48 protein-coding genes, 2 tRNA genes and 3 pseudogenes (1 of these 53 only partly in view) are annotated in these 55,989 nt (G+C 54.9%); 11 read left to right on the forward strand and 42 right to left on the reverse strand.

Annotated elements, in window-relative coordinates; translation table 11 throughout:
* The 10 genes from E0L15_RS00980 to pflA all read left to right on the forward strand — a co-directional run.
* Window positions 1–596 carry the 3' end of an NEAT domain-containing protein gene (locus tag E0L15_RS00980; RefSeq protein ID WP_168124223.1) on the forward strand. It extends 1,996 nt beyond the left edge of the window, so 596 of the gene's 2,592 nt are visible here — the last part of the coding sequence; the start codon falls outside the window, past its left edge; it ends in the stop codon at window positions 594–596.
* A 99-nt stretch (window positions 597–695) separates the two neighbouring features.
* Entirely contained in the window at window positions 696–1,478 is a 783-nt protein-coding gene (locus E0L15_RS00985; protein ID WP_243155339.1) for a heme-binding Shp domain-containing protein, read from the forward strand.
* 15 nt (window positions 1,479–1,493) lie between these two features.
* The gene (gene isdE, locus E0L15_RS00990) at window positions 1,494–2,399 is read left to right on the forward strand and encodes a heme ABC transporter substrate-binding protein IsdE (RefSeq protein ID WP_168124225.1); all 906 of its coding nucleotides are present in this window, start codon (window positions 1,494–1,496) and stop codon (window positions 2,397–2,399) included.
* 13 nt (window positions 2,400–2,412) lie between these two features.
* Window positions 2,413–5,598, forward strand: coding sequence for a chitobiase/beta-hexosaminidase C-terminal domain-containing protein (locus E0L15_RS00995; RefSeq protein ID WP_168124226.1), 3,186 nt, complete (start codon window positions 2,413–2,415; stop codon window positions 5,596–5,598).
* Window positions 5,583–7,289, forward strand: a complete 1,707-nt coding sequence (locus tag E0L15_RS01000; protein WP_168124227.1) for an NEAT domain-containing protein — start codon at window positions 5,583–5,585, stop codon at window positions 7,287–7,289. Before E0L15_RS00995 ends, E0L15_RS01000 begins: the two co-directional genes overlap by 16 nt.
* A 59-nt stretch (window positions 7,290–7,348) precedes the next feature.
* Window positions 7,349–8,362 carry an iron ABC transporter permease gene (locus tag E0L15_RS01005; RefSeq protein WP_087231669.1) on the forward strand — a complete coding sequence of 338 codons (1,014 nt, stop codon included), beginning with the start codon at window positions 7,349–7,351 and terminating at the stop codon, window positions 8,360–8,362.
* A complete protein-coding gene (locus E0L15_RS01010; protein ID WP_168124228.1) occupies window positions 8,352–9,128 on the forward strand; it encodes an ABC transporter ATP-binding protein in 777 nt (258 codons plus the stop codon). Before E0L15_RS01005 ends, E0L15_RS01010 begins: the two co-directional genes overlap by 11 nt.
* 21 nt (window positions 9,129–9,149) lie before the next feature.
* The gene (locus tag E0L15_RS01015) at window positions 9,150–9,551 is read left to right on the forward strand and encodes a YbaN family protein (protein WP_087389540.1); all 402 of its coding nucleotides are present in this window, start codon (window positions 9,150–9,152) and stop codon (window positions 9,549–9,551) included.
* A 167-nt stretch (window positions 9,552–9,718) separates the two neighbouring features.
* A complete protein-coding gene (gene pflB, locus E0L15_RS01020; RefSeq protein ID WP_087389543.1) occupies window positions 9,719–11,971 on the forward strand; it encodes a formate C-acetyltransferase in 2,253 nt (750 codons plus the stop codon).
* Between the two features lie 67 nt (window positions 11,972–12,038).
* Entirely contained in the window at window positions 12,039–12,824 is a 786-nt protein-coding gene (gene pflA, locus E0L15_RS01025; RefSeq protein WP_168124229.1) for a pyruvate formate-lyase-activating protein, read from the forward strand.
* A 164-nt stretch (window positions 12,825–12,988) separates the two neighbouring features.
* Here pflA and E0L15_RS01030 read toward each other — a convergent pair.
* The 42 genes and pseudogenes from E0L15_RS01030 to glgB form a co-directional block, all read right to left on the reverse strand.
* Window positions 12,989–13,243: pseudogene (locus tag E0L15_RS01030) on the reverse strand (helix-turn-helix domain-containing protein); the annotation flags it as partial.
* A pseudogene (locus E0L15_RS01035) lies at window positions 13,240–13,986 on the reverse strand (TraG/TraD/VirD4 family protein); the annotation flags it as partial. The pseudogenes E0L15_RS01035 and E0L15_RS01030, both read right to left, overlap by 4 nt.
* Window positions 13,987–14,412: 426 nt before the next feature.
* Complete coding sequence (locus E0L15_RS01040; protein WP_168124231.1) at window positions 14,413–15,333, reverse strand: HipA domain-containing protein; 921 nt, start codon at window positions 15,331–15,333, stop codon at window positions 14,413–14,415.
* Between the two features lie 16 nt (window positions 15,334–15,349).
* Window positions 15,350–15,772, reverse strand: a complete 423-nt coding sequence (locus E0L15_RS01045; RefSeq protein WP_087390064.1) for a helix-turn-helix transcriptional regulator — start codon at window positions 15,770–15,772, stop codon at window positions 15,350–15,352.
* A gap of 113 nt (window positions 15,773–15,885) precedes the next feature.
* Entirely contained in the window at window positions 15,886–17,079 is a 1,194-nt protein-coding gene (locus tag E0L15_RS01050; protein ID WP_168124232.1) for a hypothetical protein, read from the reverse strand.
* Window positions 17,079–18,965, reverse strand: a complete 1,887-nt coding sequence (locus E0L15_RS01055) for a DUF87 domain-containing protein (RefSeq protein ID WP_168124233.1) — start codon at window positions 18,963–18,965, stop codon at window positions 17,079–17,081. Before E0L15_RS01055 ends, E0L15_RS01050 begins: the two co-directional genes overlap by 1 nt.
* Window positions 18,966–18,978: 13 nt before the next feature.
* Window positions 18,979–19,560, reverse strand: coding sequence for a hypothetical protein (locus E0L15_RS01060; RefSeq protein ID WP_168124234.1), 582 nt, complete (start codon window positions 19,558–19,560; stop codon window positions 18,979–18,981).
* Window positions 19,557–19,931 (reverse strand): hypothetical protein, encoded by a 375-nt coding sequence (locus E0L15_RS01065; RefSeq protein ID WP_168124235.1) that lies wholly within the window; start codon window positions 19,929–19,931, stop codon window positions 19,557–19,559. The genes E0L15_RS01060 and E0L15_RS01065 overlap by 4 nt, the downstream gene beginning before the upstream one ends.
* A 1-nt stretch (window position 19,932) precedes the next feature.
* Window positions 19,933–20,190: a hypothetical protein gene (locus tag E0L15_RS01070; RefSeq protein ID WP_168124266.1), complete on the reverse strand. Its 258-nt coding sequence runs from the start codon at window positions 20,188–20,190 to the stop codon at window positions 19,933–19,935.
* A 56-nt stretch (window positions 20,191–20,246) separates the two neighbouring features.
* Window positions 20,247–20,582: a 4-oxalocrotonate tautomerase gene (locus E0L15_RS01075; protein ID WP_168124236.1), complete on the reverse strand. Its 336-nt coding sequence runs from the start codon at window positions 20,580–20,582 to the stop codon at window positions 20,247–20,249.
* Between the two features lie 118 nt (window positions 20,583–20,700).
* Entirely contained in the window at window positions 20,701–22,182 is a 1,482-nt protein-coding gene (locus E0L15_RS01080; protein WP_347565958.1) for a DNA cytosine methyltransferase, read from the reverse strand.
* A pseudogene (locus E0L15_RS01085) lies at window positions 22,118–22,498 on the reverse strand (DNA cytosine methyltransferase); the annotation flags it as partial. The gene E0L15_RS01080 and the pseudogene E0L15_RS01085, both read right to left, overlap by 65 nt.
* Window positions 22,495–23,394: a conjugal transfer protein TrbL family protein gene (locus E0L15_RS01090; RefSeq protein ID WP_168124238.1), complete on the reverse strand. Its 900-nt coding sequence runs from the start codon at window positions 23,392–23,394 to the stop codon at window positions 22,495–22,497. The pseudogene E0L15_RS01085 and the gene E0L15_RS01090, both read right to left, overlap by 4 nt.
* Before the next feature lie 106 nt (window positions 23,395–23,500).
* Window positions 23,501–23,848: a DUF3852 domain-containing protein gene (locus E0L15_RS01095; protein WP_087389565.1), complete on the reverse strand. Its 348-nt coding sequence runs from the start codon at window positions 23,846–23,848 to the stop codon at window positions 23,501–23,503.
* 216 nt (window positions 23,849–24,064) lie between these two features.
* Window positions 24,065–24,415 (reverse strand): SpoVG family protein, encoded by a 351-nt coding sequence (locus tag E0L15_RS01100; RefSeq protein ID WP_243155336.1) that lies wholly within the window; start codon window positions 24,413–24,415, stop codon window positions 24,065–24,067.
* Window positions 24,416–24,434: 19 nt separating this feature from the next.
* Complete coding sequence (locus E0L15_RS01105; protein ID WP_168124239.1) at window positions 24,435–25,160, reverse strand: DUF3849 domain-containing protein; 726 nt, start codon at window positions 25,158–25,160, stop codon at window positions 24,435–24,437.
* A complete protein-coding gene (locus tag E0L15_RS01110) occupies window positions 25,153–25,596 on the reverse strand; it encodes a hypothetical protein (protein ID WP_168124240.1) in 444 nt (147 codons plus the stop codon). Before E0L15_RS01110 ends, E0L15_RS01105 begins: the two co-directional genes overlap by 8 nt.
* An 18-nt stretch (window positions 25,597–25,614) precedes the next feature.
* The gene (locus tag E0L15_RS01115; RefSeq protein WP_168124241.1) at window positions 25,615–26,583 is read right to left on the reverse strand and encodes a DNA adenine methylase; all 969 of its coding nucleotides are present in this window, start codon (window positions 26,581–26,583) and stop codon (window positions 25,615–25,617) included.
* Window positions 26,580–26,885: a hypothetical protein gene (locus E0L15_RS01120; RefSeq protein ID WP_168124242.1), complete on the reverse strand. Its 306-nt coding sequence runs from the start codon at window positions 26,883–26,885 to the stop codon at window positions 26,580–26,582. The genes E0L15_RS01115 and E0L15_RS01120 overlap by 4 nt, the downstream gene beginning before the upstream one ends.
* A 101-nt stretch (window positions 26,886–26,986) precedes the next feature.
* Window positions 26,987–27,931 (reverse strand): hypothetical protein, encoded by a 945-nt coding sequence (locus E0L15_RS01125; protein ID WP_243155337.1) that lies wholly within the window; start codon window positions 27,929–27,931, stop codon window positions 26,987–26,989.
* Window positions 27,932–28,023: 92 nt separating this feature from the next.
* Window positions 28,024–29,193: an antirestriction protein ArdA gene (locus E0L15_RS01130; protein WP_168124244.1), complete on the reverse strand. Its 1,170-nt coding sequence runs from the start codon at window positions 29,191–29,193 to the stop codon at window positions 28,024–28,026.
* Complete coding sequence (locus E0L15_RS01135) at window positions 29,186–30,280, reverse strand: DUF4314 domain-containing protein (protein WP_168124245.1); 1,095 nt, start codon at window positions 30,278–30,280, stop codon at window positions 29,186–29,188. Before E0L15_RS01135 ends, E0L15_RS01130 begins: the two co-directional genes overlap by 8 nt.
* Entirely contained in the window at window positions 30,281–31,468 is a 1,188-nt protein-coding gene (locus E0L15_RS01140; protein ID WP_168124246.1) for an antirestriction protein ArdA, read from the reverse strand. It abuts the gene before it with no gap.
* The gene (locus E0L15_RS01145; RefSeq protein WP_168124247.1) at window positions 31,465–32,346 is read right to left on the reverse strand and encodes a class C sortase; all 882 of its coding nucleotides are present in this window, start codon (window positions 32,344–32,346) and stop codon (window positions 31,465–31,467) included. The genes E0L15_RS01140 and E0L15_RS01145 overlap by 4 nt, the downstream gene beginning before the upstream one ends.
* A 160-nt stretch (window positions 32,347–32,506) precedes the next feature.
* Window positions 32,507–33,139: a DUF3267 domain-containing protein gene (locus E0L15_RS01150; protein ID WP_168124248.1), complete on the reverse strand. Its 633-nt coding sequence runs from the start codon at window positions 33,137–33,139 to the stop codon at window positions 32,507–32,509.
* 43 nt (window positions 33,140–33,182) lie between these two features.
* A complete protein-coding gene (locus E0L15_RS01155; RefSeq protein WP_168124249.1) occupies window positions 33,183–34,064 on the reverse strand; it encodes a class C sortase in 882 nt (293 codons plus the stop codon).
* Window positions 34,065–34,077: 13 nt separating this feature from the next.
* Window positions 34,078–34,773 carry a prealbumin-like fold domain-containing protein gene (locus tag E0L15_RS12500; RefSeq protein WP_168124250.1) on the reverse strand — a complete coding sequence of 232 codons (696 nt, stop codon included), beginning with the start codon at window positions 34,771–34,773 and terminating at the stop codon, window positions 34,078–34,080.
* Window positions 34,774–34,799: 26 nt separating this feature from the next.
* On the reverse strand, window positions 34,800–35,990 hold the full coding sequence (locus E0L15_RS01165; RefSeq protein WP_168124251.1) for a SpaH/EbpB family LPXTG-anchored major pilin: 1,191 nt from the start codon (window positions 35,988–35,990) through the stop codon (window positions 34,800–34,802).
* A 15-nt stretch (window positions 35,991–36,005) separates the two neighbouring features.
* Window positions 36,006–37,625 (reverse strand): SpaA isopeptide-forming pilin-related protein, encoded by a 1,620-nt coding sequence (locus E0L15_RS01170; protein ID WP_168124252.1) that lies wholly within the window; start codon window positions 37,623–37,625, stop codon window positions 36,006–36,008.
* A 174-nt stretch (window positions 37,626–37,799) separates the two neighbouring features.
* Window positions 37,800–38,474: a hypothetical protein gene (locus E0L15_RS01175; RefSeq protein ID WP_168124253.1), complete on the reverse strand. Its 675-nt coding sequence runs from the start codon at window positions 38,472–38,474 to the stop codon at window positions 37,800–37,802.
* 344 nt (window positions 38,475–38,818) lie between these two features.
* Window positions 38,819–38,903: transfer RNA gene (locus tag E0L15_RS01180), tRNA-Leu, on the reverse strand.
* 97 nt (window positions 38,904–39,000) lie between these two features.
* The gene (locus E0L15_RS01185; protein ID WP_087230251.1) at window positions 39,001–39,663 is read right to left on the reverse strand and encodes a hypothetical protein; all 663 of its coding nucleotides are present in this window, start codon (window positions 39,661–39,663) and stop codon (window positions 39,001–39,003) included.
* Window positions 39,664–39,888: 225 nt separating this feature from the next.
* A complete protein-coding gene (gene ppk1 / locus E0L15_RS01190) occupies window positions 39,889–42,057 on the reverse strand; it encodes a polyphosphate kinase 1 (RefSeq protein WP_242955017.1) in 2,169 nt (722 codons plus the stop codon).
* Window positions 42,030–42,929 (reverse strand): hypothetical protein, encoded by a 900-nt coding sequence (locus tag E0L15_RS01195; protein ID WP_168124254.1) that lies wholly within the window; start codon window positions 42,927–42,929, stop codon window positions 42,030–42,032. Before E0L15_RS01195 ends, ppk1 begins: the two co-directional genes overlap by 28 nt.
* 177 nt (window positions 42,930–43,106) lie before the next feature.
* Complete coding sequence (locus E0L15_RS01200; protein ID WP_168124255.1) at window positions 43,107–44,378, reverse strand: glucose-6-phosphate isomerase; 1,272 nt, start codon at window positions 44,376–44,378, stop codon at window positions 43,107–43,109.
* 36 nt (window positions 44,379–44,414) lie between these two features.
* Window positions 44,415–45,326, reverse strand: a complete 912-nt coding sequence (locus E0L15_RS01205) for an ROK family glucokinase (protein ID WP_087369354.1) — start codon at window positions 45,324–45,326, stop codon at window positions 44,415–44,417.
* A gap of 38 nt (window positions 45,327–45,364) precedes the next feature.
* Entirely contained in the window at window positions 45,365–47,200 is a 1,836-nt protein-coding gene (locus tag E0L15_RS01210; RefSeq protein WP_168124256.1) for a glycoside hydrolase family 13 protein, read from the reverse strand.
* 33 nt (window positions 47,201–47,233) lie between these two features.
* A complete protein-coding gene (locus tag E0L15_RS01215; protein ID WP_168124257.1) occupies window positions 47,234–49,639 on the reverse strand; it encodes a glycogen/starch/alpha-glucan phosphorylase in 2,406 nt (801 codons plus the stop codon).
* Window positions 49,640–49,759: 120 nt separating this feature from the next.
* Window positions 49,760–51,190: a glycogen synthase GlgA gene (gene glgA / locus E0L15_RS01220; RefSeq protein ID WP_168124258.1), complete on the reverse strand. Its 1,431-nt coding sequence runs from the start codon at window positions 51,188–51,190 to the stop codon at window positions 49,760–49,762.
* Entirely contained in the window at window positions 51,187–52,305 is a 1,119-nt protein-coding gene (gene glgD, locus E0L15_RS01225) for a glucose-1-phosphate adenylyltransferase subunit GlgD (protein WP_168124259.1), read from the reverse strand. Before glgD ends, glgA begins: the two co-directional genes overlap by 4 nt.
* 14 nt (window positions 52,306–52,319) lie before the next feature.
* Entirely contained in the window at window positions 52,320–53,510 is a 1,191-nt protein-coding gene (locus E0L15_RS01230) for a glucose-1-phosphate adenylyltransferase (protein ID WP_168124260.1), read from the reverse strand.
* A gap of 47 nt (window positions 53,511–53,557) precedes the next feature.
* Window positions 53,558–55,540, reverse strand: coding sequence for a 1,4-alpha-glucan branching protein GlgB (gene glgB / locus E0L15_RS01235; protein WP_243155338.1), 1,983 nt, complete (start codon window positions 55,538–55,540; stop codon window positions 53,558–53,560).
* A 283-nt stretch (window positions 55,541–55,823) separates the two neighbouring features.
* Between glgB and E0L15_RS01240 the strand changes: the two genes are divergently transcribed.
* Window positions 55,824–55,914: transfer RNA gene (locus E0L15_RS01240), tRNA-Ser, on the forward strand.
* Window positions 55,915–55,989 lie beyond the last annotated feature (75 nt).

Raw genomic sequence — 55,989 nt, forward strand, 5'->3', positions numbered from 1 at the left:
ACTGGTCTACCTTGAAAAAGACCACCGAGGATGATCCTAACTTCCAGCCGGAAGAACCTGTGGAGCAGTCCCCCGCCGTCAACGTCACCGACACCACCACCGGCATCAAGGTAGAGGCTGACAAAGGTGTGTTTCCTGAGGGCGTCCAGCAGGTGGTGACCCAGATTACCTCCGGGGAAGTCTACGAAAAGGCTGCTGAGCTGCTTGCCGACGTGGGCAAGAAGTTCCGCCTGTTCGAGATCCATTTTGAGCTGAATGGTGTTGAGGTTCAGCCCAACGGTGTGGTCACCGTGTACTACCCCATTCCCGAAGGATATGATGCTGACAAGGTGGTTTTGTATCGAATCAATGAGGACGGAACCAAGACCCTGGTTAAGGGTACTGTGGAGAATGGCTACTATAAGGTGCTGACCAAGACCTTCAGCACCTACGCGCTGGTGGAGCAGGGCAGCACCATCACGGATGCGGAAAACAGCGCAAATGTGAATGGCAATCCCGACACCGGTGATCGTGCAAACGTAGCTCCCTTTGTAGTGTTGACTCTGTCCTGTGTCGGACTGATGGGGATTCTGCTTGCCAGAAAAAAAGAACAATGATACAGGGAGATTGATGTTATGAAGAATACCGCAAGAGAAGCTGTTCGAGGGCTTTGCGGTATGGTGGCAATGCTCGCCCTTGCGGCGAGCATTGTTTCCATGCCTGCATCGGCAGCTTCCCACGGCATATATACTGCCACCGCTACCGCCCACTACCGGCATCCAACCACAGGAGTCATCGAAGACTCTGGCGGAGAGAATTCTGCAGTACTAGGTCAGTCCATGACAGAAAGTGCTACCAATAAAAAGGCTCTGGTAGAGGTAGATGCAAGTGGTAACACATGGATCACCGTTCGCTTAAATCTAATGGACAACATTCAATCACCCAAGTTTCAGGTGGATGGACGTTCCGTTTCTGCCAGTCTGATGCAAGAAGACTATGGCAGCAATACTGCAGATTTTCGCTTGAAAGCCAACAGCGAGAAATCTATCATCCGCTGCAATATGTATGTGACCCCCATGGGCCGTGAGGTCATCTTTTACATTACCGTGGGCAATCTGAAGTCCGGTTCTGGGGATTTTGTTACCAGCATCTCGGTGGAACAGCCCAAAGCTACGGCTGCCCCTGCGCCTTCAGCCACCAAGACCCCGGCAGCCCCGGCTACCCATACGCCTGAGGCCACAGTGGCTCCCTCCGCTACCCCGGAGCCGTCTCCCACTACAGACCCAGAGGCCCAGTCCAGTGCCAGCGGCCTGGAGGAATTTGACGCCTCGGGCAACGCTGTGGAGGAAACCCAGGCGCCTGAAAACACCGATTCCTCCTCCGGCTCTCCCGTTCTCTGGTGGGTCATTGGAGGGCTGGTGGTCATCGCAGCTGTGGGCGGCGGCGTGTGGTACGTCTTCTTTGTAAGAAAGGGCAAGCATCCCTTTGGTAAGAAGTGAGGGAAGGAGCCGAGTATGAGACCAAAAAGACTTCTGTCTCTCTGCCTGGCGGGAATGCTGGCCCTGTCCGCCACCGGCTGTGTCAACCAGCATCCGGAGCAAACTGCAGATGACGGTTCAGACCAGGTGCGTATTGTAGCAACCTCACCTGCTGCGGTGGACATCTGCGACAAGCTGGAACTGGATCTGGTGGGTGTGTGCTCCTCCACTCTGAGTACCATTCCCGAACGATATCAGGATGTGACCACTGTAGGGACGGCTATGAGTCCGGATTTGGAAATTCTCAAATCTTTGAACCCGGACTATGTGATTTCCCCCAACAGCCTGCAAAGTGATTTGCAGCCCAAATACGCCTCCATTGGGGTCAGTTCCCTGTTTCTCAATCTGCGCAGCGTGGAGGGGATGTATGCCTCCATCGAGGGACTGGGGGAGAAATTTGACCGGGAGGAACAGGCCCAGGCTCTGGTGGAGGAATACCAGCAGTTTATGGAGGAGTACCAAAGCCAAAATGAGGGGAAGGAATCCCCCACGGTGCTGGTGCTCATGGGTCTGCCTGGCTCCTACATTGTGGCCACGGAAAGTAGCTATGTGGGCAACCTGGTCAAACTGGCCGGTGGGGTCAACGTCTATGGAGATGGGGACGGCCAGGAATTCCTCACCGCCAACACCGAGGACATGAAAACCAAGGAACCAGATATCATTCTCCGGGCAGCCCATGCTCTGCCCGAAGACGTGGTGGAGATGTTCCAGGATGAATTTGAAACCAACGACATCTGGAAGCACTTTGAGGCGGTGCAGGAGGGGCGTGTCTATGACTTGCCCTATGACCTGTTCGGTATGAGTGCAAAATTTAACTACCCCGATGCGCTGGAAGAGCTGCAGCCGCTGCTCTACGGCGAGGGAATAAAGCAAAATCCATAAGGGAGGCAAGATCATGACAACAACCAAACAGACGTGGTTCAAGCGTGGCTTGGCCATGTCCTTGGCTTCGGCCCTCACGTTGGGCCTGGCCACACCGCCGGTGTGGGCGGCTTCTCCGTCCACTCCAGAATTTGAAACCAATGCCACTTACCAGGTGGATGTCCAGATGCGCAAGCCTGACGAGGAAGGCGGATGGAACAGCAGTTTCTACAGCCATCTTCAGCGCACGGCCACTGTGACCACAGATTCCGATGGCAATCCCACCTTGGAGCTCCGGTTCCCTGAAGTGGTCGTCTGGGCAGACGACTATGAGACATCGGAGACCCAGTGGGTTACTGGCGTGCAGGTTTATGAAAAGGATAGCACCGACCCTGTTGCACTGGAATTTAATGAGGTGTCCTTCACGGAAGGATATTATACCATTCGTGGCGAAGCCACATTTGTGCTGCCCTACTGGGACAGTAATGAGTACACAGGTACTGTGACCCTCAACAACGAGACCCAGAGTGACATGGTGCTCACGGTGGACTGGTCCACGCTGGAGCAGGTGCTGCCTGAGGCAGCAGTTCCGGAGATCACCCCCAATGGAGCAGATTTTGAAACCTCCCAGGAGGTCACCATCACCTGTGACACTCCGGGGGCAACCATTCTCTACACCACCGACGGCAGTGACCCGTCCTATTCTTCCGGCTATCAGACGGGAGAGGTGTACAGCGAGCCCTTTACAGTAACCAGAACCACCACCGTCAAGGCGATTGCCTACGTTCCGGGTGAATATGACCCCAGCGCTGTGGTGTCTGCCGACTTTACCCGTACCACCATGCCTGAACTGGTGCCTGGCCAAGAGTATGCGGTAACCATCTCGGTGGACGACCCTCAATGGGAGCTGACCAGCTATGTACACACTCAGGCTGTGGTCACTGCAGACCAGAATGGAAGTCTGACCATGAAACTGACCTATCTCCAGGATTGGCAGGGGAACAAGGTCTCTGCTCTGAGCATGTACCAGGTGGAGGGATCTGAGGATAGTCAGAATTTGAAGAACTTAGAGATTACACCAGCCTCCGGTACAATTGGCTGGAAGGACATCAGCGGCACCTCTACCTTCCAGCTGCCTTACGCTGGTGTTAAGCAGAACTACACCGGCACCTATCAGCTCAGCGACGATACCTCTGGCACCTACACCTTGTCTGTGCAGTGGGACACTGCCCACCAACAGACTGCCTCTGTGGCCACACCGGTCATCTCCCCCAACGAAGGCTCTATTTATGAGGAGACAGAGGTGACCATCACCTGTGATACCCCGGATGCCACCATCTACTACACCCTGGACGGCACCACACCCACTCAGGAGAGCACCCAGTACACTGGCCCCTTTACCATTAACCAGACGACCACGGTCAAAGCCATTGCAGTAAAAGATGGTATGGGAAGTAGCTTTGAGGCTACTGCTACCTACACCTGGAGTTTGCTGGGGCAGTTCACCGGTGCCGAGATCCAGCCCAAGGATGGATACACCACCCTCACCCTGAATACTGAGGATACCCGTTACGGTGATGCCATTTGGAGTGACCAGATGTCCAGCCCTCAGTATTTTGTCCGGGTTACCCAGGGGGACCGGGAGGAGAAGTTTGTCTATAACGGCGGCGTGGGCGGTTTTGCCCTCAAGCGGGTTGATGATGGCGTGCAGATGCTGCTCAACTTCGATTCTGAGACTTGGGATCTTTCCCAGCCCATTACCCTGGACGTAGTGATGGAGGGTTCCAGCACCAAGCACGTGGTGCTGGATGCCAGCAACCTCGACGAAGTTACCTTGACTCAAGAGGATCAGTCTGCCGATGCAACTGGTGGTGCGCAAATTTCTGCCAGTGAAATGAAGCCGGGGCAGACGTACACCGCCACCTTCCAAGCCTTCCGCATTGACGATGGGGTCACTGAGTCCATGCTGGCTGGCTTCTTTGATCCCTATGTGGAAATCAAGGTGGCCCAGGACGGTACTCTCACCGCCTCCTTTTACAACACCGTGTTCGCTCACTCCATGCTGGACTTTGCCATTCAGAGCAGTGATGGCACCTGGAAGGGCGCCATCACCGACGGCTCCCGTGTCCCTGAGACGGACGCTTCCGGGAAAGTGGTAGCCGCTGTGTACACCTTGCCCATCTCCGCATTGGACAGTGGCTATATGGTGGGTGCAGTCAATGTACAGGCTATGGGCGGCTCTGAGGCTATGAACGGCATGTATGATCGATACACCCAGGTGAAGCTGGTATTTGACACCACCGTCACCGAGGGCTTTGAGGGCTTCCAGATCAAAAACTCCGGCTTCACCCAGGCTAAGCTTATCAACCGGGCGCTGATGACCGTGACAGGTCTGGACATGGACGGAGATGGCTATGTCACCACGCAAGAGCTCAACGACTTCCGATTTGCGGAAGGTAGGAAGAGCCTGGATTTGAGTTCCAGCACCCTGATGAACGCCTACGGCGTCTTTGATCCGTTCAAGATTCAAGATATTTCATGGCTTGCTGATTTGGGGGACAAGTCCCTGGAAAGCATTAACTTTAACGGCAACAGCATTTCTGAAATTCATGATGAGTTCCTGGGCTTTACCCAGCTCACCAGCCTAAACCTGTCCGCCAACTGTATTTCCACCATTGATGACGATGCCTTCTCCCAGCTTTCCTCCCTGAAGGATATGAAGCTGGCCAGCAACCTGCTTACTGTCATCAACGACAAACTATTTGCCGGCCTCAGCCAGGTAGGTGCCGGGGAAGACGAGTACATTCTGGATTTGGAGAATAACCGGATCTCCTCCATTGCTGCCGGTGCCTTTGATGATATGGAACATGTCACTGGTCTGTATCTGGCTCGCAACCAGCTGGTGAAGCTCAACGCCAATGCACTGCCTCAGCGGGAGACCTTTACCTGGCTGTCTCTCACCGACAACCAACTCATCCAGGTTCCTGAGGGGATCAACCAGATGTCTGGCATTACCGACTTGTACCTCAACCAAAATGATATTGCTCAGTTGGGCAGCGATTTGGATGGGATGCTTGCCCTGGAGACCCTGAATCTCAGCGATAACCTGCTGGAGGAGGTCCCGGCCAGTCTGGTAGAGACCAATCCCGCCCTCTCCTCTCTGGATCTGTCTAAGAATAGTTTGCGTGCCCTGCCTACTCTCCGTTGCTGGCCAAGGTAGCGGAAGGAGGCTATGGATTTACCAGCGCCTTTGAGTACAACTCTGTGGACCTGTCTACCTGTGATCTCAGCGGCTTTACCCAGGAGCAGATTGCAACCATTCAAGAGGCCGCAGGAGAATATCCCTCCAAGCATCACCTGGGGCTCACCCTGGAGGTGGGGGAGGGCACCTTGAGCTATCAGTCTCAGTTGTCCGCCTTCGATTATTACTATTGGGCTTTGTGCAAGGGCGGCTATGTGTCTTGGGAAATCGAAGACAAGCTGCAAGAAGTGTTGGGCAAAACCTCCATTGACACCGTGGAGGAGCTGCTAAAGTTCCAGGCTGTGGATTTGCCCGACTTCTCTCAAGAGTCTATCAAGGGCTCCATTCTCACAGATAAGACCGGTACTGTGGATGCCTTCACCGTGCGCACCGATGTACAGGAGCTTCGCAACGGCACCTGGTACACCCTCAGCACCACACAGGTCAGCCAGGATGAGGATGCTTGCTCCGGCACCTTCCAGCAGGAGGGAATTACCCCTGAAGGCCGTTACCGTTTGGTCAAGACAGTGACTGGCACCAAGGCAGAACATCGCATTGTGGTTTATTCCGGCACCGGAACCGGGGAAACTCCGGATCAGGATGTGCTGGAGGATGGCATCTATTCTGTAAAGGTGGACATGTACCAGACTGACCGCAGCAAGCTGTCCATGTCCAACAATGCCATCAACCACACTGTAAAGCTGGAAGTGGTAGACGGAGTCTATTATGTGACCCTGGACTTCAAGGGCATGGCCATTGATAATCGCTTTGGCTACCTGTCCACCCTGTCCTACTACGATGAGGGCTATGTGTACAGCCAGTATGGCAGACCCCAGGGAGATCTGGTGTTGGCCGAGGTGCTCTCCACACAGAAGAATGCCGACGGCAGTGATGTCATCGACCAATACAACGATGCCAACCACCTATATCCCGACCAGGTGCGCATTCGCCTGGTGTCCACCGCCATTGCTGACCGGGACGGCTTTGTGCCCCTGCATGTCTTCGTGCCCATTATGGAGGCCATCAGCGCCGGTACTGGTGATCAGGATGTGTTGATGAAAGTTGACTGGTCTAGTCTGGAGAAGACCACTGAGGATGACCCTGACTTCCAGCCGGAAGAGCCGGTGGAGCAGTCTCCTGCTGTGAATTATACGGATGAGAAGACCGGTGTCACCGTCTGGGCTGACAAGGGAGTGTTCCCTGCAGGCGTGGGCTTTGAGATTACGCCCATAACCTCCGGCAGCGAGTATTCTTCCGCTGCCTACGCTCTCCAGGAGGTTGGGAAGAAGTTCAAGCTCTACCAGGTGAAATTTGTGGATGCCAATGGGGAGCAGGTGGTACCCAATGGAACGGTCTCCATTGGTTTCCCCATTCCGAATGGATATGCGGACCAACAAGTAGCTGTGTATCGCATGGCAACGGACAATAAAGTGCTGGTTCGTGGTAGTTTGAGAGATGACTATTATACGGTCATAACCAAATCTGCCGGAGCCTATGCACTGGTGGAAAAAGGCAGCACCATCACCGATGCGGAAAACACTGCTCAGGTGGGTGACGTCCCCCAGACCGGAGATTCCGCCCAGTTGCTTCCTCTGGTGGGAGTGATGATGAGCTGCGGCCTAGCTCTGGCAGGATGCACCGTATACGCTGCCCGTAAACGCAAGGGCTGATACCACAGTAAAGGCCGGGATGCCGTACTTCGACATCCCGGCCCTGCCTGCTTTATCTCATGGAAGGAGGTCTACTCGTCTTGATCAGCCGAAAAAAGATCATCGGCTCTTTTGTGGGAACGGCTGTGCTGCTGGTTGGGCTGTTTCTCTTTGCAGTCAACACCGGCAGCTTGAAGGTCACCCCTGTGGAGCTGTTCCGAGGACTCTTTGTGGCCTACAATGAAAACGTGGCCACCATTTTTGACTTGCGATTTCCCCGTATTTTCATTGCCATGTTCGGCGGAGCTGTTATGGCGGTGTCCGGCGTGCTGCTGCAGGCGGTGCTGAAAAACCCGCTGGCGGACCCCGGCATCATTGGCATCAGCTCCGGTGCCAGCCTGGTGGCGGTGCTCATCACCGCCTTTTTCCCCGCACTCTACTTTTTTACTCCGCTGTTTGCCTTTCTGGGTGGTATGCTTGCCTTTTTCCTGGTGTACTCCCTGTCCTGGAAGGGCGGGCTGTCCCCGCTGCGTATCATTTTGGTGGGCGTGGCGGTGAATGCCATGTTCTCCGGCCTCATGAGTGCCTTCAACTCCGGCACCGGAAGCAACTATTCCGGGGTGGCCAGCATTGTCAACGCCAATATTACCATGAAGACATGGAGCGACCTGCAAACCCTGCTCCTCTACGGGTTGGTGGGACTGATTGCCTCGTTCTTTGTGCTGGGGCAGTGCAACCTGCTGGCTCTGGAGGACAAAACTGCCCGAAGCCTGGGGGTCAATGTGAATCGGAGCCGGATTGTCATCTCTGTCATTGCCGTGCTGCTGGCGGGGATTGCCACCGCCGTCATCGGCCCCATCAGCTTCCTGGGTTTGATTGTCCCCCACATTGCCCGGCTTCTGGTGGGCAGCAACCATAAAATTCTGGTGCCCTACACCATCCTGTTGGGAGCATTCACCCTGCTGCTGGCTGACACGGTGGGGCGTACCATTGCCGCACCCTACGAGATCAGTGCATCGGTGATCATGTCTGTGGTGGGTGGCCCGTTCTTTATCATTTTGCTGAGGAGGTCCAGACAGAGCTATGGTCAGTGATGTTTTTACCGTCAAAAACCTATCCTTTGCATACGGAAAGCACCAAGTGCTCCAGGGACTGGACTTTTCCCTCCGTGAGGGGGAAATTACCACTCTGATTGGCGCTAATGGCTGTGGCAAATCCACCCTGTTCAACCTGATGACCAAAAATCTGAAACCAGACCAGGGGGAAATCCAGTTCCGGGGGCAGGACATCGCCCATCTTCGGCTGAAGGACTTTGCCAAAGAGGTGGCCATCGTCCACCAGTACAACACCGCACCCCCAGACCTGACCGTGGAGAAGCTGGTGGGGTATGGCCGCACCCCTTACCATACCCTGGGTCTGTCCGGCGACCCCCAGCAGGACGAGGAGAAGATCCGCTGGGCTCTGGAGATCACCCACACGGTCAAACACAAGGACAAGCCGGTGGCAGAGCTGTCCGGCGGCCAGAAGCAGCGGGTGTGGATTGCCATGGCCCTGGCCCAGGATACCAAGGTGCTTTTTTTGGACGAGCCCACCACCTATCTGGATGTGCGCTACCAGCTCCAAATCCTCAAACTGATTCAAAAATTAAATCGGGAGTACGGCATTACCATTGTGATGGTGCTCCACGACATCAACCAGTCCCTCTATTACAGCGATGAAATTGTGGCCATGAAGGGCGGAAAAATCATTGCTCAGGGGGTACCGGAGTGCATTTTGACCGGAGAACTGGTCAAAGAGGTGTATGACGTGGACTTGACCATCCAGAGCGTGGACGGAAAGCCCTTTGTGATTCCGGTGTAGGGAGGAAAGGGGAGGCCTTCTATGAAAGTGAAACGACTGTTTTTTCTGGTGCTGGGCTGTGTCTGTCTGGGGCTGGGGTGCATTGGCGTTGTGCTGCCCATACTGCCCACAGTGCCGTTTTTTCTGGTCACCGTATTCTGCTTTGCAAAAAGCTCCCAAAGACTTCATAGCTGGTTTGTGGGGACGCGGCTTTACCAAAAGCATCTGGACTCCTTTGTGAAGAAAAAGGGCATGACAGTACAGACAAAGGTTGGCATCATGGTGCCTGTGACCCTGCTGATGGGGGTTGGTATCTTTATGATGCTACGAGGTGGAATTGTGATTCCCAGTATTATTTTGGCCATTGTCTGGGTGTGCCATGTTATCTACTTTGTCTTTGGAGTGAAAACCATCGTGTCAAAATCAGATAGTAGGGTCAAATGAATTTATCTGTGCAACGCCTTGACAATCTATAATGCGATGTGGTAATGTATTTCCTGTGGTTAGCGGTGGCTAACCCACTTGCAGGCAATAGCGTTACACCGTACAGCGGATTCATATAGATTCTTTTCCGCTTTGATGTAGTCCGCATTTTGTGAAAGGAGAACGTCATGACAAATTATAAGCAGTGGGAAGGTTTTGAAGGCCGTATCTGGAAGGAAGAGGTCAATACCCGTGACTTTATCCAGAAAAACTATAAGCCTTATGATGGGGACGAGGCTTTTCTTGTTGGCCCTACTGAGGCGACAAACAAGTTGTGGGATGCCTTGCAGGCCTTGCAGAAACAAGAGCGAGCCAAGGGTGGCGTGCTGGATATGGAGACCGAGGTTGTCTCTGGCCTGACTGCATATGGCCCCGGGTACATTGATCCTGAACTCAAGGACTTGGAGCAGGTGGTTGGTTTGCAAACTGACAAACCACTCAAGCGTGCATTTATGCCTTATGGTGGCATCAAGATGGCAGAACAGGCTTGTACCACCTACGGCTATACCCCCAGCGAAAAGCTGCATGAGATTTTCACCCAGTATGCCCGTACCCATAACCAGGCAGTATTTGATGCATATACCCCTGAAATGAAGAAGGCCCGGCATAGCCACATCGTCACGGGTTTGCCTGACACCTACGGCCGTGGCCGCATTGTGGGAGATTACCGCCGTGTGGCGCTGTATGGCATTGATTTCTTGGTCCAGGAAAAGCAAAAAGATCTGGCCAACTGCGGCGACGGCACGATGTTGGATGACGTGATCCGGCAGCGTGAGGAGATTGCGCTGCAAATCCATGCCCTGAAGGGTATGAAAGACATGGCCGCCGCATACGGCTATGACATCTCCCAGCCTGCCGCCAATGCCAAAGAGGCCGTCCAATGGCTGTATTTCGGCTATCTGGCCGCAATCAAAACGCAGAATGGTGCGGCTATGAGTGTGGGCCGTGTCTCTACGTTCTTGGATATTTACATTCAGCGGGACATGGAGCGGGGCGTTCTCACGGAACGTGAGGCCCAGGAACTCATTGATCATCTGGTTATGAAGTTCCGTATGGTCAAGTTTGCACGTATTCCCAGCTACAATCAGCTGTTTAGTGGTGATCCGGTGTGGGCCACTCTGGAAGTGGGTGGCATTGGCATGGATGGCCGTTCCATGGTCACCAAGACAGACTTCCGTTTCCTGCATACGCTGGAAAACATGGGACCTGCTCCCGAGCCCAACATGACGGTCCTGTACTCTTCTGCATTGCCCAAAGCATTCAAAGATTATGCTGCTCGTGTCTCCATTGATACCTCCTCGGTCCAGTACGAGAATGACGACGTGATGAAGCCGGTTTGGGGAGACGACTACTCCATCTGCTGCTGTGTGTCTGCCACGCAGACTGGCAAGGAGATGCAGTTCTTTGGGGCTCGTGCCAACTTGGCCAAGTGTCTGCTGTACGCCATCAACGGTGGCATGGACGAAAAGCTGGAGGAACAGGTGGGCCCGGCCTACGCCCCCATCACCAGTGAGTATCTGGACTATCAAGAGGTCATGCAGAAATACGACGTGATGATGGACTGGTTGGCTGGTCTGTACGTCAACATTCTCAATCTCATTCAGTACATGCATGATAAGTATTACTATGAAGCGGCTGAGATGGCCCTCATTGACACCGACGTGCGTCGTACCTTTGCCACGGGCATTGCTGGGTTCAGTCATGTGGTTGATTCCCTGAGTGCGATTAAGTATGCCAAGGTCAAGTGTATCCGCAATGAAAAGGGATTGGTGACCGACTACGAGGTGGAGGGTGACTTCCCCAAGTACGGCAACGACGATGACCGTGCAGATGACATCGCCGTTGAGCTGCTGCGTAGCTTCCTGGAGAAGATCAAGCGCCGCCACACCTATCGCAATTCTGAGGCAACTACCTCCATACTGACCATCACCTCCAATGTGGTGTACGGCAAAGCCACCGGTGCCATGCCGGACGGACGCAAGGCCTACACGCCCTTTGCTCCCGGAGGTAACCCCAGCTATGGGGCTGAAACCAATGGCCTGCTGGCCTCCTTGAACTCGGTGGCTAAGCTGCCCTACCACTGGGCGTTGGATGGAATCTCCAACACCCAGACCATCAGCCCTGAGGCGCTGGGTCACAGTGAGCAGGAGCGGGTGGAGAATCTGGTCCAGGTCATGGATGGATATTTTGACCAAGGTGCCCATCACTTGAACGTCAATGTGTTCGGTGTGGAAAAGCTGATGGATGCCATGGAGCATCCTGAGAAGGAAGAGTACAGCAACTTCACCATCCGGGTATCGGGATATGCAGTCAAGTTCATCGATCTGACCCGTGAGCAACAGATGGATGTGATTGCCCGCACTTGCCACAAGGTCATGTAATCTGATAAAATGATTTTGAAACCCGCGGCTGCTTGTGCGGCCGCGGGTTTTTCACACAACGATGTATATGAAGGAGTGGACTACTATTGCGCAAGATGAACGGATTGGATATGTCCATTCTGTTGAAACATTTGGTTTGGTGGATGGGCCTGGAGTTCGATATGTGATTTTTATGCAAGGATGTGCTATGCGCTGCCAATACTGTCATAATCCTGAAACCTGGACCTTTACCCAAAGCAATGGGAAAACGCCCCAGGAAGCCTTTGATGCGGCATACCGTTATCGGAATTACTGGCGTAACAACGGTGGCCTGACCATCAGCGGAGGTGAACCTCTCTTGCAGATGGACTTTGTCAGCGATGTGTTCCGTTTAGCCCATGACAAAGGGATTCACACGGCACTGGACACCAGCGGACAGCCGTTTTCTCCTGACAATGCCCGTTGGATGACCCGGTTCGATGCACTGCTGGAGCATACAAGCCTGGTGATTTTGGATTTGAAGGAAGTGGACAACCAAAAGCATCGTGCCCTGACCGGTCACGACAACACGAATATTCTGGAAATGGCACAATACATTGCCAGAAAAGGAATTCCCCTTTGGATTCGCCATGTACTGGTTCCCGGCCTGACAGATGATACCGAAGGCCTTCGTCGTCTGAATGCGTTTATCAGGGCATTGCCTACCGTGCGACGGGTAGAAATTTTGCCTTACCACACCTTGGGTACGTTTAAATGGCAGAACCTAAACATCCCATATTCTTTGGATGGTGTCCGGGTCCCAACTGAAGAAGAAATTCAGGCCGCTGAGGAACTTTTGCATGTGAGAGAATACCAGGATGCACCCAAACGGTGAGCTTGAAATGGGTTGATGCGTAGTCGTGTACCGTGTAAATGCATCCTCTGAACTAATACTCAGTTAGAATGAGTTCTTCTGGGCGGTCCACCATGAACCACCCCTGGGTCCAGCAGATGAGCGCAGCTCCCCCTTGGTGGAGAGCTGCGCTTTTTGCGGCCTGATCGGATGGTGTATAGATTGGAGGTACTGCTGCCGTTGGCTCGATGCCTAGGCGTCTTCTCCAGATATCCGTGCTGCTCCAAATCATGAAGCGCCCGCTTCACCGTGGAGCGGGACAGCTTCATGTCCGAAGCAAGGGTGTTGATACCCGGCCAGCACTTGCCCTCGGCATCGGAGCGATCCCGCAGGTACATATAAACTGTCTTGGCTCGGGAGGGTAGCTCGGTGTCTGCATAAATGGTTCCGAAGTAACTCATATCTCATCATCTCCAAACGCTTTCGTGCGGCTGGATTTCCTCTTGACCGCAGTTTGGTTCCAGGTTGCATCCTGCCCTACGAACTTGTTGGATGGGGGGAGGTTCTGTGCCAGATCCACACGGTTGGCATATGCCACCTCTCGATTGGCTCGCTCCGGCACGGTGTATGGCACTCCAAATGTGATGCCCCAATCCAGGAAGAGTCGAAGGCGGGTTTGCATGGGATGAGTGCCGGTTTTCATGACAATGAAGCTGCCCTTGGGGATGGATTTCAGCTCGTCAGGAGTGAGCAGGGCACGCTCCATCATCTGCAAACTCTGACTGGGGTCGTTCTTGCCACGACTCACGGAGCCGGACAGTACGGTGCGGCTTCCCAGGGCTTTGGACAGCACTTCTGCGGTCTGGCTGTTGGGGGCAAAGCCGCCAAAAATGGTGTCCTGGCAGTTGTCGGCTATAATTTCGCAGCCCTCTTTGCCGTAGTTTTTCTCCAGCTGTGCCAGGGATTGAATGATGGGTACCAGGGTGAGACGGCGGGAGCGGCCAGCAGAGAAGAGGGGCAGAATGTCAAAGGGGGGCATGGTGCCGAACTCATCGCAGAACAGCACCACCCGATTTTTCAGCTTGCCGCCATTTTCGTCTGCCACAGCAAACAGCTCTCGGCTCAAGTTCTGGACCATTAGTCCCGCCATAAAGTTTTTGGTGGTGTCTTCCTCGGGGAGAATGAGGAAGATGGCAGACTTTTCGTAGAGTTTTACCAGGGCATCCGTCATCTCACGCTCCAGTTCCAGATCTCGCTTGCTCATGTAGCGTTTCAAGGCAGAGAGTTTTTCCTCGTCAAAGGAAATGGTCAGGTTTACTTGTTTCATTGGCACTTCCTTTCTCAGTCGTAATTGATGTATTCAATCTCCAGCCAGTGGGGCATAGCCGATGGTGGAGGGTTCCGGGTCGAGTTGGATGAGACAAACACAGTCTGTTCTCCGGAATGAGAAAGGCCGGAGCGTTCGCTCCGGCCTACACAGGGGTAAGATCAGTTTGGATTTGTATCCTGGGCAGAATAGCTCATCCATCTGGATGGGCGCTTCCTCCAGCAGAGTTTACCGACAAGATGATCAGCGGAATGGAAAAGGGGACCGCATCTATGAGATGCGATACCTCTGCATTCTAGCTGGTCACATTGTCAACTCGGGGTTCCTCGACTGTTGCTCCTGCTGCATCAGGAGGTTCATGCTGTAGTCCACTATCTTTTCCTTACGCTCTGTCAGCATGGTGAGGTAGAACTCCCGCTGGAGCGGTTGGAGCTCCGGGATTCCATCCAGGAACCTCTGTATCCTGTCCAGATCGATTCGTGCGGTGATTCGTCTGAGTGCATTGTTGCACTCCGGATAGCGAAGGGAAGAGATGAAATCGAAGTACGGAATTTTCACACCGTTTTCTTCAATGGAAGATGCGGGGAACACATAGATTCGCCGATCAATTTCTTCCTGTGACTTCAGTACCTCGGCCATGAGGGGCAGATCCAACTGCGGATAGAGACAGGAACCGCAGTCATAGACCGGCGCAATCTCCGCGCTTTGCTCCTCCTCATTTACCAGCAGGCCCCAGTTGCCGTTATGCCGGTCAAAGTTTCCGAGGAGCGCATCCGCAATAAACATATCCCAGAAAAATTCCCGAAGTTCATCTGCTGGATATAATGTTTGCTCATCGATAGCTTGCAGAATCGATGACAGCTCCTTGCCGTAGCCATTCTGCTCACTGTCGATACAGGTGTTCTTCAGTTGGGCGAACTCAATCAGCCGCTTTCCGCCCTCTGTAAAATCACGGCAGGCAACTACCAGCTTGCTTTTGCCCCGACGATCTGTGTAATTACCCAGCAGAGTATCCTGTACCCGGAAGCCCAGCATCTCGAAAATGTGACAGGCCACATATTCGCTGATGCATCCGTTGGTGTAACTCATTTCTTTGTTCCGGCTGGGGCGTGGAGGAAACTTCAGCATATAACTGGAGCCCGCATAGGAGATATTGATCTTATTTCCGTTCGCACCGCCATAGGCACGGAAACGGTTGACAGGGCAGTTGGTAAAATCGATCACGTGTCGTTCCTCCCCATTACAGATATTTTGCTCTCAGGTAGTCCGCCTGCTCCTGTGTGATGGCGTTGCTCCACTGGTTGGAGTTGATGGCGCCATACAGCTCTCCCCACAGGCAGTCCATGTAGGACACATGGTCTTTCTCTCCCTGGATATATTCATCCAGGGCCTTTTGCAGGCTGGCCGGCAGTTCCTTTTCCAGGTAGGAGCGATCGTTTGGCTTCCCGTCCGGGGCCTGCCTTTGCTCTACAGTCATGGTCAGGAGCTGCTCCATGGGGATGTCCAGCGTGGCGGCAAGCTTGCTCAGCGTCCCGGCATTGCACCGCGTCAGCGACGTTTTGCCCGAGCAGATGTCCGCCAGCGTGGCCCATGGAACCCCGCTGCGCTTGGAGAGCTGGTAGCGGGAGAGACCCTTTTCCCGCAGGACTTGTTGGATTGTCATATGCATCACCCACCTCCGATTATATCGGTATCCCGATAACCAGTCAAGGGGTGCAGGCACAGCCAAATCGAAGGTGATGGTCAGGTTCACTTGCTTCATGGGCACTTCCTTTCTCAGTTATAGTTGATATAGGGAATCTCCAGCCAGTGTGTCCATCCTCTGCCTTCCAGCTGGGTCTTCACCACACCGCATTGAGTGTTCATGGCTTCGATGACATAACCGTCGCCAATGTACACACCGATGTGTCCGTTCTGCCAGACTGCCAGACCAGGTGTGTCCGGCATGGTATCGATGGGACCAGACACGGAGGCGGAGTAGAACATTTGGTTGGCGCCCAGATCGGGCATACCGTTGGTGGCATAGCCGATGGTCAGTGTCTCCGGGTCGAGCCAGCCGTAGCCTTTGATCAGACCCACGCAGTCGGTGGTCCGACCGCCCAGCCAGTTGGAACGAATGAAGTCTGCGTAGGTACCGACACCGTCGGGGTACTGTTCCTGCTTGTAGGCGAAGAGGGAATCGGTGAGGACATTGCCGTAGGTTCCCCACACATAGCCCCAGCCGGACTCCCAGGCGTGAATGGCATAGAGAGCCAGGTCTGCGGCATTCTTGGTGGAGGGATCGGTGAAGGTGGAGATGTCCAGCTCGATGCTGGTTCCATCCCCACGGAGATACTCACCGTTGTAGCTGCCACCGCCAGCAGTTCCAGCCACCGAGGTGTAGACGTGGTTGATGTTGTTTCTGTCATCCTCTGTGATGTCTCTGCCCAGATGAGCTTCCAGATGGGTGTATGCCTGGTAGAGAGAAAGGGGCACGTTGACGGTGTAGGTCTCCTCCTCGGTGGTGACGATGCCGTCCTCTTGCTCTATCTCCACGGTGCGGGTTCGGGTTTCTGTGGTGTAGAAGCATGCCACGAAGCTGTCCGCTTCGCTTTGGGACGGAGCATCCTCACCAAAGCAGAGAGCATAAAAAACGGCCTTGACTCGCAATGGGTCAAGGCCGTTGCCGCTCTCCGTCTGCTCATTGGCAGAGGCCACCGCTGAATCCAGAAGGGAGAAGGCGGAACGCATCTCCTCAATGGAGTTGCGAAACTCCGCAGGGACTTCAGCAGAGAGTGTGCTGCCGTAGAAGCACGCTTCCACTGAGGCATTGTTATGTTCGGCACCGCCCGAGCCAATGGAGCAGAGCAGGGCGATCAAAAGAATGACAGGGGAGAAGACTGCAACCAGCACCCAGCCAAACCCTTTTCGAGTTTTCTCGTTGGTGAGCAGCGTGGCGGCGGCTTTGGCGATTGCCGCAGGGATTGCCATCAGCGACCACCTGCCGATCCAAAGAGCTTCTCCTTGTAGGCCGGGGCATGGACTTCCAACAGGTATCGCTCGTTGCCGCACTTGTACAGGCAGACACCCCGCTGGGGAAACTTGATGAGATTGTACTCGGCTTCCTCCAGTTGGAGCATATCCATGTAGGAGCGCTTGTCGATGGAGCCTGTGTTGAAGAGAAACTGATGGGGCGGGATGCTGAACAAGGGCTTGGTCATCTCCCGGATGCCCTCTTGGTCGAAGTCCTCCAGGTTCTGACTGGCCAGTAGCATGGCGGACTCCTTTTTGCGCACCCGCTTGAGACAGTTGCGGATGTACTCGATGGCAGTGGGATTGGACAGCCAGATATACAGCTCGTCCAGGGCGGCCACGGTATTTCCCTCGGTGAGGAGCTTGTCAGACATATAGGACAACACATTGAAGAGCATGGCATTGCGGACATTTCTCGCCGCACTGAGCATCCCCTTCACACCAAAGACCAGGAAGCGGCTGGAGGTAATGTTCGTGTGTCCGTTGAAGAACTGGGCATCGGCGCCCTTGCACATGGAGTGCAGCCCCAGCAGCACCTCCTGCAGAAGATTCTCGGTGTAGAGAGGATGGCGGCTGGTATCATAGTTGTGAAACTCCTCCTCCATCAGATCGTAGAGGTCGGAGAGGATGGGGTAGTCTTCCGGGTGCATCTGCGTAAAGTTGGTGTCCTCGGTGATGCCGAACTTCTGGTACAGCTTGGAGAGCATGATTTCGATGGTGTCGATGTGGGCATCGCTGAACTCCTTGTAGGCTCGGAAGAAGTCTTTCAGGAAGGAGATGTGCTGAGCCAGCATGGTATCGCCCAAAAAGGCTTTGGGTACGCATCCACTGTCGTCGCAGGCGGGAAGGTTTGCGGTCCTGACCATGTCCGTGTGCGAATTGCCTCCAGCGGCACGCTGGTTGTCCCAGCACTTGGGTTCCAGGACATTGATGAGGTAGTGTCCGGCCATGAGGTCGGCAAAGCAGCCACCCACCGCCTCGCACATCTCCTGTTGCTCATGTTCGGCATCCAGGGAGATGACAGATTTGCCAGACTCCAGCAGATTGAGGATGAGCAGCTTCATGAGATAGGACTTGCCCTGGCCGGAGTTGCCCAGGATCAGGATGTTGGCGGAGGTTTTGTCTTCGTCTCGCTGATCGAAGTCCACCAGAATGTTGCTGCCGTATTTGTCTTTGCCGATGTAGAAGCCCTTGGGGTCCAGCTTGCCGGAGTAGTTGAAAGGGTACAGGTTGGCCACGGAACTGGCTGGCAGCACCCGTTCAAACTGGACTCCGAAGACGTTGTAACCACTGGGCCCCACACAGCGGAAGCCCTGCTGCTGACGGAGCAGGAGCTTGTCCACGTTCAGCTTGCTTCGAACCAGCTCGGTGAGCACATCGGTCTGGAGTAGTTTGAGTGCATTGTAATCTGGGGCCACCAACTCCAGGTACACGGCACAGTGGAGGAGAGGTTCCCGGTTGCGGTGCATGGAAGCCACCAGGGTGGCCACATCCTGCAGGTTGCTCTCCGCAGTGATGGTCTCCTGCAGATTGCTGGTGTTGGAGCTGCTCAGGCGGTTCTTGTTGGTGGCATTCTGGATGATGCGTTTTTCTTCGGCGGCAGTGACCTGCCTGGTATAGATGTGCAGAGTGATGCCGTCCTTCTTGCCCAGATGACGGAGAATGGCCTGCTCGTCGGTGCTGGTGGGATATTCCCGGAGTGCCCAGACACAACGGTAGGTGTTGCCACAGATGAAGTGGTCGGGCAGGAAGCTGACCACAGAGGGGGCAATCATGTCCAGAAAGGACTTGGTGCTGGCCTCCTCGCCAATTTGGGCAGCGGACTTTTTCGGTTTTCTTGCCATGATGGATACCTCCTTATTCTTTGGTTGTGACCCAGCGGTCCCCGTCGAAGTCCTCGAAGTCTTCTGTGGTTACGTTTTGCTCGAAGTAGACACCAAGCATCCGCTTGAGATCCTGCTGGGTGGCCCGGCGGGTGGTGAAGCCGTTGTCGTTGATGCTCTGCTCGATGCGGGAGAGATAGGGAAAGACATCTGATCCTTGATCTTCCCGCAGCCGAACGACGATATAAAACTCCCGGCTGGAGGCCATCAACACCTGGATGCGATCCAGGTGCTGGCTGTCTTGGGCCAGAAGCTTGCCAATGGCGGGAAGCTCCTCCTGCTCCATGCGCTCCTGGTAGAAGTTTTTGTTGTACTCAAAGGACTCCTTGGAGTTGAGCGCCAGCATTTCCACCTCGGCCAGCCCTTTCATCACATGGAGCAGAGCATAGATCCTTGCGGTGATGCTGGTGTCTGGCAGGACGCTGATGTTGGTGGGCTTGATGATGAAGAACACCAGATCGCCCATGTGGGTAGAGATACAGTAGTCCTTGAGGCTGTCAATTCCCATCAGCTGCTGGGTGGACTGGGCTGACTTTACTTTTTTCTTTCGGTTCATTCGAATTCCTCCGTAACGTTTGGCGGGACTAGGTAGGTGCAGCACAGGGTGACGTGACAGACCAACGTCTTGGGTTGCTGGGTGAAGTGATAGTTTGCCCGGACATTCTTGATGCCGGTGCAGCCATATTTCTCTCCCAGCTTACCAGCCATATAGCTTTTCAGCAGAGCCTGCAGGCTGCGGAAACCGTAGTAATAGGTGCCGTTCTCGCTCCGACAGCTCCAGTTGGTTTTTGGGTCCTGCCAGAAGTAGACATCATCGCACTCCCAACGGTTTCGCTTTTGGCTCCACCAGAGCTTTAAGGAGTCGGACCGCTGGACCTGCTTATGGGCGCATGGAGCCAGAATTCTGTTGGTGGGGTTATGATTCATATTACTTTCTCCATTCGTAGAATTGCCGTTTGGTAAACAGAAAGGCAACCGCATACTGGATGAAGTCCAGAATGCTGGTGCCATCGAATCGGATGCTGAGGAAGGTATAAACTGCCGTCAGCACCAGGGGGACGAAGATGCCGGTCTGGGTGAGCGCCAGGACAGAGAGCAGAAGGCCCACACCGATGACACTCACGTCCCGGAGTTCCCAGAGCCACAGGGTTGCTTTGGCGGTCAGGTTATCGGGATAGATGTACAGATTGTTCACCTCCAAGAGAAAAGCCGCCGGGTTTTCCCGGCGGCCAGTTCAGTGGATTATGCTTCGGTTGTAGGTTGGGTCAGGATTTGTGCCTCGTACTCAGCCAGTGCCTGTTCGATGAGCCCGATGACGAACTCCTTCTGGCTGATTTTTCTTCCCCGCTGCTTTTCGGCGGCGATGAAGTTTTTCAGCCGCCGGTCCAGTTCCTCGGGGATTTGAAAGGCCAGGGTTTTGGTTGCTGCCATGGTGACGGTACCTCCTTCAAAGTGTTGAGTGAGAATCATTTCTACACATTCAGCCAGGGTTCCCAGTGCAAGTTGCTCTTTCTCTGCCATGACCTTGGCGTGCAGCTCTACGGGAATCATGGCGCAGAGATTTTTCTTGTCTCCCATGGGATGTACTCCTTTCTGTGATTTTGCAAGCAAAGCATACCGGAACCGAGCAGGGAAAGCTATTCACACATTCCAACAAGGAAGCTATCGTAAACCAGGCAGAAGCAACAAAGCGGGTTTAACTTGCCAGAAGCACCAGCGAAATACCATAGAGGACATAGTCCACGCATGGGATAGCCACGCTGTTGCCCAACGCTTTATATCGTGCGGAGTCTGAAGCGCCGGGGATCGCTGTCCAGCCGTCGGGGAAGCCTTGGAGCCGCTCGCATTCCAGAGGGGTCAGGCGGCGGATGAGTCTGAGTCGGTGTGTATCATCATCTAGCACCAGATCCGTAGCATCCTTGTGCTGACGGGCACTTTGGGTGCTGACAACTGCCCCGTCTTTGAATACGTCCACTCGCTGTCTACTGAATACCGCATGATGGTCCGTTGCGGTGAGTGTGTAGGCAATGTCCTCCTGATAACCAATGCCATTCCCACCGTTTTGGGGCTGACGGTCTATGGCATTGCCGGTGATACAGAATACGGGTTCCTGCTCCACCAATGGCACATTGTTGCCACCAGTACCGTATCTGGCGGACATGGTGGGGGCCACCGCATGGGGGCCGGTGTAGCGGGAGTCGATGCCGTGGTTCTCATAGACCAGAGGCTGGTGCCCATGTTCCTGGGCCCGGAGTGTGCCTGTCACATCCGTGCTACACCCCAGGACATTGCCACCCTGGTCGTTGAGGCATAAAACCGACGGCATACAGTTGCCGCCGGCGCTGCCCTTCAGCGTGGGGGCGAGTTCTTCGCCATAGCCGATGCCTCCAGCTGATGCTCCGGCTCCAGCGGAGAAACCGGCAATAAAGGTCTGCTGCTTCATCCCCGGTTGCGCTCCCAATGCTCCCGCCACGTCGTGGAGATCCCGAATTTCATCTCTCTGATTGGCCGCAAATGCTATTGGCCGGAGCAGGCCATTTTGATCGGTGGACACATTATTGGTGAAAGTGTTCTGGTACTCGTCCAAACCCTCCGTATTTTTTTGGCTTGGCTGGGTGACGAAGGTTTGCATCTGCATATTACTGGTAGCCATGAGAGCACCAGACACTCCGTGGAGATCGATACCCTCATCTCGCTGGTTGATGTGATATGCTTTTAGTTCGGTGCCACTTCTGTCCGGGGGGATAACTCCCGACTGGATCTCTAACGCTCTCTTGAGCGGTGGTGGGAGTCCTTTCCCTCGTTCAAAAGCTCGGCGGAGAATACCCAGGCAGGCTTTCCTGGTCAAATAATATTTGCTGGGCGGATTGACCTGCAAAATCTGCGACAAGGAAGATTCTTTTTCTTCTCTGGGGGACACCCCAGTATTGAGCGTCAAGGCATCGCCACGCCAGGGAGAAATCAGTTCCCAATATGATTCGCCCAGCAGATTCCCAGCGCCCGGTGTCAGGTCGAGGGACTGAAACATCACAGACTTTAATGCGGACGATCTCTTCGAGGACGATGCGGAAGTCCTCGCCTTTTGGGGTGCCGCTGGAGAAGGCTCCGGGAACGTTTTCCCACAACAAGAATCGAGGTCGAACATGGAGATCTGCTGGGTGTCGCTGCTTTTCTGCATTTCTCATCTCCTTTACGATTCTGATTTGCTCCATAAATAAACCGGAACGTGCGCCGGAGAGACCGGCACGCTTTCCTGCCACGGACAAATCCTGGCAGGGTGAGCCTCCGCAAATGATATCTACTGGCGGCAGCTCGGCACCGTGGAGCTTTGTAATATCCCCCACATGGATCATGTCGGGGAATCGGTGCTTGGTCACCTCTATGGGAAAGGCTTCGATTTCACTGGCCCATACAGGAATGATCCCGTTATGGACAGCGGCCAAAGGAAATCCGCCGATCCCATCAAATAAACTGCCAAGGGTAAGTGCCTTCATTTGGCCACCGCCTGGACCACCGTCCTGGTGGTATTGACCGCAGCCTGGGCTGTATAGACCGCAGACATGATGTTGGCTCTGGTTGTGGTGTCCAGGCCGAAGGTTCCGGCGATGCGTGGAATTTCCCCTGCGGACAACATCAGGCCCAGACCCAGAAGGGCATTGTCTTTGAATACCATCAGTCCTGCAATGAGGATGGTGGCTTGCAGGAAGGCGGTGAGGCAGAGTCCAATGATCTGCTTGCACCATTGGATGAAGCCGTCGGTATAGCCGCGGGGGACGCTGAACATATACAGGCTGCCCACGGCGATTTGGATGAGCAGGATACCGCCTCGCTTCAGGTTTGCAAAAAACACCTTAATGACGGCATAGGCCATGAGAATGATGCAGAACAGGAGCATGATGGGGCTGGTGATGGAAGTAAAGCCGAAGTAGGAGCCGGATGTCATTTCGGTCAGGGACTCCACATCGCCGAGAGTGTCGATGATCTCCGTGGCCACTTGGCCAATGGAGGTTCCGTATCCAGTGATTCCGGCGGTGAGACTGCCCTGCAACGTGACGGAGAGTTCATAGAGCCGCACGGGTACCACCGTGAAGAGACCGACTGCCATAAAGCCCTTTATGGCATTGAGGGCGGTCTCTTTCAGGTTTCCTCTGCCGGAGGAATACTCAATGCCGCATTCAAAACAGGCCACCACAAGGCCTGTGCCATAGAGCGCCCAGGCCAGATAGGAGAAAAACAGTACAATACTCTGTACCCAGTTCATGGTGAACAGCTCCACGCCCATGTTGCCCATCTCGGCAAAGAAGTTGCCCAGAAAGCCCATAATCTGACTGTAGATCCAATCAATGATCTGGCTCAGGACAGTATCAGCTACAAAATCCCAAATAAACAATGGTTGGTTCACCTCTTTCAGAATGAGGCCGTACCAACCGCATAACACAAAGATCCCGCAGCTGGTACGGCCTTTTGTGTCAATCAATTACATGGTTTGCTGGGTGTTAGATGCCAACGATGCCCCAGATGTACAGGGGGGCGGTGAGGGTAAACACCAGACAGGCAAACAAAATAGCGGGTGCCGTCCACTCAAACTGCCCGGTTTTCCGATAATCAAAGTATGCGGTACCCACTTTGACAAAGAAAAACACGGCGAGGATCAGATCGATGGCAGGGAAGACCACGTTGTTGACCACAGTCTTGATTTGGGTGGATGCGGTGGTCCAGGTGCTCTCCACGGCTCCAGCTACATCTCCGCTGCCAGCGGCCAAGGCTGTGCCTGCCATCAGGGAGGTCATGGCCAGCGCCACCACCAGTAAGAGAGCAAAGCGTTTGTAGTTCCATTTACGCATAGATTACCTCCAGTTACAAAAATATAGGGTATCATAGCCGCTTTACGGCTATGATACGGGGATTTTAATTGCCGTTCTTCTCGCCCCTGACGGGGCAACCGAAAAACGTGGCGATATACCATTCTGGTGTTGCCGTCATGGTATATTGCGGGCCCGGATGATGCTCTGGAACATCAGGGGGTGGAGGCCCACTGAAAAAAGGACTCAGGTGAACCATTACATCTGCTGGCTCATGGCCGGCCGGGAGTTCTGCTCCTGCTGCTCCCGGAGCTTTTGCTCATAAGCGGTATTGACCGCCTCCACCAGCGCAGACCGAGCTTCGGCGGTGATGGCATGGAAGGTGTCGTTGTACTTGGTCTGACCGTGTTTTTGGTAGGATTCCTGGGGCATGGAGACGAACCGTCCTTTGTCGGACTCGATAATACGGATGCCGTGGACAGCAAAGGCACCAGCGATGGTAGCACTGGCATAGGCTTTGGTTTTAAAGTCCCCATCTACCAGACGGTCGATTCGTGCTTCCACCTGAGGTGTGGGAATGTCCTGCTGCATATTCTTAGGTGTTGCCATGGTGTCTGATCTCCTTTCTTTACATGGATGGATGGCTCATGTCGGGAACGGGGAGAGATTTCTGCTGCAGCTGCTCCAGACGCTCTCTAGCCCAGTCGGGCAGATTCTCCTCCCGGAGAATGCCGATGAAGTCGCTGCGATTCCATCTGGCCTGCTCTCCGTCGCCAAGACAGGTGGCATATACCGCTCGGCCGGAGACGGTGGGGTTGCATCCAAAGCCTCCAGTCGCCAGCCAGAGCTGGTTTTCCGGAGCCCAGTAGGATTCCTTCAGGGTGAAGGGACTCATGACCAGCACCGTGCCTTCCAGCGCTTGTCCGGTCATATCATCGCAGTGGGAGCCGTCGAACAGTTTTAGCTCTGCCTGTGCCTCCCGGAAAGCGTTAACGAAGCCGTCCAGCACAGCGGGGTGACTTTCCACCGCAAACTCATAATTGCGGTTACAGGGGGGAATAAAAGTGGATGTAGCCCATGTTTTGTTTTGAGGGCTGAACCGCCCATCATACTGCTTTTGTTGTAGGGTGGAAGATAACACCCATCCCACACGCTTAAAACCGAGGCTGTCGATGACGCTCTGGGCGCAGTTAGCGTCCAGGTACATTCCATCAAAGCCCTTGCGGATGGCCTCCTCGATGGCCTGCTTGCAGGCGACATTTTTTATGTGGCTTGCTCGCCAAAGCGCAATCTCGTCTTGACGCTTAGCTTCGGAGAGGGAGTTAAGGTAGAGGTAATCGTAATCGTTAGTCATGGGCCTTTTCACACTCCGTGACCATTTTGGTCAACGCCTCGTGCCACTTGGCTTTGTGGTCATCGGACACCACCAGGACAGCGCCGTCTACGCTGAACACCCGGAGGTTGTCAAAGAGAATGCCTGCATCTGCAAAGGCCTCTGCGGGGATGGGAAGCATATCCTCGTCACACCCGTGGCAGCCCTCGCACTTCTCCTCATCCTTCTCCTGGCTTTCCCACGCAGCCATCATATCCGCCCACAGGCTGTTGGCCAGCCGCATCAGCGTCATCATAGCGGCGGCTTTCTCCACAGGTTTCATCTCCGGCTTGAGCAGGACAATGGCGTTTTCCAGGGTGTGCAGCTCCAAGGTTTCCTCTCGCTCCAGGCCGCTCAGAATCAGGGCGGCGGACTGGATGACGGCTTTGCCGTCGTTGGTGTAGTTGATAAATGTCATGTTCATTCCTCCATATCGTTAAGTATTTTGATTTGGTTCATGGATCAGGGTATAACGTCCCTCGTACTCGTCGGTGGGGGACAGATGGAACATACTCAGTTGCCAATTCCTTGCGGTGTTGTAGCGGCGGGGGTCGTAGTTGGTGATGACGATTTCCTCGTACTCGCTGCCTGCCTTCTGGGACATGCTGTTGGGTCGTGTGGTGTAGAAGATGTAAAACTCCTGATACAGCTCCACGATATAGGGACAGTAGTTGTAGGACACCATGACGTACCCTTCGCAATTCAGCAGGGCATCGTGGAGCCGCTGGTGATCTTCCTTGGGGAAGGCCACCTCATAGCAGCCCTCTGCCTCGTAATAGGGCGGATCGCAATAGAAAAACGTATCCTTCCGGTCGTACTGGCGCACAATCTCCACGCAGTCCTTGTTTTCGATGATGACCTCCGCCAACCTGCGGGAGCATTCCCAGACCAGATGAAAAAAGCGGCGGATGTCGCAGGTTTTTCCAGCAAAGGACTTGGCCCCGCCGCTGAAGCTGTATCGGATGAGTTTGAAGTAGTCTGCGGCCCGGCGGACGTCTCCACGAGGAGCCCTCTCCAGCATCATTCTGCGGATGGCCTCTCCATCAGGCGGCTCCAAATATCGCTGGGTCAGCTCCATCTCCTGGGTGAGATAATCGTCGGTGAATTCTTCCTTGGAGAAGAATTTGTACAGCACATTGAAATCATCTCGGGTGTTCAGGGGCAGAAAGCCCAGCTCCAGAAGCAGAGCCATAGTTCGGTTCTTGACGCAGCAGAAGAGGTTGGTCAGGTCGCTGTTGAAGTCGTTGTAAACCTCCATACATCCTTGCTGAATGGGACGATTGAGGGTTACGGTGCCACTGCCACCAAACACGTCGATAAACCGGGAAAAATGTGGGGGAGCCAGGCGATGGATCAGCCAGAGCAGCTTGGCTTTGCCGCCCACCCATGGGATAAAACTCTTCAATCGGCGTCACCGCCAAAGGAGTCCAAAGCTTGCTCCAGACCCTCGATGGCCAATTTCAGGCCGTACTCCATGGCCCTCAACTGGCCAATGGTGGAGTAGACCTCTCCGGCAGTCTCGGCGTAGAAGTAACCGTCTTGGCTGCTGGCGATGGGGTGTCCCTTTTGCCGCAGACGGTGGACCTGTTTACGCAGTTCGTTGCCGCTGATGTGAAGTGCCAGTTGGATCTGGCGGCTTTTCTGGATGTTTTTTCTGCCTTTGCACACGGCCTTCAGATAGGCCAATACCTGTTGTTCTCGCATCATTGTTCCTTTCCGGGGCCATACCCGAACAAGAAGCAACAAAAAGCAGGAGCCGTGTCCCGTTCGGGTACGGCCCCTGTAGCGCATACGCTGTTTGATTTTCCTTATTGTATGGACATGGTTTCCTCCATATCCGGCTGACTGTACTCATAGACCGGCTCAATGCCGTTCCAGGATACGAAGCCGAATTCCGTGGCGGTCAGGTCCATGTTCTTCATCCTCTGATTGGCATAGCCCTCCGCATCAAAGCAGGAGGCCAGCAGTTCGTCCTTGGGGTAGATGCCGTCCTGCTTTGCCAGTGTTTTGCCGTAGTCCGCAAAATCCATGCCACGGGGCATGAAGTGATAGCAGTGGAGGTTTTGTGCCAGGTCCAGGGCGTGATCCAGACGGTGGCAGTCCTCCAGTTCCATGACTGCCTGTAACTTGTCCAGCCAGTGGCGCTCGCCCTGACCCTGTTCTGCCCAGGCGTAGCCGAAGTCGATGGCATGGCGGACAAGCTCCCCGGCGCTGGCGTACTGGGAAGGGATGTCCGTCAGCTGGGGGAGACAGCAGTCCACGTCCACGGCAATGCACTCGGCCAAGGAGTCCACCTCCAGTGCGTCCATTGCCAGAAGAAGTTCGTCCGGGTGAGTGGCGTCCATATACTCGCCGGTGTCCGGGAATCCAACCCATACACCGTTCATATGGGAGCGGCTGGCCAGCTTGACCCGAATGCCATAGTCACCTTTGTCCTGGTTCAGCGACGGGTCGCCATCCGGGAACAGAGTGATGGGAGAGGTGACTTGGATGAAGTGTCCATCGCAGAAGATGTTCCTGCCCTTCTGACGGTAAGCTGCACCCACTTTTTCCGGGTCGAGAAACGCACGGGCCTGCGAGGAGGAGGGGTGGACCTGTTCCATGATAAACTTGCCCAGCTGAGTATCATCCCCAGCGCCGTAGAACAGGTCGTAGTGATCCAGCTGATTGACGATGAGTACCACATCGGAAGTCATCTGCGGCCGCTCGATCTGCATAGCTCCACGAAACAGCACGGTTTCTTTGACCGTCATGTTTTCAAATCGGCGTTCCAGCCAGTCGTGCTGTGAGCTGGTCATTTCAAAACCGTGCAGTAAGTCGAAGAGTTCAGACTGTTGAGCATACACTACATCATCTCCATTCCAGTGCTCTCAGATGGGTGTTCTTGGGCGTGGAGCAGTTCATTGCTATCTTCTCGCTGCACCAGTCCATAGGGAGTCAGGACTGCGTTGGTATTTGCCAGGATGTCTCTGCCATAGGCATTGAGATTGACGTGCTCTTGCAGCATGGAAAGGGTTTGCTTATCCAAGATGGTATGCAGCTTCTGGAGTGCCACCTCCTTGGGACTGCGCTGGTCGGGCTGGAGCAGGTAGTCGTCCAGATTTTCCGCAATGTGAGCGGCGGCGACGACCTCGTGGCAGTCGGTGGCAAGGATAACTGCTTTGAGTTTGGTGAGCTGTCCAGACCACTCCAGGCATTTGATGGTCTCTGCCAGCTGATTCAGATCCTGGATGTCGTTGCACTCCAGGTTCTCCAGCAGATCGGGAATGGCGCTGTCCTCGGTCCAGAAGACCACCTGGTCCCAGGAAGCAGATTCGCCCAGCTCCTCCAGAACACGGGACAGCTGGCTCTGTGTGGCGGGGAGTTCCAGAGTAACCCTGGGTTCCTGTTGATTGAAACCTCTGGCCACCAGCAGGCGAATAGCGTAGGAGGGAGGCTTAGGAATTACGTCCAGGCTGTCATGTACTTGCTTAAGGTCTGTGTGCTGGGTCACATAGCCATGGCTGACGAAGACGCCGCCCTCCTCAAATCGGGATTTTCTGCCGAGCATTTCAAAGTCCAGATACTCAAAGATGGAGTCGGGAACTTTTTCAAGTGCAGGGATAAAATCGTTCTCGGCATAGAATCTGCCCAACTGCTCATCCGTTGTGGCGTTGACCACATGACAGCAGTCTGTGCTGTAGGCCAGATCCAGCAGGGTGGAGAGGGGGATGGGACCATAGTCCTTGGCGGCTTCCATCTGGACCAGTCCTTCGAAAGCGGCCTTTTCCATGTCACTCAGCCCCTCCAGCCTGGTTAGCAGGGTGTTGAGCTGGTAGAGGTCACAGTCCGAGCTCAGATGGTCATGGAGAAAGGGAAAGGCTCCCGGATGGAGCAGTTCCAGGTCCGGTTTTTCACCGGGTGCCATTTGGAGCTTATCCATGGCATCCTGGAGCTGATAGTAGGTAGCCGGAAGCTCCAGGCAGCTGTGCTGATTATGTTTCCCGTAGAGCGCAATGCAGAACGCATTATCCAAGGGTCATCCCTCCCAGTGTCGTTCCGTGCTCCATATCCTTCGCCTCGTCCTGGGGACAAGGCTCACTTATTTCGCCGGAACTCCTTTCCCCACCAAACCCGCTGCGCTGGGCTTCGGTGGGGGCCCCGGTTTGCACGTAGTCTTCCTGATACTTGGCAGGGTCTGCGCCGGGGACATCCCAGCCGCAGAGACTGCCCACCTCCATGGCCTGTCTCTGCCACATATCTACGCCAAGGTGCTCGTTGAGCTGGTCGGCCAGCTCCACATTCCGCTCTTTGTCGCCGGTGTCCCACTCGGAGGGATGGTAGCCGGTTTCACCTCGTTTGATGCAAATCAGCTGGCCCGTAGTGGGCAGGGTGGAGTAGCACATCTCCGGCAGTCCCTCTGCCAATTTGGGGGAGAAGCGCTCCTCCTCCGTCTGGATACTCCAATCGTCGAAGCTCCACAGATGGACATACAGCTCGTCGTCGCCAATGCAGATATCTCGCTGCTCAAATCCTTCGCCCCAGCCGTCCGATGCCTGCCCAGAGATATACTCCTTCAGGTTGGACAGTTCCACCGGGGTAAGGGCCCCTGCAACACGGCATTCCGCAACACCCCAGAGTTGGCCGTTTCGATCCTCGACCGTGAACACAGCGGACTGGACTTTCCGGTTGACGCTGTCATCTTCGCTGTACCAGTGCATCAGCCCACGCTCCGTTTCTTCCGGCATACGGTATTTGATCAGGGCGCTGAAAATGTCACTTTCATAGCCACGCAGCATTTTGCCATCCAGCTGGGTACAGTCCTCCTCTATGTCGCCGTACTCGTTGCGAGTGTACAGGTCTGCTGTCAGAGGCATATACAGCTTCAGGGTGGTGAGTTCCGGTGGAATCACGGAGAAGCTGTCCTCTCCAATGATCAGGGCAAGGCCACTGCCGTTGTCCCACTTCATGTGGAACTGGCCGATATCGTCGATGTAGTCCAGGGTGCCGATGCTGCCCGGCTCCAGCTGGGTATAGGGGTCTTTCATCTCTCTGAGTTTAATTCTGGTTCCTGCGGGGAATTGCTCTCGCAGGAAATTCAGCCATTCCTTTGGAACTGACACTTACATTCCTCCCATCTGAAAAGTTTGTTCTTCTTGGTGTGTTTCTTCCATCATCAGCACCTCCAGGCTCACCGTGCCGTGGTAGGCCACATATCCCCGGTCGGTAAATGCACCGGTCTCTTGATTCATGTGCTGCAGGCCGTACTTCTCGTAGTCATAGAACTCGTCCAGATTGGGGTCATACTCAAAGTGGCCGGACTGCTGGATCATGAATGTTCCGTACTCTGCAGGGGTATGGGCGCCGGGGGCAAACTGGAACAAATCCAGATTCTCGGCCAGACAGCGGATCTGGCTGGCATTCTCTGGCTCAGCCAAGGCTACCACAGCCCCCAGCTTTTGAAGGTTATCCCGGTCAAGTCTGGCCACAGCCCATGCCAGGTCGTTGAGGTCGAAGATGCTTTCCTGTTTGAAATCCAGTGCTACATCCACCTCCATAGGGAATTCGCTGTTTCCTACTTGAAAGCACATATCCTCCGGGTCTTGGATGCCAGAGCGAAGCATTCCACGTTCCAGCTGTTTCCTTGTGGCGGGAAGGTAGAGCCAAGTGGCTTTCTTGGTGTTTTCCGGCTGTCCCTTGGAGATCAGACCCAGGGACAGCACTGCGTCATCGTAGAGATAAAAGGGGAAGTGCTTGCCATCGTAGATCTGCTCCAGCTGCATCCCGTTGTCGTAGACCACACCGTAGGGGGTGACCACGCCTTGATTTCCCTCAATCAAAAGGAGGGCAGATTCCACACCATCTACATTCTCCAGTTCTTCCAGGCTGGCACAGCCGCCGTTGAGGTTCATATAGTGGCTGCGGCCCACGGATTCCAAATCAGAGAAGTCCGTGATGACGGTGGCCTGCTGACAGCAGAAGGATAGGTTGATCAAGTCTTTCAGGCTAGTGAGACCCAGTTTCTCAGCCATGGCCTGGAACTGGGCTACCTCGTCATCACCGAAGCCATCCAGCCGCTTAGCCAGATAGTCCAGCTCGTCCAGATTTACCTGAGCGCCCTCCAGACGATCCAGCACTGGCCATGGGCTGTGAAGCTCGTCCAAATGGCAGTCTCGGTTGGAGGCAACCCCAATTTCCAGCGACTCCAGCAACTCTACACAGCTGTCATACTGCTCTTTGGGAATGGGAAGGGGGATGCTAACAACACCAAATTCCGGGTGGCTGCTGTTGCTCAGTACTGCTTTTATCATTTCTTCTTATCACCTGTCTTTCGGTTTTTTGTTGGGTTGGTGGTTATCATGCTGTAAATCAGCACCACAGCGGTACAAATGCTCAGCCCTAGTGCGAATACCTGCAGGTGTTTTTCCGTGTGAATGGCAGGTTGGGAGACCTCCGCCTGTGCCTGATTCTCATCGGGTGTGGTCGTGGTAGTTGGCTGGATGGGGGCCTCGTCCTCCACCCGCTGGCAGTACACCAGATACCGATGGGTGCCCACAATATAGGGGTGGCAGGTGAGCAAGGTCACCATGTCTTGGCCCGGCTGAATGTCCACAGCCTCCACTTCGTCGGGCCAGATGATGGAGATTCCCGTCACCTGATAGGTCAGGGTTTCCCAGAGGTTTGTGAGGTACACCAAGTCCCCCTCCTGAAGCAGCTCCACATCCCGGAACATGGCCTTGCCATTCCAGCCCCGGTGGGCGGCAATGACGCAGTTGGTGGAGATGCCTCCAATGGGCATACTGGTCTGACCCAGCACCGTCGCTCCATCGTTCATGTGCGCTCTGGAGGCTCCCAGATAGAGGGGTAAGGTGACGTCCATAGCGGGGATTTCTACATAACCTACGGCATCATCGGCTTCCATTCCGTAGTCCTCTAAGTTCAACCCCGGTGCTTCATAGCTGTCCACGCTGTCCGGGCCGGACTGATCCTGGGACAGCTGGAGGTTGTACGCCTCCATGGCTTCTCTCAGGTCTTGATGAATACCTGGCTCTTTCTGTTCCTGCTCCACCACGGCAACTTCCTCTTTCACCGTCTGCTCATACACAATGGGGGCAGTGATGGGCTGGCACAGAATTACCATCAGCGCCAAATCCACCGCCAGAGTCAGCCCCAGCAGCCATCTAGCCATGCCATAACTGCTTCTGGGGACAATTTGCTTTCAAATTCATTTCATCCACTCCTTTTCTGGTGCAAAGGAAACGCAGGAAATCTCGAAAGATTTCCTGCGTTCGGCATAATTATAAAATTGTATCCATTTATCCAATGATTTTTCATTGGATAATCAGAGTTCATTTCTCACGTTCAAATACTACCGTGCCGCATTCGTAGGGGTGGTCATAAATCATGACATCTTTTCCACCTGTTCTGTACGTCAAAAGTTTCCAGACAATCAGGAAATCTCCACAGCCTGCAAAGAGCATAACTTCCGACAGAAGAAATAGCAGGTCGGACTTCAAAACAACCGAAGCAACAGCCATTCCAAATCCTAGAATGAATGTTGGCATCAATCCCCCAAGAACATATTGCCATCTTTTCAACGGTTCCCCGCAGGTACAGTATGGGGTAAGAGCACTCCAAATCACCCCGAATGCGATCGACCTCAGGTGGTCTTTTGCAAAAATCCCCCACGTGAGCCCGTGTATCGCCTCATGTAAAACAATCAGGACAATCAACAGAGGAAGGAAACTCCATCCGATATGAAAGGACAAAATATCTCCCGAAAATTTAGTGCAGAGATATATCACTCCAACAATCACACAGAATGGCAGCATAACCAGAGGCCCCACAACATTGGCGAAAATAACCCCCACAGTCAGGTCCTGCCTACGATAACCTTCTGCACTCATTTTTTGAGAAATCTGTTCCAATCGTGCTTTTCGTTCCTGCTCTTTATGCGTTAGTTTGCGTTCCTGTTTTTGCATTACCCTTTCCTCCTGATTGGAGATTGGTGTTTGCCTTAGAATATCACAGACTACTCTTGCTGTAAACTGCTTTCCTCCGCTTAACCCACCAGAGACCCACCGGGACAGCTACCGCCAGCATGGCAAGATAGATACCAAACCCGATGCACAGAGCTGTGCGATATTCCCTCCACCAACTGCTTTCGTGGTTTTGGCTCTGGGCGGTTGCAACCACGGTGTCCTCTGCTGTCCACTCCGTCCGGGTGCCACGCACCAGCAGACGGTGAGAGTTCACGCCGTAAGGAGTGCAGGTGAGCAAGGTTACATGGTCTCCTTGTGGATCAATCCCAATCTGGCTCACATCATCGGGGAGAACCACAGAGATTTGGTCCACTTCATAGGCCAGAGTTTCATCCAGCACCCGCAGGAAGAACACATCACCTTGTGTGAGCTGATCCAGATCGGAGAGGAGCCGGGATGAGGCTAGTCCGCTGTGACCAGCCAGAACTGCATGGCTGCCTTCTCCTCCCACCGGAAGGGAGCTGCCCTCCACCACCCCCACACCAGAGGTAAGGGTGGTGGACTGAGTTCCGTAGTACACGGGGAGAATCACGTCGATGGCGGGAATCTCCAGGGTAGCCAGCATGCCGCCTCCAGTGGGGTCCAGGGCGGTGAGAATGTTATTGTCTGGGGTTGGGGCACCGGAGACAGAGAATCCGGCAATGGAACAGCTCTGCTCCAGCAGATCCCGGTTGTAGGCTTGGGCCAGCTCTAGGGCTTGTTGGGTAGCCTGGTTGTCCAGCACCTCCACCGCCGTCTCATATTCTGTAATGACCTGGGAGCGTGTTTGCCCCGAAAGCCAGTTGCTGGCCATGGGGTAGAGCATCATCCCCACAGCCAGCACACAGCCCAGCCCCAACAAAAGAGGCGCTTTACTTCTTTTCATCCAGCTCACCCTTTCACTTCCAGTAGCGAAGGGCGATACACCCGGTGAGCATCCCACTGGCCAGCACGATGCCCACCACAGTGGTTACCATAGTGCCTTGGCCGCCGGTCTCGGGCAAATCAAAACCACGGGTGTTGAGGACAGTCAGGGGAACCAGGGCATTGCCGCTGTCCCCCATGGCCTCCATGGTGGCGGAATAGCCGTCCACAGTGGCGGAGGCAGTGAGGGAGCCCACCTGCACACCGGGGGTGTACTTGGTGTCAATGTCCACGGTGATCACATCTTCCAGCAGGGTGTACCCAGCATCGGTCTGGGTTTCGGTGAGCTGGTAAGTGTCCTCTTCCAAACCATACAGATACAGGTGGCCAGTCTCATCAGGGGTCATGCGGGTGGCCTCGTCCACGTTGGTGGTGGTGCCGGTGGCGTAGTACACACCCTTTGCAGGGTTGGCCTCTGCCACCACATAGTAGTTGCCAGTGACGTTGGTCACGTTTTGGGCAATGAACTGGACGGCGTCAAAGTTGGTGCCTCCGGCGGAGAATTTCTTGGTGAGGTGGATGCCATAGCTGTACACCTTGGCTTCATCGGTGAGGGTGTCGATATAGTCCTGGCTGGTGCGCTCCCAGGTGAGGGTGACGGTGTTGGGGTTGCCCTCGGCACCCAGGATCATGTCCTCGGTGCTGTTGATCCTGGCGGTGTAGTACACCACACAGGTCCAATCGGATAGCGGCCTTCCTACTGGCTGTTGTCCACGGGGGTATTGATGCGTTCCAGACCAGCCTCGTTGAACTGGAGAGTCATCATAGTGGATCCGTCACTGCCACTCATATAGGACACATCGAAGTATGTACCCTGTCCCTTCTCATTGCACTCCCAGGTCTCCACGGCATTGGCCCCTTGGGTGGCAGGGGTGTTGGGGGTGGCAACGGTGTAGTCCTTCTGAGCCGCCTCATAGCTCTCGTACCAGCAGACTTTCACGTCAAACTGGTTGTACTCCAGGCCGGGAGAGAGAATATCCTCGAAGCGGTACTGGGTGAGCTGGGTGGCGTTGGAGGTGATGGTGGGCAAGGTGGACAGGTAGCGGTAGCCCATCACATCTCCGGTGCTGCCGGTGGCCACATCCCGGTAGCCCAGCCCATCAACGTCGCCGGAGAAGCTGATGCTGTGGGCCAGGTCTGCCACCTCTTTCTCCAGGGTGGGGTTCCCGGTCTCGTTCTTGGGGTAGACATGGACATCGTAGAACCAGCCGTCAGCGGTCTGGGTGTCCGTCATGGGCAGGGACACCAGGAAGGGGTTGACGGTGGAGGTGACATTCTCCGGCACCTCAGTCTCCACCACCAGGTACAGGCCCAGGTCCAGGCCGTCCACGGAAGTGGTGCCCGTGATGTCATCGGTGAGAGACATGGCAGTGCCGCTCTGGTTGGCCTCCGCCTCCAGCGCATCCTTGGTGGCTCGGCGGTTGGCAGTGAGCTGTTCCTCCAAAGCGTCGATTAGGGTATCGGAGGTATACCAGGGGATGCCATCCTCGGTTTTCACCACGTCCTCCGAAGTGAGACCCAGCGTGTCCCGCACGTCCTCGTTGTCCACCCCGTAGATGACCTGGACGGTGGCATTGGCGGCATCCTGATCCGAGTACATATCAATGCCGCCCAGGCGCAGGTAGGTAAACTCCACACCGCCCAGGGTGTAGTCCTGGAGCATGGTCTCTGCCTCGTGGTTTTCCTTGCCGGTGGACACCAGCCCACCGGTGCTTCCCCCGGCCTGAGTGGCGGCGGTGAGGTCATACTTGGTGACGGTGAGACTGGCAGTGCGTCCGTAGTCGATGGTGGCATCCTGGGGGGTATAGGCCAGGGCGGTTCCGGACAGGCCAAGGGCGGCACACAGGGCCAGCCCCATGGCGGTAAAGCGATGCATCTTCTGTTTCATGATCGATTGTCCTCCTTAATGTTCAGTTTGATGTTTTTTATGCATAGCCAGCCCAGTGACACACAGGCAGGCCAGTGCCAATCCGGCACTCATCAGCCAGATGGCATAGCCTCCTGTGGCAGGCAGGCGATACACCAGGGTGTTGCGCAGGTCGTAGGTGAGATGGTAATAGTAGTTGGTGCCATTGCTGTAGTACACCTCGTCGCTGGTGGTGTCCTTGGCTCCGGCTACCCCATAGGGCAGGGTGATGGTGATGGGCTGGGGCAGAAGCTGATAGCCTTCCTCTGTCTGGATTTCCCGCAGAGTGTAAGTGCCAAAGGGGATGTTCACCAGCTCCACTTGGCCCTGCGGGTCTGTGATCAGCGTGTCGGTGTCCTGTCCCTCCACAAACTGGCCGTTCTGCACCACCAGAGCGGCATAGCGTCCATCTGCCTGCTGGCTCCAGGTCACCACGTTTCCTTGGTCATCCAACAGCTGGAGTTTCACCCCAGACAGGTCCTGGTCTCCCTGACCGGACTTGTGGATGGTGAGCATCCCCAACGGCTGGGTGTGCAGCTGCAAATAAAAAACCACCGGGTCTTGCACTCCGGTGGCTAAGGTCTGGCCCACGCCGTTGGACCAGATGAGCAGGGCTCCTGTATTTTGGGGGACATTCTTCCGCATAGTCAGAGTAACGGGATCGGTAATCTCCTGGGTGGTGGAGAAGGTGTAGGTGTTGCCCTGGCGGGAGACGGTAATCCCGCTGGTGGAGGGGAAGGTGATGTCACAGCCGGTGTGGTTGGTATCTGTGAGGGTCACTGTGTATTTACCGCTGATGGCATCATACTGCATGGTGTGAGCCATATTGAGGCCCACATCCGTGCTGGCAAAGCTGGGGATTACTCGATGTTCAGCCATTTGGTCCAGCATCCAGTCATAGCAGTTCTTGGCCGGATGTCCCTCAATCCACTTCACATAGTTGTTTGCCTCGATGGTCTTGCCCCCGTAGGACAGAGCGGAAATAGAGGTGGGGCTGGTGCGGATGCCGCTTTGATACTCCCAGATAATGATCTGGGTGGCAAAGGCAAAGTCGTCCACGTTGAAGGCACATCCAACCTGGCTGGTTGTTGGCATATAGCTGGGGTTTTCCGGGTTATATCCGTAGAGCATGGCAAGCATAATGCCTTCACGGGCCGTGGGAGACAATAATTTGAGATAGTCCGATGTGCCAGCTTCTCCAGAGGTGTAGTCTCCTCCGTCAAAGGCCTTACCGGACTCGATGCAGTAGGCCAGGGTGTTTCCCACATAGTACTTGTTGTTGGTGTAGCCGCTTGCCTGGGTGCTGGTGATAATTTTTTTGGTACCGTCGCTGTAGTAGCGCATAAAGCTGAATTTCATCAGAGCGTACTTATGGCCAGTGATGGAGGTGTAGGGCTCTCCCTCCCAGGTATTGACCACCTCGCCGGGAGACCAGGCCGACATGGTGGCCAGCAGGGGCAATTCTTCCTCTGTGGTAGCCTCAACGGTGGGTTCGGCTGCCTCTGTCGCCACCTCTTGGGATGGCTGCGTTTCTGAGGGTGCCGCTGCTCCAGGCAATACCCCGAGACACAGAGCACCGCACAGAGCTGCGGTAAGGATGCGTTGGATGAGTTTCACTTGTATCACGTCCCTTCTGAGTTGAAATGATCTGTCTCATCTCTTGTAAAAGTGATCCGGGTTCCTCGCTATCATAGAGGGGAATCCCGTGTGAAGTAATGGGGCATGGGCATTGTCCTCCTTTCGATAAAATAGAAAAAGCGCTGGAGTTTTGGTTAGAACTCCGGCGCAATTTCACATGGTATGTTGGGGGATATAAGGTTGTGCGAGTTGCTGTTCCTGCGCTTTGATGCGATCGACAACATCGGGTATGCCATTTTCTATCTGAGCCTGGATACCCCGGATGTATGCCTCCTGCTTGGGGGACAGGTTCAGGTTGGTGTTTAGGGTATCAGCGCAGCAATGAAAGATTTCTGTGAGCTGTTCCTGGTTGAAAACTTGGTACTGGGGGACAAGGCCGGAACGGATAGCAAAGTCTTGCTTGGCAGCCACGTAGTTTTCCTGAAAGTAGTGGCCGTAGTTGAGACCTGTCCAGCGGAAGCCCCGGTCCCAAGTCACAAAGTGGATGCCGAATTTGGTCTGGTGTCCAGCCAGCACAGTCCCGTTGAAGTCGGCCAGCACTCGAAAGTCTCCGGTCAGCCCCTGTGCCCTCAAGGGGGGAGCCTGCTCCAGCAGGGTAGTGTATTCCCGCACCATACAGGCCAGATCTGCGGCTCTTTGACAGGCTTGTTCCCGTTCCAAATTTGCCACATTCTCCTGCCAGTAGCGTACACCGCCGCCCTCTGTGATCCTGCAGAGAGGGTGTCCATCCCACTCCACGGGAAGTAGACCGTCCTGCACAGCTTGGGTGGTAAATCCCTCTCGCTGGAGTACTCGGCGAAGCTCCTGAAAAAATGTGTCTCGTTTCATAATGATTACCTCCTTGGGGCGTGGCGCCCTTTTTTAATTTTGCTGGAAATGAAAAAAGGCGCCAATCTGATGATCGATCACGACCAACAAATTGACGCCTAGAAACGCTGTATATTCTATTTGGAGAAGAGTAGCGCCCTTTTTGAAACTGCTTTGTTCAAAAAGGGCGCTGTTTGCCTATATCTGTGCCAACGACGGGGAAAGGGGGGTTCAAGTCCCACCAGTCGGGGGAAACAGGGCGTTTGCATCTATGGAATTTTCGGTGAAATTTTGAGGAGAAAAATCCCGGAAACGGTAGATGCCGTAGGCGTTGCGCCTACGGCATCTATAGTGTTGGGATAACATGGTACGGGTAGTGGGGGTCGAACCCACACGCCTTTCGGCACAGGAACCTAAATCCAGCGCGTCTGCCAATTCCGCCATACCCGCTTATATGAGCGACAGGAGTTTTTCCTGTCGCTTTTGATATCTCGTTTTTGCTTGAGAAGGATAGATGCAGACAGCACATCCTGCTTGCGCTGCTCTTTCACCCTTCTTTTTCGGTACCGTCCGAATACTCGTATACATCGTATTCCCCGCAGTACGCGCATACGCCCATTCTTGGGGAATTGACCACGGGCAGTGCGCATCCTTCGTGCTCGTGGGACGCCATACATTTCTCGCAGAAAAACGGGTACTCCTCCATCGCGTCACATTCACAGCAGACGTAATCCGCCGCCTCGCCGCACTGTCCGCACTCGAAAAGCAAAGGCAGATTCCGAGCCAGCAAACGGACAGCCTTGCGCTGTTTGGGACGGGACACAGGATGCAGAAACGTAATCCGAAGCTCTGTCGTACTGCCGAAATCATACTCGTAAAAGAGAACGGAACCGGTCGGAATGCGCTCCAGCTTTGTGCTCTTCCCTATCTCCACCCCGCCGCGTTGATAAAATGCGCTCATATGCCCACAGCACTCAAGCCAGATCTCCCGCAAAAAAGTATCCAGCGTTTTAAGCGTAGAGGTCAGCGGCATATCGAGGTACAGCCAATACACCTTATCCTCGGCGTCCTCCACCTTAAGGAGGACACATTTCTGGTTCTCCGCTTCCTCCCCGCCAGAATGTCTGGAGGAAAAATGCTTCAAAAAACCCGATTTTGCAACGATTGCGCCACAGAGATAGCAATGCCCTTTTGTCATCTGACTTTCCATACCACACCTGCACCTTCTTCACTGAGGTGACAGCACCTAAATCCTGCACGTCTGCCAATTCCGTCATACCCGCATATATGAGCAGCAGGAACTCCCTGCCGCTATTTTTACAAAAACTTCTTCACTGAGGTGACAGCACCTAAATCTCGCATGTCTACCAATTCCATCATACCCGCATGTCATGGTGACTACGGGTATGGAGTATACCACAGAATCAGGGAAATTTCAATACTTTCTTGTAATGGTCCAGGGAAAGCGATCCTTTAGCCGCTGCAATAGGGAGCCCTGGGTTTTGGACTTAGCAGGTGCGGAGCTAGGCTGTGCCGTATGAGAAGAGGTACGCATAAACTCCTCTTGACTGTTGAGAGGGGATACGGTACTGGTTTTTCTCAGGTAGCTCCCGTCGCTGAGCATGGAACTGGCCTTCACATTGTCCAGCAACTGGGTGCGGAGAATCCATTCCAGTTGGGATTTTACCTGTGGGTCGTCGATAGGACAGGCGATCTCAACTCGGCGCAACAAATTTCGGGTCATCAAGTCCGCCGAAGAGATGAAATACTTGGCCTGTTCTCCCCGACCAAAGCAGTAGATGCGGGCGTGCTCCAGATAGCGGCCCACAATGCTAGTAACGTGGAGGCTCTCGGTTTTTCCGGGAATTCCGGGCCGAATACAACAGATGCCCCGGAGAATCAGCTGTACCTCTACGCCTGCTTGGCTGGCTTGCTGAAGCTTGTTGATGATGGCCCGTTCTGTGAGGGAATTGGCTTTGATGCAGATATATCCCTGATGTCCCAAGATAATCTGTTCATCCATGTGGTCTAAGAGAGCCTGGTGAATACCGTTGGGGGAGACCAGAAGGCGCTGATAGCTGCCGTTGAGATTGCTCACCAGCATATTGCGGAAGAAAGCGGCACCGTCCAGGCCAATCTGCTTATCAGCAGTCATAAAGCACAGATCCGTGTACATAGCACAGGTCTTTTCGTTGTAGTTTCCTGTGCCGATCTGAGTGATATAGTTGAGGGTATCGCCCCGGCGCATGGTAATCTGGCAGATCTTGCTGTGACACTTGTAATCTTCGACGCCGTAGATGACCCGGCATCCGGCTTCTTCCAGCACTTTGGACCAGGCGATGTTGTTGGCCTCGTCAAAACGGGCTCGCAGCTCCATGAGTACGGTGACTTCTTTCCCATTTTCCGCCGCTCGACAGAGAATACGGGCAATCTTGGAAGAAGAGGCCAGACGGTAGATAGTCATTTTAATGGCGATGACATCCTTGCGCTCGGCGGCCTCTTGAAGCAATTGCAGGAAGGGGTTGACGGAGTCAAAGGGATAGAACAGGAGTCGGTCCCGCTGCTGAATCTGTTGAATCATGCTCTGCTTGGGGTTCAAATCCTCCGGTTGGCGAGGCTGATAGGGAGGAAAGAGGAGTTTCTCACTGACATCAGCAGGCAGCTGACCAATCAGGGCAAAGACATAGCTCATATTCAACGGAGAGCGGTCCACAAACACCTGGTGCGCTTCCAGGTCCAATCTGTCCCGTAAAATGTCCAGAAAGGCCTGAGAAATAGGCCGAGAGACCTCTAGGCGCACCGCAGACTGTTTACCTCGAAGGTGGAGCAGCTTGCTGACATGGTTCCGGAAGTCCTCTTCGGTGGTGTCCTCAAACTTATCTACGTCAAAGCTGATATCTGCATTGCGAGTGACGCAGATGACACAGCTGTCTGCCACCTTGTATCGCTCAAAGAGGGAGGGCGCCCAGTGGAGGAGCATCTGCTCCATACGGAGATAGCGGCCATTGGAATTGGGCAGCATGAGAAAAGCGGGAAGAGAGGCAGGGAGGGGGACAAATCCCAGAGAAAGTCGATCTTTTTTCTCCCGTAACAGCAGAGAAATGTAAAGCCGCTTTGTTTCCAGGTGGGGGAAGGGGTGGTGGGAGTCCACAATCTGGGGAGAGAGGGTGGGAAGTACGTTGGCGGTGTAATACCGGGAGACGTACTGCTGCTCCGCCTCTGTCAGCTGGTCCATGGACACATCCACAATGCCTTCCTCTTCCAACTGAGTGCAGAGGGACTCGTAGAGATGGTTTTTTAGGTCGATGAGGGGAGGAATGGTCTCGTAGACACAACGCAGCTGCTCCCGGGGAGACATGCCGCTTTTGTTATCCCGCTCCTTGTTGTTGGAAATGGCAGCCAGGTCGAAGAGACTGCCCACTCGAATCATAAAGAATTCATCCAGGTTGCTGGTGAAGATGGAGATGAATTTCAGGCGCTCCAACAGCGGCACGGTCTGGTCTGCCGCCTCTTCCAACACGCGGCGATTAAACCGCAGCCAGCTCAGTTCTCGGTTTTGGGTGTAGCTGTAATCTTTCATAGTTTTGACTGTATCTTCTGGCATAAATAACCCTCCCGGACACCGTACCGACTGACGATGACCTCGTTTACTTGACAAGTTTTCACCACATGGCGCAGAATCATCAGGCCAGGGATGAGTGTGTGCAGCCGCTCAGGTGCTGCCTTCAAAATCAGATCGGTGGCCGTGCGCTGGTCGGAGCGGAGTAGGGCAAATACCTCATCCAGCTGGTCAGCGGTGACAGACCGGCAGGTCTGGGGCAGCTGGAAGACCGTGCGGGACAGCTTCAAAGCGGCTCGGGCAGAGCCGCCCACCGCTGCAATCTGATGGGAAGTAAGGTCCTGGGCAGGCAGTTTGCCCAGCTCCCGCTTCAAAACCTTTTCCATGCGCTCATAGGAGCCGTTTCCGGGAAGAATCCGCTTGACACAGTCCCGGTACAGCTTCAGTGAGCCAATGGGGAAGCTGGAGGCCTGGTTCACCTGGCCATGTTCAAACTCCACCAACTCGGTACTGGCGCCGCCAATGTCCACAAACAGTCCACTGTCCATGGCAGTGTCCTGCATGGCACCCACATAACCGAACGTGGCCTCCTCCTCGCCAGAGAGCACCTCGATGGGGAACCCCACCATCTGGCTGATGGCGGCAGCAGCCTGCTGGGAGTTATGGACGTTACGCAGGGAGGCGGTGGCGAAGGCGGAGATGTTGGTGATCTCCAGGTGGTCCAGCGTCTTTGCAAAGGAGAGCAGTCCAGCTCCAGCTCTGCGGATACCTTCCTCCGTCAGGATGCCGTGCTCCATATAATTGGCCAGCCCGGCCATAATCTTTTCTTTAAACAGAACGGTAAAACTCTCTTTTTCCACGGAATACACCGTCAAACGCATGGAGTTAGAACCGATATCAATCACTGCATGCTTCATGTCTATCCTCCTGTTATATGATCTTCACAGCGGTTTTAGCTGTGAAATGGACGTAATACACCACTATCTATACTTTACAAAACCTGTGTCAAGATTTCTTGTCGTATTTTGTAAAGAGTATGTAAAAACTCCTATGGCTGCCCAGAGACAGCCATAGGAGTTTGCATGAAACGAAAATTAGGGACGGCCCAGGAGAGCGAACATGTTCTTCTTATAGGCCTCCACGCCGGGCTGGTTGAAGGGGTTGACCTGCAGCACGTGGCCGCTGATGCCGCAGGAGAGCTCGAAGAAGTAGAAGAGCTCGCCCAGAGTGCGGGCATTCATCTTGGGGCTGCGCAGGACCATAGCAGGAGCGCCGCCGTCGTGGTGAGCGGCCAGGGTGCCCTGGAAGGCCATCTCACGGACAAAGCTCATGGGCTTGCCAGCCAGATAGTTCAGGTTGTCGCCGTCGTCGTCGCAGTGGGGCACAGCCACGTCACAGCCAGTGTCATCCACATAGATCACAGTCTCGAAGAGGATGCGCTCGCCATCCTGGATGAACTGACCCATGGAATGCAGGTCGGTGGTGAGCTGCACGCTGGCGGGGAAGATGCCCTTGCCATCCTTGCCCTCGGACTCACCGAACAGCTGCTTGAGCCACTCGCCGAAGAAGGTGTAGGAGGGCTCGTAGTTGCAGAAGATCTCGATCTTCTTGCCCTGGCGATACAGCAGGTTACGAGCGGCGACATACTGCCACACGGGGTTGTCCATGGAGCGCAGGTCATACTTCTCCATAGCCTCGGCAGCGCCGGCCATCAGCTCGTTGATGTCGGTGCCGGACACGGCGATGGGCAGCAGGCCCACAGCGGTGAGGACGGAGAAGCGGCCACCCACCTCGTCGGGAATGACGAAGGTCTCCCAGCCGTTCTTGTCGGCCACGGACTTCAGAGCACCACGGGCCTTATCGGTGGTGGCGTAGATACGGCTGTTGGCCTCAGCGCCGTACTTCTTCTCCAGGTGCTCACGGAAAATACGGAAGGCGATGGCGGGCTCAATGGTGCCGCCGGACTTGGAGATCACGTTGATGGACCAGCTGCGGTTGCCGATGCGGCGCATGACCTTCTGAATCTCATTGGGGCTGAGAGAGCAGCCGACAAAGCAGATATCGGGACCGTCGGAGGGAAAGATCTCCAGGGCGGTACGGGCGCCCAGGTAGGAGCCGCCGATGCCGATGACCACCAGCACCTCGGAGTCAGAGCGAATCTTCTTGGCAGCCTTGAGGATGCGGTCAAACTCCTCCTTGTCATAGGCCTCGGGCAGACGCACCCAACCGGTGAAATCGGAGCCGGGGGCAGAACTATCATACAGCTTGGCGTGAGCGGCGGCCACTTCGTCGGCCATAGCGGTCAGCTGCTCCTGGGATACGAAACCATCCAGATGAGACAAATCCAACGTTAACATAGTGTGCAACTCCTTGTGAAATAAATTTACCCTTGGTTAAGGGAATTAAGCATGATAGAAGAACAGACCAGCGCCGCCATAAATTCCGGCGTTGTTGCCCAACTGGGCCAGAGCGAAGGTGGCCTGACGGGCAGGGGAGAACACGTTTTCCCGGTAGGCATCCACCACGGGGTCCATGAGGATAGAGCCAGCAGCAGACACACCACCGCCGATGATGAAGATCTCGGGGTTGACGATACAGCCGATCATAGCAGAGGCCACACCCAGGGCCTTGGCTGCAGTCTGAATGACCTCCATGGCCTGCTGGTTCCCCTCCTTGGCTGCGTCAAACACGTCCTTAGCGGTGACTTTCTCCATGTCCTGGAAGGGCTGGAACTCCCGGGCGGCACGGATGATGCCGGTGGCAGAGGCAGTGACCTCCAGACAGCCGTACTTGCCGCAGGAGCACTGCCAGTCCTGGTGGAAGCTCATAGGCATATGGCCAGCTTCACCGCCTGCGCCGTTGGCGCCAGAGATGATTTGGCCGTTGGAAATGATACCACAGCCAATGCCAGTGCCCACGGTGAGCATGGCCAAGCTCTTACGGCCTTTGCCAGCGCCGTGCCACAGCTCGCCCAGAGCAGCCAGGTTAGCGTCATTTTCCACCTTTACCACCAGACCAGTGCGGCTGGACAGCTCGGTGGCCACGTTGATATCCCCCCAGCCTAGGTTGACGCAGCCCTTGACCTGTTCCTGGTTGAACACAGGTCCGGGGACGCCCACGCCTGCACCCACAAAGGCACAGTCGTCGAATTGCGCCTTTACCTGCTGGATTTCCTGAGCAATCCGGTCAAACATGGCGGCAGGGTCACGGGGAGAGGGAAATTCGCTCTTGTGCAGCAGAGGGCCTTCTTCGTCCACAAGCCCCAGCTTCACGGATGTTCCGCCGATGTCCACGCCAAAACACACTTGCTTCATTGCGCTCAACTCCTCTTTTTCTTGTCGTCAAGATACGCTTATTCCAAAATAATGGCAACACCCCAGGGCTCCAGATGCAGCAACCGCTTTTCCATATTGATATAGGACTGGAACAGCAGCTGTCCCGTGATGGGGAGGGTCATGGGGTCGGAGCCTCCGTTGACAATGGTGTGAATCCGCTGGCCGTTCAAGGTGCGGATGAAATGAATGACATGATCGTTAGGGTTTTCAAAGGTGATATGGCCTCGTTTGAGGGCGGCATATCTGCCTTTGATGCGGCTGAGAGACTCATAGGCCGTCTGCAGAGAGGTAAGCTCACGCCCCCAGGGGAAGCACCGGCGGTTAAAGGGGTCTTCAAACCCTTCCAGCCCGGCCTCATCTCCGTAGTAGATACACGGCATGCCAGGCAGCGTGAATTGCAGCGCTGCCGCTGCGCACTCCCGCCGCACCGCCCAGAGTTTGGCGTCCTCGCTGAGAAATCGGTTGGCCTTTTCCTGCTTGGAGCCGTCAAAGCTGTCGCCCAACAGGGTGAGGATGCGGGGAGTGTCGTGGGTAGACAGGCTGTTCATGAGGCAGTGGAGAACCTCCTGGGGATAGTGCTCCACCACTGACATGATGTTGGCCCGGAAGCTGTTGGCATCCGGCTGGGCCAAGAAGGAGAGGATGGCACTGCGGAAGGGGTAGTTCATCACCGAGTCCAGCTCTCCGTGGGAGAAATACTTTCTCCGGGCTCCGTAGCTGATCTTGTTGGAGGCATCCTCCCACACCTCGCCCAGCAGCAGCGCCTCAGGGTTCAGCTCCTTGAGGCGCTGGCGGAACAGGGCGATGAAGTCATCGGGCAGCTCGTCGGCCACATCCAGACGGAAGCCGTCGGCGCCCAAGCTCATCCAGTGGGCAATGACGCTATTCTCTCCTGTGATGATGTGCTCCAGAAAAGCCGGGTCCATCTCATTGACGCAGGGGAGGGTGTCGATGCCCCACCAGGAGGTGTAGCGGTTGGGGTACTCCTGGAAATCAAACCAGCTGCGGTAGGGGGAATTGGGGTCACTGACTGCACCGTGTCCGAAGATATGGTTGCGGTCAAAGTACACGCTGTTGCTGCCGGTGTGGGAGAACACGCCGTCCAAAATCACCTTCATACCCAGCTTGTGGGCGTCGGCGCACAGGGCGGAAAAGTCCTCCTCGGTCCCCAACATGGGGTCGGGACGCATGTAGTCGGCAGTGTCATAGCGGTGATTGGAAAACGCCATGGAGATGGGGTTGAGATAGATGACGTCCACATGCATCCGTTTGAGGTAGGGCAGCTTTTCCCGAATCCCTCGCAGATTTCCACCGAAGAAGTCGTTATTCAGCACCTCTCCGTGCTCGTTGGGGAGATAATAGGGGGTGTCGTCCCAGTTTTCGTGTACCCAATAGGGCTGCAGTTTCTCGGTCAGATCACAGGAGCCCGAGCGAAAAAAGCGATCGGGAAAGATCTGATACATCACGGCTCCGGCATAGGCCTTGGGTGTGTGAAACTGTTGTGGGTAACAGGTCAACTGCCAGAGGTCTCCCTGGTTGATGCTGGTATCCGTCTCTCCACAGCGGTAGACCTGGAACGGCCCCTGAGCGCCCTGGCAGCGGAAGTGATAGAAATACAGTCCGCACCGGGGGAGGGAAAACTGCGTTTTATAAATTTGATATCCGTCCTGCGTGTCGGTCAACTCGAAGGATACCTGCATCCCGTAGGCGGTGTCGGTGGTGAGAATCACATCCACGCCGCTGACGGCGTAGTAGTCCGGCACCTTTACCGTCAGGGAACAGGGCTGGTTTTCCATCACACAGCCAAAAGGAGTCTTATATTCTTCTAACAGGCAATTAAATGCGACATTCATCCATCAAAACTCCAGACAATGAGGAAAAATAGGTCACTTCAGATGCCAGATGTTCTCGGCATATTCGGTGACGGCGCGGTCGGCAGAGAACAGACCGGCCTTGGCGATGTTGACCAGAGACATGTTGGTAAACTTGCGCTGGTCAGCATACAGGGCGGACACATCGTTCTGAGCCCGCACGTAGTCGTGAAAGTCCGCCAGGCACATATAGGGGTCGGCAGGTCCACGGTGGTTGGTAATCAGGGAATTGACAATATCGTCAAAGCGCATGTTGGAGAAACCGGTGCGCAGCAGATCCATCACAGCCTGGAGCTGGGGATCGTTATGAATATATACGAGGGGATTGTACCCGTGATGCCACAGGTCGTTGACCTCGGGGGTACGCAGGCCGAAGAGCACGATGTTCTCATCGCCCACCTGCTCCCGAATCTCCACATTGGCCCCATCCAGTGTACCCAGGGTAACGGCACCGTTAATCATCAGCTTCATATTACCGGTGCCGCTGGCCTCCTTGCCGGCAATGGAAATCTGCTCGGAGATTTCGGCGGCAGGGATGATCTTCTCAGCCAGAGAGACGTTGTAGTCCTCCATAAACACCACTTTCAGCTTGTCACGCACCACGGGGTCGGAGTTGACCAGGCGAGACACCGCGCAGATGAGCTGAATGATCTGCTTTGCCATGATATAGCCAGCGGAGGCCTTGGCGGCAAAGATGAAGGTGCGGGGCTGGAAGGGGGCATTGGGGTTGTGCTTGATCTCCAGATACATGTGCAGAATCTGGAGGACGTTGAGCAACTGGCGCTTGTACTCGTGCAGACGCTTGATCTGGACGTCAAACAGGGAGTTGGGGTCCACCTGGATGCCGTTGCGCTGGAGAATCAAATCGCTGAGGCGCTGCTTATTGGCCAGCTTGATCTCCTGCAGGCGGCTGAGCACGCTGGCATCGTCCCGGTACTTCAGCAGTTTCTCCAGCTCTCTGGAGTCCTTGACGAAGCCGTCCCCGATGAGCTCTTTGAGCAGAGCGCTGAGGTCGGGGTTGGACTGGCACAGCCAGCGGCGGTAGGCGATGCCGTTGGTGACGTTGAGGAAGCGATTGGGCTCCATCTGGTAATAGTCCCGGAAGATGCTGTCCTTGAGAATCTCGGTGTGCAGCTTGGACACGCCGTTGATCTTGTGGCAGGCGGCCAGACACAGGTTGGCCATGCGAATCTCACCGTTGGCGATGACGGCCATGTAGTTGATCTTGCCCATGTCGTTGCCATACTTGGCCCGCAGATCCTCCACCAGGCGGCGGTTGATTTCGCACACGATCTGATACACACGGGGCATCTGCTCGGAGAAGAGGCTCTCGCTCCAATGCTCCAGAGCTTCGCTCATAACGGTGTGGTTGGTGTAGGACAGGGTATTGCAGGTGATCTCCCAGGCCTCATCCCAGCCGTAGTCGTACTCGTCCAGCAGCAGACGCATCAGCTCGGGCACGCACAGAGCGGGGTGGGTGTCGTTGATGTGGATGGACACCTTGTCTGCCAGGTTGTCCAGACTGCGATAGGTCTTCAGGTGCTTGCGCAGAATGGTCTGGAGGGAGGCAGATACCAGCAGGTATTGCTGGCGCAGGCGCAGACGCTTGCCAGCAATGTGGTCATCGGCAGGGTAGAGGACTTTGGAGATGACCTCGGCCATGGTATCGCCCTCCAGGGCCTTGGCGTAATCGCCCCGGGAGAAAGCGGTCATATCAAAGCTGCGGGGAGACTTGGCGCTCCACAGCACCAGCTTGTTCACGGCGTCAGTGTCGTGGCCGGAAATATACATATCGTTGGGCACAGCCATGACGGACTGATAGTTGACGTGGGCCACACGGTACTTGCCGTTGTCGTCCCAGCCGTGGGCTTCGCCGCCGAACTTGACCTCCACGGCCTCGTCCTCTCGGGGCACCAGCCACACATCGCCCATGGTCAGCCAGTCATCGGGGAACTCCATCTGCCAGCCGTCGATGATCTTCTGCTTGAAGATACCGAACTCATAGCGAATGGAATAGCCCGTGCAGGGAATGCCCAGAGTGGTGGCAGAATCCATATAGCAGGAGGCCAGACGGCCCAGACCGCCGTTGCCCAAACCGGCATCAGGCTCCATCTCATACAGGTCATGGATGTCGATGCCACACTTATCCAGTGCCTGGGTGAACAGCTCTTCCAGGCCTAAATTATACAAATTGTTCCGCAGGGAGGTACCAACCAGGAACTCCATGGACATGTAGTATACCTGCTTGTCCTGGTCCTTGTTGGTCTTGCGGTTAAACTGTGTGTTCTTTTCCACCAGCATCTCATTGACGAGGTAGCAGAGACAGCGGTAGATCTGTTGGGGAGAGGCGGTGTCAGAATGACAGCCATAGCGTCGTAACAAGGTCTCTTCCAGTTTTTCAATAATCTGTTTCTGATTCATGAAACTGAACTCCTCTGTGCGGATCACAAGGCATCCGCAAAAATTTGAAAACCGTGTTGCCCGTACCCGAGCACAGCCCGCATGAGCGGGCTGTAATCGGGGGGAGGCAACACGGTACAATTATAACATGGAACGATAGATTTGCCAATACTCCTGGACGGACTGATTCCAAGAACTATCAAATTTCATGTCATTTTTTTGCAGGAGCTTCCAGTGCTTGCTGTCCTGATAGAAAGCAGCAGCGCGCCGGACAGCATCCAGCATGTCATGGGCGTTGTAACTTTTGAAGGTAAAGCCGCGCCCTTCCATGGTCTCCGGGTTCAAAGCGGGTACGGTATCGTACAATCCGCCGGTTTCCCGGATGATGGGTACGGTGCCGTAGCGCATGGCGATGAGCTGCGTCAGGCCACAGGGCTCCATTTTGGAGGGCATCAGCACCAGATCGCCGCCGGCGTACGTCTCGTGAGCCAATTTGTTGTCGAAAACGATGTTAGCAGACATCTTTTCCGGGTACTGGTCGGCATAGGAGCGGAACATATCCTCATAGTTCTGCTCGCCCGTGCCGATGATGACCAGCTGGATATCCTCCTGCATCAGGTCATCCATGACGGCCTGCACCAGGTCCAGACCCTTGTGGGAGACCAGACGGGTGATCATAATCACCATGGGCACGTCGTCCCGGCACTCCAATCCCAGCTTTTCCTGAAGCGCCCGCTTGTTCTCCGCCTTCTTGTCCAGTTGATCACAGGTGTAATTCACCGGGATCAGAGGATCGGTGGAGGGGTCAAAGACATCGGTGTCGATACCATTGACCACGCCGCTGAGCTTGTAGCTGTGGTGGCGCAGTACCCCGTCCAGCCCATGGGCGTAATAGGGGGCCTGAATTTCGTAGGCGTAGGTGCGGGAGACAGTGCTCACCCGGTCAGACACCAGAATGGCGGCCTTCATCATGTTGGTGCAGCCGTCAAACTGGGTGGTACCCCGCCAATCCTCCGGCAAGCCCAGCACCTCGTCCACAAAGGAGTCCGGCGCCTTGCCCTGATACTCCATGTTGTGGATGGTAAACAGGGTGCGGATGGGCTGGTAGGCATCCAGGCCCATATAGAAGGCCCGGAGGAAGACGGGAATCATGGCAGTTTGCCAGTCGTTGGCGTGGATGACATCGGGATACCAGTTGAGGTATTGCAGGGACTCCAAAACGGCCTTGGAGAAGAAGGCGAAGCGCTCGCCGTCGTCGTAGTAGCCGTAGGCATTGTCCCGATAGAAGTAGTACTCATTGTCGATGAAGTAGTACTGCAAGTTTCTCTGGGTGTCCTTGGCGCGGAACACACCGCAGTACACGCTGCGCCAGGACAGGGGCACCCGGAAGTTACAGAGAAACTCAATGTCCCACCTGGGACTGTCTTTGATGGCCTTGTAGTAGGGGAGAAAGACAGCCACCTGTGCGTTTTCGTCGGCACTGAGCGCTTTGGGCAGCGCAGATGCCACGTCGCCCAGCCCGCCCGTTTTTAAAAAGGGAGCGGCTTCACTGGCGGCAAATAAGATTTTCATACAGTGACTCCTTTGCGGATGATCACGGGAGCAGTCTCCAGGCCCTTGAGCTGGCTACCGGCGGTGATGGTGGCCCACTTGTCCACGATGACGTTCTCCAGGCTGGCGCCCTCGCCGATGACGCTGCCCTGCATGATGATGCAATTCTTTACCGTAGCGCCCTTGGCGATGCGCACACCACGACCAATGACGGAGTGCTCCGCATTGCCATCCAAAATGCAACCGTCGGCGATGATACAGCCGGAGATGTTGCAGTCCATGCCGTAGTGAGAGGGCACCTCGTCGTTGACGCGGGTGTAGATGGGACGGTCAGGACGGAACAGAGCCTTGCTGATGCCCTCGTCCAGCAGAGCCATATTGCTGCTGAAATAGCTCTCAATGTCGTTGACCCGCAGGACGGGATCGGTGAAGGGGTAGATGTTGATGGACAGGTCCCCGGTGTTGAAGCGGGACTGAATGAAGTCACGCTCCAGGAAGTAGACACCCCGGGCAGTGAACTCAGACACGGTGTCAATGAGCACCTGACGGTCCATAACCATAATGCTCATGCCGCAGTAGTCGCCGGGCTGGGGCACGTGGTCCAGCGCGTAGCTGGTGACCCGCATGTTCCCATCCACCTGGATGACGGACTTGTAGGTGTTGCTGTTGCTCATCTTGCTCTGGGTGGCAACCACAGTGATGTCACAGCCGCTGTTGATGTGGGACTCCACCACGGGGCGGAAGTCCATGTTGCAGATCACGTGGGCATCTGCCATCACCACATAGGGAGAGGTGTCCTCCCGGAGGAAGTCCAGAGCGTTGCGCAGCTCGTCCAGCTTGCCGCGGTTGGCCTGGTTCAGGCTCTCGCTGGCGTAGGGGGGGAGGATCTGCAGGCCGCCGTTTTTGCGGTTCAGGTCCCACTCCTGGGTGTTGCCCAGGTGGGTCATCAGAGAGTGGTAGTGCTGCTTGGCCAGCACGCCCACGCTGGTGATGCCGGAGTTGACCATGTTGGACAGGGCGAAGTCCACCAGGCGGTAACGGCCGCCGTAGGGGATAGCCGCCATGTTGCGGTCATGGGTAAAAGCGTTCAACTCATCCGAATACATCTCGGAGAAAATAATTCCACACATTTTCATCTTTGTAGCCCCCCTTAAACAATTTCCTTGGGTTTGATCACGGTGCCAGAGGGGATGGTCTTCTTGTGACCCACAACGCTGATACCCCAATCCTCGCCCAGGCAGTCCTCCGGGCGTGCGCCGATGGTGACGTTCTCTTCGATGACACACTGCTCACCCACGATGGCGTAGCTGATGGTGCTGCCCTTACGGACGATGGTGTTGGGCATCAGGACGGTGCCGCTGACCACAGCGCCTTCTTCCACCTCGCAGCCGGTGTAGATCACGGAGTTCTCCACCGTACCCTTGATGCGGCAGCCCTCGGTGATGAAGGAGTTGGACACCTTGGAGGAGGGGGCGATCATGGTAGAGGGGCTGGCATAGTTCCGGGCATAGATCTTGGAGTGGGGGTTGCGCATATCCAGGGGGTCCTTGGGGTCCAACAGGTCCATGTTGGCATCCCACAGACTGCCCAGAGTGCCCACGTCCTTCCAGTAGCCTTCAAAGGGATAGGCATACATGGGACGGCCGTCCCGCAGGAAGGCGGGGATGACGTTCTTGCCGAAGTCGTTCTCGGAGTTGGGGTCGGCCTCGTCGGCAATCAGGTACTTCTTCAGAGCGGCCCAAGTGAAGATGTACACACCCATGGAGGCCTGGGTGCTCTTGGGATGGGCGGGCTTCTCCTCGAAGTCCACGATGGCCTGGTTCTCGTCAGTGCTCATGATGCCCATACGAGTGGCGTCTTCCATGCTGACGTTGATGACTGCAATGGTGCACTCGGAGCCCTTCTCCTTGTGGAACTGCAGCATCTTGTTGTAATCCATCTTATAGATGTGGTCACCGGAGAGAATGAGCACATACTCGGGCTGATATCTCTCGATGAAGGGGATGTTCTGATAGATGGCGTTGGCCGTGCCCTTATACCACTGGTTGCTGGTGGTCTTGGTATAGGGAGGGAGCACATGGGCGCCGCCGAAATTCCGGTTCAGGTCCCAAGGCTGGCCGTTGCCGATGTAGTCGTTGAGCTCCAGGGGCTGATACTGGGTGAGAATACCCACGGTATCAATGCCGGAGTTGACGCAGTTGGAGAGAGAGAAGTCAATGATGCGATACTTGCCGCCGAAAGGCACGGCGGGTTTTGCGGTGTTTTCTGTCAGTACATACAATCTACTGCCCTGGCCGCCGGCCAAGAGCATGGAGATGCATTCTTTTTTTCGTTCGATCACAGTGAAGCCCCCCTAATTCATCTTTCCTCGCTGGTTATATGCGATGGTTATTTGCTGGCCTTTTTGCCAGCGGATTGCTTTTTGGAAACTCTGGTTTTTTTCACCTTTGCGCTGGGCACGCCTTCCACCGTCTTGCGGGTTCTCTGGGGCGCCTCTCGTTCGTAATATACGGTGGAGAGGGGCGGCAGAGTCAATTCGATGGAGTATTTCAGCCCGTGCATGGGTTTCGCCTTGGCCTTGACCGGCTTGAGCGGGGTACCAGTGCCACCATATTTCACGTCGTCACTGGACAAAACAGGAATATAAGTACCGGCTTTGGCCGCACCGATGCAGTAGTGCTCGCGGGTGACCGGGCAGAAGTTGCACACAACCACAACCTCTTTCCCCTTGGCATCCACGCGCCGGAAGGAGATCACGCTCTGGCTGTTGTCGTCACAGGCAATCCACTGGAAGCCGTGCCAATCGTTGTCATTCTGCCACAGGGCAGGATGGGCCAGGTAGAAGTGATTCAAATCCCGGACATAATCTTGCAGCTGACGGTGCTTATCATATTCCAAAAGGAACCAGTCCAGTTCCTTGGTGAAATCCCATTCAATAAACTGACCGAACTCTCCGCCCATGAACACCAGCTTTTTGCCGGGATGGGTCATCATATAGCCGTAGAAGGCTCGGAGATTCTGGAACTTCTCCTCGTAGTCTCCCGGCATCTTGTTGAGCAGGGAGCACTTACCGTGGACCACCTCATCATGAGAGAGGGGGAGGATAAAGTTTTCCGAGAACGCGTAGGTCAGCGAGAAGGTAATGTTGTTGTGACGGCCTTTGCGGAACAGGGGGTCGGTGGACATGTAATCCAGCATGTCGTGCATCCAGCCCATATTCCACTTGAAGTTAAAGCCCAATCCGCCGTCATATCCAGGCTTGGTGACCATGGGGAAGGCGGTGGACTCCTCGGCGATGACCAGAGCGCCGGGGTTAAATTCGAAGGCAGCGGCGCTCATGTCCTGCAAGAACTTCACCGCGTCCAGATTGGTATTGCCGCCGTACTGGTTGGGGCGCCACTGACCATCCCGGCGTCCGTAGTCCAGATAGAGCATGGAAGCCACGGCGTCCACTCGAATGCCGTCCACATGGTACATATCCAACCAGTATACCACATTGGAGATGAGGAAGGACCGCACCTCGTAACGGCCATAATCGAAAATGTGGGTGCCCCAGTCCGGGTGCTCCTTGCGCAGAGGGTCGGAGGGCTCGTAACAGCAACCGCCGTCGAACTCATACAGACCCGTCTCATCCTTGGGGAAGTGCGCGCCCACCCAGTCCAAAATCACACCAATACCTGCGCTGTGGCAGATATCCACAAACTTCATAAAGTCCTTGGGTGTGCCGTACCGGGAGGTGGGGGCATAATATCCAGTGACCTGATAGCCCCAGGAGGGCTCAAAGGGATACTCGCTGATGGGAAGCAGCTCGATGTGGGTATAGCCCATATCCTTGACATACTTGACCAGATCGTTGGCGTATTCCTCGTAGGTCATGTAATTGCCATCGGCATGCTTACGCCAAGACCCCAGGTGCAGCTCATAGATGTTCAGAGGACGGGTGAGGGGCTGCTCCTTGGCCCGGGCAGCACAATACTCCTGATCGGTCCACTCAAAGCCGTCCAGATCATAGATCTTGCTGGCAGTCTCGGGCCGAGTGCAGGTATGTACGCCGTAGGGATCGCTCTTGAAGACAAAGGAGCCATCCGGGCGTTCGATGTAGAATTTGTACTCGTCAAAGTGTTTGGCCTCGGGCAAAAACTGCTCCCAAATTCCATCGGTAAGCTTGTCCATGGCCGGCACATCGGTGTCCCAGTCATTAAATCGGCCCAAAACCCGGACAGAACGGGCATGAGGGGCCCAGACACGGAACACATAGCCCTCCTTTCCGTCCCGGACCTCCTTGTGACAGCCCATAAATCGATAGGCGTCGTGGCTGGTTCCGGCGCTGAAACGGGCGATGGCATCGTTGAGATATTCGGTGTGATTCAAGGTATATGCCTCCCAATTCCTCGAACAACTCATGAGGTAATGATGCTGTGGTTTATTTTGTGGCTTTCATTATACTGCGACAGAACAATAAAGTCAAGATGCACAAAAAAGCAAATGAAAGCGCATATACTTTTAGTATACTATGTGTTGTTTTCGTAAAAAATGATTACGAGCCCTTAAATTCCCATTAAATGCTGTCAATATCTTACTATAACCTGTAGTAGCGAAAAAGAACGTTGACTTTTGGAGGAAAATCATGTATTCTATATCAGCTATCATTGATGGAGACGTATCGAAGTGGTCATAACGAGAACGACTCGAAATCGTTTGACGGGTAAAACCGTCCGTGGGTTCGAATCCCACCGTCTCCGCCAAAAAGTCCAGCAGCCTTTGGGTTGCTGGACTTTTTTGATTTCATCCAGTGAATTTTATGGCTATGTACACCACTT

It is taken from the genome of Pseudoflavonifractor sp. SW1122 (genome assembly GCF_012027765.1).
Taxonomy (GTDB): Bacteria; Bacillota; Clostridia; order Oscillospirales; family Oscillospiraceae; genus Enterenecus; species Enterenecus faecium.

Excerpts from the sequence above, each read along its gene's own strand:
- E0L15_RS00985 (WP_243155339.1), top strand. The coding sequence starts at position 696 with ATGCCTGCATCGGCAGCTTCCCACGGCATATATACTGCCACCGCTACC.
- isdE (WP_168124225.1), top strand. The coding sequence starts at position 1,494 with ATGAGACCAAAAAGACTTCTGTCTCTCTGCCTGGCGGGAATGCTGGCC.
- E0L15_RS00995 (WP_168124226.1), top strand. The coding sequence starts at position 2,413 with ATGACAACAACCAAACAGACGTGGTTCAAGCGTGGCTTGGCCATGTCC.
- E0L15_RS01005 (WP_087231669.1), top strand. The coding sequence starts at position 7,349 with ATGGAAGGAGGTCTACTCGTCTTGATCAGCCGAAAAAAGATCATCGGC.
- E0L15_RS01010 (WP_168124228.1), top strand. The coding sequence starts at position 8,352 with ATGGTCAGTGATGTTTTTACCGTCAAAAACCTATCCTTTGCATACGGA.
- E0L15_RS01015 (WP_087389540.1), top strand. The coding sequence starts at position 9,150 with ATGAAAGTGAAACGACTGTTTTTTCTGGTGCTGGGCTGTGTCTGTCTG.
- pflB (WP_087389543.1), top strand. The coding sequence starts at position 9,719 with ATGACAAATTATAAGCAGTGGGAAGGTTTTGAAGGCCGTATCTGGAAG.
- pflA (WP_168124229.1), top strand. The coding sequence starts at position 12,039 with ATGAAGGAGTGGACTACTATTGCGCAAGATGAACGGATTGGATATGTC.
- E0L15_RS01045 (WP_087390064.1), bottom strand. The coding sequence starts at position 15,772 with ATGACAATCCAACAAGTCCTGCGGGAAAAGGGTCTCTCCCGCTACCAG.
- E0L15_RS01050 (WP_168124232.1), bottom strand. The coding sequence starts at position 17,079 with ATGGCAATCCCTGCGGCAATCGCCAAAGCCGCCGCCACGCTGCTCACC.
- E0L15_RS01055 (WP_168124233.1), bottom strand. The coding sequence starts at position 18,965 with ATGGCAAGAAAACCGAAAAAGTCCGCTGCCCAAATTGGCGAGGAGGCC.
- E0L15_RS01060 (WP_168124234.1), bottom strand. The coding sequence starts at position 19,560 with ATGAACCGAAAGAAAAAAGTAAAGTCAGCCCAGTCCACCCAGCAGCTG.
- E0L15_RS01065 (WP_168124235.1), bottom strand. The coding sequence starts at position 19,931 with ATGAATCATAACCCCACCAACAGAATTCTGGCTCCATGCGCCCATAAG.
- E0L15_RS01075 (WP_168124236.1), bottom strand. The coding sequence starts at position 20,582 with ATGGGAGACAAGAAAAATCTCTGCGCCATGATTCCCGTAGAGCTGCAC.
- E0L15_RS01080 (WP_347565958.1), bottom strand. The coding sequence starts at position 22,182 with ATGCAGAAAAGCAGCGACACCCAGCAGATCTCCATGTTCGACCTCGAT.
- E0L15_RS01095 (WP_087389565.1), bottom strand. The coding sequence starts at position 23,848 with ATGCGTAAATGGAACTACAAACGCTTTGCTCTCTTACTGGTGGTGGCG.
- E0L15_RS01100 (WP_243155336.1), bottom strand. The coding sequence starts at position 24,415 with ATGGCAACACCTAAGAATATGCAGCAGGACATTCCCACACCTCAGGTG.
- E0L15_RS01105 (WP_168124239.1), bottom strand. The coding sequence starts at position 25,160 with ATGACTAACGATTACGATTACCTCTACCTTAACTCCCTCTCCGAAGCT.
- E0L15_RS01110 (WP_168124240.1), bottom strand. The coding sequence starts at position 25,596 with ATGACATTTATCAACTACACCAACGACGGCAAAGCCGTCATCCAGTCC.
- E0L15_RS01120 (WP_168124242.1), bottom strand. The coding sequence starts at position 26,885 with ATGATGCGAGAACAACAGGTATTGGCCTATCTGAAGGCCGTGTGCAAA.
- E0L15_RS01125 (WP_243155337.1), bottom strand. The coding sequence starts at position 27,931 with ATGACGGTCAAAGAAACCGTGCTGTTTCGTGGAGCTATGCAGATCGAG.
- E0L15_RS01140 (WP_168124246.1), bottom strand. The coding sequence starts at position 31,468 with ATGATAAAAGCAGTACTGAGCAACAGCAGCCACCCGGAATTTGGTGTT.
- E0L15_RS01145 (WP_168124247.1), bottom strand. The coding sequence starts at position 32,346 with ATGGCTAGATGGCTGCTGGGGCTGACTCTGGCGGTGGATTTGGCGCTG.
- E0L15_RS01150 (WP_168124248.1), bottom strand. The coding sequence starts at position 33,139 with ATGCAAAAACAGGAACGCAAACTAACGCATAAAGAGCAGGAACGAAAA.
- E0L15_RS01155 (WP_168124249.1), bottom strand. The coding sequence starts at position 34,064 with ATGAAAAGAAGTAAAGCGCCTCTTTTGTTGGGGCTGGGCTGTGTGCTG.
- E0L15_RS01165 (WP_168124251.1), bottom strand. The coding sequence starts at position 35,990 with ATGAAACAGAAGATGCATCGCTTTACCGCCATGGGGCTGGCCCTGTGT.
- E0L15_RS01175 (WP_168124253.1), bottom strand. The coding sequence starts at position 38,474 with ATGAAACGAGACACATTTTTTCAGGAGCTTCGCCGAGTACTCCAGCGA.
- E0L15_RS01185 (WP_087230251.1), bottom strand. The coding sequence starts at position 39,663 with ATGGAAAGTCAGATGACAAAAGGGCATTGCTATCTCTGTGGCGCAATC.
- ppk1 (WP_242955017.1), bottom strand. The coding sequence starts at position 42,057 with ATGCCAGAAGATACAGTCAAAACTATGAAAGATTACAGCTACACCCAA.
- E0L15_RS01195 (WP_168124254.1), bottom strand. The coding sequence starts at position 42,929 with ATGAAGCATGCAGTGATTGATATCGGTTCTAACTCCATGCGTTTGACG.
- E0L15_RS01205 (WP_087369354.1), bottom strand. The coding sequence starts at position 45,326 with ATGAAGCAAGTGTGTTTTGGCGTGGACATCGGCGGAACATCCGTGAAG.
- E0L15_RS01210 (WP_168124256.1), bottom strand. The coding sequence starts at position 47,200 with ATGAATGTCGCATTTAATTGCCTGTTAGAAGAATATAAGACTCCTTTT.
- E0L15_RS01215 (WP_168124257.1), bottom strand. The coding sequence starts at position 49,639 with ATGAATCAGAAACAGATTATTGAAAAACTGGAAGAGACCTTGTTACGA.
- glgA (WP_168124258.1), bottom strand. The coding sequence starts at position 51,190 with ATGAAAATCTTATTTGCCGCCAGTGAAGCCGCTCCCTTTTTAAAAACG.
- glgD (WP_168124259.1), bottom strand. The coding sequence starts at position 52,305 with ATGAAAATGTGTGGAATTATTTTCTCCGAGATGTATTCGGATGAGTTG.